Source organism: Bifidobacterium pullorum subsp. saeculare (assembly GCF_016899725.1).
In the GTDB taxonomy this organism is placed as follows: domain Bacteria; phylum Actinomycetota; class Actinomycetes; order Actinomycetales; family Bifidobacteriaceae; genus Bifidobacterium; species Bifidobacterium pullorum_C.
In genome coordinates this window covers 1-57,671 of sequence record NZ_JACLYU010000004.1, presented here as the reverse complement: position 1 = coordinate 57,671, position 57,671 = coordinate 1, and the positions used below count along the sequence as shown (strand labels likewise).

Sequence of the window (57,671 nt, the reverse complement as noted above, 5' to 3'; positions counted from 1 at the left end):
CCCACGCCATCGTCGTCCACGACGTGCCCCTGCTGGCGGAGGTGCTCGCCGACCTGCCCTTCCGCTTCGACCACATCGTCTCCGTCGAGGCGCCCGAGGCCACGCGCATCCGCCGCATGGTGGCCACGCGCGGCATGAGCGAGCGGCAGGCGCGCGACCGCATCCGCCACCAGGGCACCCGGGCCGAGCGCGAGGCCATCGCCGACGTCATCATCGACTCCACCCAGCCGATGGCGCGGATGTGCGAGCAGGTCGATACACTGGTGGTGCGGTGGCAGGCCGAGGCGGAGGCATAGGGGCGCGGCCGGCGGGCCGCAGGAAGGCACGAGGCATGGGAACGAACATCGAACGCAGCAGCAGGCCCTTCGTGGTCAAATCGCCGTACCGGCCCTCCGGAGACCAGCCGCAGGCCATCGAGGAGCTGGCGCGGCGCATCGAGGACGGCGAGAACGACGTCGTGCTCATGGGCGCCACCGGCACCGGCAAAACCGCCACCACCGCCTGGCTCATCGAACGGCTCCAGCGGCCCACGCTCATCATCGAGCCGAACAAGACGCTCGCCGCGCAGCTGTGCGCCGAGTTCCGCGAGCTCATGCCCGACAACGCCGTCAGCTACTTCGTCTCCTACTACGACTACTACCAGCCCGAGGCGTACATCCCGCAGACGGATACGTACATCGAGAAGGACTCGAACATCAACGACGACGTCGAGCGCCTGCGCCACCAGGCGACGGCGAACCTGCTCACCCGGCGCGACTGCGTGGTCGTCGCCACCGTCAGCTGCATCTACGGCCTGGGCACGCCCGAGGAGTACGCCGGACGCATGCTGCTGCTCAAGGAGGGCCAGCAGATCGACCGCGACCAGCTGCTGCGCAAGTTCGTGGACATGCAGTACAAGCGCAACGACATCGCCTTCACCCGCGGCACCTTCCGTGTGCGCGGCGACACCGTGGAGATCATCCCCGTGTACGAGGAGCTGGCCGTGCGCATCGAGTTCTTCGGCGACGAGATCGACCGCATCACCACGCTCCACCCGCTGACCGGCGACGAGATCGAGCACGTCGGGCAGATCCACCTGTTCCCCGCCTCCCACTACGTGGCCGGGCCCGAGCGCATGGAGCGGGCGCTGAAGACCATCCGCGAGGAGCTCGACGAGCGCGTCGCCGAGCTCAGGAAGCAGGGCAAGGAGCTCGAGGCGCAGCGGCTGACGATGCGCACCACCTACGACCTGGAGATGCTCACGCAGGTGGGCGTGTGCTCCGGCGTGGAGAACTATTCGCGACATTTCGACGGGCGCGCCCCCGGCACCCCGCCGCACACGCTGCTCGACTTCTTCCCCGACGACTTCCTGCTCGTCATCGACGAAAGCCATGTGACGGTGCCGCAGATCGGCGCCATGTACGAGGGCGACGCCTCCCGCAAACGCACGCTGGTGGAGCACGGCTTCCGCCTGCCCAGCGCGATGGACAACCGGCCGCTCAAATGGCCGGAGTTCCTCGAACGCGTCGGCCAGACCGTCTACCTGTCCGCCACGCCCGGCGACTACGAGCTGGGGCTGTCCGACGGGGTGGTCGAGCAGATCATCCGGCCCACCGGCCTGCTCGACCCGAAGGTGGAGGTGCGCCCCGTCGACGGGCAGGTCGACGACCTGCTGGCGGAGATCAAGGCGCGCGTGGTGCGCCACGAGCGCACGCTGGTGACCACGCTGACCAAGAAGATGGCCGAGGACCTGACTGACTACCTGCTCGAGCAGGGGATTAAGGTGGAGTACCTCCACTCCGACGTGGACACGCTGCGCCGCGTCGAGCTGCTGCGCGAGCTGCGCGAAGGTAAGATCGACGTCATCGTCGGCATCAACCTGCTCAGGGAGGGCCTCGACCTGCCCGAGGTGAGCCTGGTGGCGATCCTCGACGCGGACAAGGAGGGCTTCCTGCGCTCCTACCGCTCGCTCATCCAGACCATCGGCCGCGCCGCGCGCAACGTGGACGGCACCGTGCTCATGTACGCGGACAAGGTCACCGAGGCGATGCGCCAGGCCATCGACGAGACCGACCGCCGCCGCGCCAAGCAGATCGCGTACAACAAGGAGCACCACATCGACCCCAAGCCGCTCATCAAGAAGATCAGCGACGTCAACGACATGCTCGCCAAGGAGGACGTCGACACGGAGACCCTGCTCGCTGGCGGCTACCGCAACGCGGGCAAGGCCGGCAACACGCATCTGGGCGTGCCCGCCGCCAACGAGGACGAACGCCGCCGGCGCCACGAGGAGATCCTCAGGGCCGGGCTGCCCGCCCAGGACCTGGCCGACCTCATCCGCCAGCTGTCCGAGCAGATGCACACCGCAGCCGAACAGCTCCAGTTCGAGCTGGCCGCCCGCCTGCGCGACGAGATCCGCGACCTCAAGAAGGAGCTGCGGGCGATGACCACGGCCCGGCGATAGGGGGCGTCCCGGCGGCGGGCGGCTGGGTCAGTGCCTTTCCATAGACTGTGGAGACATGGCAGAAACCCCCCTTGCATTTGACATCGCCACCTTCGTGGCGATCGCCGCGTTCTTCGTCGTCGACCTCGTCATCATCGGGCGGCGTCCGCATGTGCCCAGCACGAAGGAATGCGTGCGGCACATCGTGTTCTTCGTCGTCATGGCGCTGGTCTTCGGCGGATGCATCTGGTTCTTCGCCGGATCCAAGCCCGCCATCGAGTTCTACTCCGGCTGGCTCACCGAATACAGCCTGTCCATCGACAACCTCTTCGTGTTCGTCATCATCATGGCGAACTTCGCGGTGCCCAAGCAGCTGCAGAAATTCGTGCTGTCCATCGGCATCACCGTCGCGCTCGTGCTGCGCGGCGTGTTCATCCTCATCGGCGCCGCCATCATCGAGCGCTTCACCTGGGTGTTCTTCCTGTTCGGCGCCTTCCTCATCGTCACCGCCCTCAAGCTGGTGCTCGGCGGCGACGAGGACGAGGAATACCACGAGAACGGCCTCATCCGCACGCTGCGCAAGGTCGTGCGCATCACCGACGACTACGACGGCGAGAAGCTGAGGACCACCAAGGGCGGCGTGCGCTACTGGACCCCGATGCTCATTGTGTTCCTCGCCATCGGCACCACCGACGTGATGTTCGCCTTCGACTCCATCCCCGCGATCTTCGGCCTGACGAAGGACCCGTTCCTCGTGTTCACCTCCAACGTGTTCGCGCTGCTGGGCCTGCAGCAGCTCTACTTCCTGCTCGGCGCCCTGCTCGACAAGCTGGTCTACCTGCCGGTGGGCCTGTCCATCGTGCTCGGCTTCATCGGCGTCAAGCTCATCATGGAGGCCCTGCACGGCAACTCGCTGCCCTTCATCAACGGCGGCCAGCCTCTCTCCTGGGTGCCGGAGGTGCCCACCTGGCTGTCCCTGGCCGTGATCGTCGTGGCCATCGGCGGCGCCGCCATCGCCAGCATCATCCGCATGCGCAAGGGCTCCGGCTCCGAGCCGGCCGCCGCCTGACGCTTGCCGTCACAGCGTTGTTAGCGCTCACAACACACCGGCTCCAAAAGTGGAGAACCGCGTGCAAGGCTAGTAGACTGAATCAAGGAATCCGCCCGGCCATCCGGCCGGCGGCAATAGGAAACACAAGATAAGGCAGGCATTCCATGCGCAAAGCCAAGATCGTCGACACCCTCGGTCCCGCGACCAACACCCTCGAGGAGATCACCAAGCTGGTCGAGGCCGGGATGAACGTGGCCCGCATCAACCGCTCCCACGGCACCGCCGAGGAGCATCTGGCGGTGTACAACAACATCCGCGAGGCCGGCAAGAAGACCGGCAAGAACGTGGCCGTGCTCGTGGACCTCCAGGGCCCGAAGATCCGCTGCGGCTGGTTCAAGAAGAACGAGCAGGGCGAGGACAAGGTCTTCCTCAAGGCCGGCCAGGAGTTCGTCATCACCACCGACGACGTCGAGGGCGACGAGCACATCACCGGCTGCACCTTCAAGGGCCTGCCGGGCGATTGCCATCCGGGCGACCCGATCCTCATCGACGACGGCAAGGTCCGCCTCGAGGTGACCAAGGTCGAGGGCAACAACGTCCACACCAAGGTCGTCGTCGCCGGCCCCGTCTCCTCCCACAAGGGCATCAACCTGCCGGGCGTGGCCGTGTCCCTGCCGGCCCTGACCGAGAAGGACGAGGAGGACCTGCGCTGGGCCATCCGCACCGGCGCCGACATCATCGCCATGTCCTTCGTGCGCTTCGCGACCGACATCGACCGCGCCCATGAGATCATGGACGAGGAGGGCCGCCGCATCCCGATCGTCGCCAAGATCGAGAAGCCGCAGGCGCTGGAGAACCTCGAGGAGATCGTCAAGACCTTCGACGGCATCATGGCCGCCCGCGGCGACATGGCCGTCGAGTGCCCGCTCGAGGAGGTGCCGCTGGCCACCAAGCGCATCATCGAGCTGTCCCGCCAGTACGCCAAGCCGGTGATCGTGGCCACCGAGGTCCTGGGCTCCATGACCAACTCCCCGGTCCCGACCCGCGCCGAGGCCTCCGACTGCGCCAACGCCGTCCTCGACGGCGCCGACGCCACGATGACCTCCAACGAGACCGCCGTCGGCAAGTACCCGGACACCACCGTCGCCACCATGGCCCGCATCTCCGCGTACGCCACCGAGCACGGCTTCGACCGCATCCCGACGCTGAAGAACCTCGACATGTCCTCCACCGGCGCCGTCTCCTCCGCCGCCGTGGACCTGGCCGACAAGCTCAACGCCAAGGCCATCGTCGCCTACACCCAGACCGGCAGCACCGTGCACCGCGTGTCCCGCGAGCGTCCGGCCGCCCCGATCTACGGCCTGACCACCAACGAGCACACCTACCACTGGCTCAACCTTTCCTGGGGCACCGAGGCCTTCCTGCTCGACCAGGACTACCACGACATGTCCCGCAAGGACCTCATGACCTTCACCGACAAGGTCCTGCGCGAGGCCGGCAAGGTGTCCGACGGCGACAAGATCGTGGTCCTGAGCTCCGCCCAGGGCGACCACAAGCCGGGCAGCACCGACTCCATCTACGTGCACACCGTCGGCGCCTGCGACTGACCGTGGCACGCGCGGATGACCCGGCTTCGGCCGGCTGACCGCGACTGACGGCGAAGGCCCCGTTCCCAGCAGGGAACGGGGCCTTCGCGTATGCGCCGGGCAGCGGGTCCGCCGGCTCCGGCGCGGGGCCGTGCGCGTCTCTCAGTCGTCGATGTGGTCGAGGCTGCCGGAGTGCAGGCGCAGGATCGCGATGACGGACTTCGCGTCCACGACCGTGCCGTTGATGACCATCTGGTAGGCGTCCTCCACGTCCACCAGACGCACGTTCGAGCGCGGCGACTCCGGGCCGATGTCCGTGCGTTCCGCAGGGGTCAGGCCCTTGGCGAGGAACAGCGAGGTGTGCTGCGTGGAATAGCCCGGCGTGTTGAGGAAGCGCGTGAACTGCACGAGGCGCCGGGCCTCGAAGCCGGCCTCCTCCGCCAGCTTGCGCGCCGCCACCTGCATCGGACGCTCGGCGGGCGAGTCGGCATGGCCGGCGGGAATCTCCAGCGTCCAGCGGTGGTTCGCCAGGCGGTACTGCTCCACCAGCGGCACCCTGCCATCGTCGGTCAGCGCGATCACGCCGACGGTCTCGCCGTTGTTCTCATGGATGAAATAGCGTTCGAACGAGCCGATCTGGTTCGACTCGTACGTCACATGGTCGACGTTGAAGTAGTGGCTCTCCACGATCTGCTTGCGGCAGATCTCCTTGACAGGCGACGGACGCCATGGGTCGAACGGCCGGTAGGTTTCATTGCTCATTGCTGTCCCTTCTCGGAAAAACTCAGCCTGCCCTCATTCTAGGCCGGCCGGGGCCGTCCGGACGGCAGGACAGGCCGGATTCCTCCCCGGTGCCCACCACGGCGGCGTGTGTCGCCGGATGGCGGAGCACATGTGGTATGCTTTCTCAGGCTATGCCGCTGTGGCGAAATGGTAGACGCAGAGCACTCAAAATGCTCCGAGCCCGCGCTCGTGCCGGTTCGAGTCCGGCCAGCGGCACGACAACAAGACCCGGGAGCGACCGACGCCGGACCGACGGCGCCGGCCGCGTCCGACAAGAAAAAGGGGAAGGCATGGCCGCACGGAACACCCAGGACGAGCCGATGGAGACGGTGCTCACCGAGGAGGAACTCGAAGCCGTCGCGAAGGGGGAGGACGCCGCCTCGGCCGAGCCCGAAGCCAAGAAGAAGGACGATCCCGACCGCAAGCGCACCGTCGTCGTGGCCGAGGACGAGTCCGTCAACCGCATGGACCTGGTCGGCATGCTCGAGGACAACGGCTACGAGGTCGTCGGCGAGGCCGCCAACGGCGAGGAGGCCGTGGAGCTGGCCCGCCGCGAACGCCCGGACGTGGTGTGCATGGACGTCAAGATGCCGCGCATGGACGGCATCACCGCCGCCGGCATCATCTGTGACGAGAACATCGCGCCCGTCGTCATGCTCACCGCCTTCTCCCAGCCCGACCTGGTCAAGAAGTCCACCGGTGCCGGCGCGATGGCCTACGTGACCAAGCCGTACGAGGAGTCCAAGCTGTTGCCTGCCCTCGAGGTGGCCATGGGCCGCTTCGCCGAAATCAACGACCTGCTCGACTCCGTGGAGGCCACCGAGACCAAGCTCAAGGAGACCGAGGCGGACCTGGCCAAGGCGCAGGCCGACCTGGTCAAGGCGCAGGACGCGCTCGAGGAGCGCAAGCTCGTCGACCGCGCCAAGGGCCTGCTCATGGACAAGGCCGACTTCTCCGAGCAGGGCGCCTTCCGCTGGATCCAGAAGACCTCGATGGACCAGCGCATCCCCAAGAAGCGCCTCGCGATGGCCATCATCGCCAAGTACGGCGACCCGAAGCCGGAGCGCGAGGAGCACTGACACCCTCCGTCCCCGCCACCCCGGCCCGACCGGGCGGTGCTACGCTAGGCCACATGGCGGAGAACACCACAGAGAACAACCTGAACACCACGCGCGGAACGCTGCTGGCCGTGGACGGCCATTCGCTGGCGTTCCGCGCGTTTTTCGCGCTGCCGGTCGACAACTTCAGCACCGAGTCCGGCCAGGCCACGAACGCCGTCTGGGGATTCGCGACGATGCTCTCCCAGGTCATCGACGCCGAGCGGCCCGACCGACTCGCCGTCGCCTTCGACGTCAAGGGCGGCACCTTCCGCAACCGGATGCTGCCCCAGTACAAGGGCACGCGCGAGGCCGCGCCCGAGGAACTGCTCACCCAGCTGCCGCTCATCCAGGAGATGCTCGCCGCGATGGGCGTCACCTACATCGAGAAGCCCGGCTACGAGGGCGACGACGTGATCGGCACCCTCGCCACGATGGGCGAGGCCGCCGGCTACCACACGCTCGTCCTCTCGGGCGACCGCGACGCGTTCCAGCTCGTGGACGACAACGTGACCGTGCTCTACCCCGGCCACCACTTCAAGGACCTCAAGCGCATGACCCCGGCCGCCGTATTCGACAAGTACAAGGTCACCCCGGCCCAGTACCCCGACCTCGCCGCGCTGCGCGGCGAGACCGCCGACAACATCCCCGGCGTGCCCGGCGTCGGCGACGGCTTCGCCGCCAAATGGATCAACCAGTACGGCGGCCTCGACGGCATCATCGCCCACGCCGACGAGATCGGCGGCAAAAAGGGCGAGGCGCTGCGCGCCAACCTGGAGCAGATCCGGCTCAACCGCCGGGTCAACGCGCTTGTGCGCGACGTCGACCTCGGCGTCACCGTCGACGACCTCGCCTTCGGCCACGTCGACGCCGCCCGGGTGGACGACCTGTTCGCCCGGCTCGAATTCGGCAGCCGCACCCGCGCCCGCATCCTCAGGTCCTTCAACGGCGGCGAACTGCCCAAGGCCGCCGGCAAGACGGAACCGGCCGCCGGCCAGGAGAACGGGCTGGCGGCCGCCACCCCCCAGCGCATCGACGACGCCGCGGCGCTCGAGGCCTGGGCCGGCCGCTGGATGCCCGAGGCCGACGCGACGCCATCGGGCACGCGCAACGACCCCGACGCCACGGCCGCCACGGCCGCCACGGCCCCGGACGCGCCGGGCCTGGCCATCGACGCCGACCTGGCCTGCGCCGACGCGCTCGCCCGCCGCTGGACGCTCGACGCCACCGGCTCGGCCAAACCCGGCCAGGCCCGCCTCGAGACGCTCGTCCTCGCCGCAAACGGCCACGCCGCCGTGCTCCGCGCGCCCCTCGACCCCGCCCTGGCCAAGGCCACGCAGCGGCTCATCGACACGCACGCCGGCACCATGACGGTCCACGGCGCCAAGGAGCACATGCATCTGCTCGCCGCAGCCGGCCTGACGATGCCGCTGCCGATGCTCGACACCAAGCTCGCCGGCTACCTCGTCCAACCCGACTTCCACGCCGACGACCTGACGCACGCGGCCGCCCACTTCCTCGACATCCACCTGGATGAGGAGCCGGAGGCGACCCAAGGCCAACTCGACCTGGGCGACGGCGCCGCCGGCGACGAGGCCGCCGACGAGCCCGACGGCAGGCGCGAGGCCACCCGCGCCGCCATCGTCGACGCACTGGCCGCCGCATTCGGCCCCACGCTCGACGAACGCCGCCAGTACGGTCTGCTCAAGGACCTCGAACTTCCCGTCTCCCGCGTGCTCGGCGACATGGAACGCCAGGGCGCCCAGGTGGACGCCACGCGCCTCGCCGCCATGCGCGACGGCTTCGCGGCCGACGCCGAACAGGCCCAGCGCATCGCCTGGGACGCCGCCGGCGACCGCATCAACCTGCAGAGCCCCCGGCAGCTGGCCAAGGTGCTGTTCGAAGACATGGGCCTCAAACCCACCAAACGCACCAAATCCGGCTCGTACACGACGAACGCCGCCGCCCTCCAGGAGCTCTACCTGCGCGCCTCGGGCGATGAGCGGGCCGGCGACTTCCTCGGCGCCGTGCTGCGCCACCGCGAGACGAACAAGCTCAAGCAGATCGTGCAGACGCTCATCGACGCGACCAACCCCGCCGACCAGCGCATCCACACGACCTTCGAGCAGACCGTCGCCGCCACCGGGCGCCTGAGCTCCGTGGACCCCAACCTGCAGAACATCCCCAACCGCAACGCCGCCGGCCGTGAGATCCGCGCCGCCTTCGTGCCCGGCGAAGGCTACACGGCGCTGATGAGCTGCGACTACTCGCAGGTGGAGCTGCGCATCATGGCGCACCTGTCCGGCGACGAGGCGCTCATCGAGGCGTTCCGCTCCGGCGCCGACTTCCACCGCTACGTCGCCAGCCTCGTCTACGGCATCCCCGTCGACCAGATCAGCGCCGACCAGCGTTCGCACGTCAAGGCGATGAGCTACGGCCTGGCCTACGGGCTGTCCACCTACGGGCTGGCCCAGCAGCTGCGGATCGCGCCCCGCGAGGCCGAGGTGCTCAAGGCCCAGTACTTCGCCACCTTCGGCAAGGTGCACGACTTCCTCGAATCCTGCGTGGCCGACGCGCGCCGCAAGGGCTACACCGAAACGATGTTCGGCCGCCGCCGCTACTTCCCTGGCCTCAAATCCCCGAACCGCGCCACGCGGGAGGCGGCCGAGCGCGGCGCGCTCAACGCGCCCATCCAGGGCACCGCCGCCGACATCATGAAGATCGCGATGGTGCGCGCCGAGGCGGCGCTGCGCCGCGAGGGGCTCGCCAGCCGCATCATCCTGCAGATCCACGACGAACTCGTCGTCGAGGTCGCGCCGGGGGAGGAGCACGCCGTCACCGCCGCCATCACCGACGCGATGGAGCACGCCGTCACGCTCGCCGTGCCGCTGGACGTCTCCAGCGGCATCGGCGCCGACTGGCAGCTCGCCGCCCACTGACCCGACCGCGCCACCCATTCGCCCAAGGAGGCATCCATGACCACGCTCGCCACCGCCGTGCAGGCGCTGGAAGGACTCTACCCGCTGCGCTACGCCGAGGACTGGGACCATCCCGGGCTCATCGTCGGCGACCTCATGGCCCCCGTGGAACGCGTCGCCTTCGCCGCCGACCCGACCGCGGCGATCGTCGAACGCGCCATCGACTGGGGCGCCGACCTTATCGTCAGCCACCATCCGCTGCTCTTCCGCGCCGTCCACCAAGTCTCCGGACTCGGCCCCCGCGGCGACATCGTGCGCCGGCTCAACGAATCGCACTGCGCGCTATGGGTCGGCCACACGAACGCCGACGCCTCCTGGCGCGGCGTCGGCATGGCCGCCGCCGACGCGTTCGGCCTGACGGACCAGACGCCGCTGACCCCCATCGACGACCCGACTGCCGCCCACCCGGTGGGCCTCGGCCGCGTCGGCCGCCTGCCCGAGCCGATGACACTGCGCGACTTCGCTCGCCGCGTCTACGATGCGCTGCCGATGCACCCCGCCGGCGGCATCCAGGTCGCCGGCGACCCGTCGATGACGGTGCGCACGGTCGCCCTGCTGCCCGGCTCCGGCGACTCCCTGTTCGACGAGGCGCGCGCCAGCGGCGCCGACGTGTACGTCACCAGCGACCTGAGGCACCACCCCGCCCTCGACGCGCTCGAGCAGGCCCGCTATGAGGCGCGGATGCGCGCCTGCGGCGTCGCCCTCGGCCAGGGCGACGCGAACCTCAGGCCCGCGCTGATCAACACCCCCCACTCCGCCATCGAATCGATCTGGTTCTCCTACGCCCTCGAGGACGTGCCCGCCGCCATCGAGGCGCTCGGCGGCGCGCGCCCCGAATGCGTGTGGTTCCGTGACGTCACCGATCCTTGGTCCCTGGCCATCACCCCTGCCGGCGAGGCGGAGCCCGTCGACGGAACGGACCTGGCGCGATGAGCGGACTCGACCACGGCGCCGCGGCGGCGCGCGGCGCGGCGCAGGCCGCGGACCGGATCCTGGGCGCCAGTTCGGACGGCATCGACATGGAGGGCCATGTCGAGGTGGTGTCGCGCCGGATTGTGTACCGGGGCGCCGTCTTCGCCGTCGAGGACATGCGTTTGCGCCTGCCGCTGACCGAGGAGGCCCGTCGGGCCGGCCTCGCCGCCGGCGGTGACGGCGAGGGACCGGTGATCCGCCGGCAGGTGCTGCGGCACGCGCCCTGCGTCGTCATGCTCGTGCACGACACCGTCCGCGACCGCTACCTGGTCGAACGCGAGTACCGCGTCGGCTGCGACCGCTTCGCCCACGGCCTGCCCGCCGGCCTCATGGACGAGGGGGAAGGTGTCCAGGAGGCCGCCCTGCGCGAGCTGGCGGAGGAGACCGGCGTCGTCCCCCGGGCCGGCGCCTGGCGCATCGACCGCGTCGTCGACTGCTGGTCGAGCGAGGGCATGGCCGACGAACTCGCCCACATCATGGTCATCCACATGGACGCCTGGGACACGGTGCCCACGCGCCCCGATCCGGACGAGCACGTTGAATCCGCCTGGGTGGATTGGCCCACGCTCAGGGCTTTGCCGGTCACCGCCTCCAACTCGATCATCGCGATCCAGCACGAGGAACTGCGCCGCGTGCGCGCCTCGGCCGCGTAGGACACGGCCCGCGGGGCGGCCTGCTGCCACGGGCCGGCCGGACGTGCCATACTGGAAGACATGCAGATCAGACCAGGAAACATGTATCCGCTTGGCGCGACCTACGATGGCGAGGGCGTCAACTTCGCACTGTTCTCCCAAGTCGCGCAGAAGGTGGAGCTGTGCCTGTTCGACGAGCAGGACAACGAGACCCGCGTCGAGATGACCGAGCAGAACTCCTACGTGTGGCACAACTACCTGCCTGGCATCCAGCCGGGCCAGCGCTACGGATACCGCGTGTACGGCCCGTACGACCCGGCCCACGGCCTGAGGTGCAACCCGCACAAGCTGCTGCTCGACCCGTACGCCAAGGCCATCGAAGGCAACATCGACGGCGATGAGAGCCTGTACTCGTACTGGTTCGAAAGCCCCGACGACATCACTCGCATGAACGACCTCGACTCGGCCCCGCACACGATGAAGTCCGTGGTCATCAACCCCTTCTTCGAATGGGGCAACGACCAGCATCCGATGATTCCCTACCACGACTCCGTCATCTACGAGGCCCATGTGCGCGGCATGACCAACCTCGACCGCAACGTGCCCCCGGAGATCCGCGGCACCTACGCGGGACTGACCTACCCGACGGTGATCGAGCACCTCAAGCGGCTGGGCGTCACCGCCATCGAGCTCATGCCCTCCCACCAGTTCGTCAACGACGCGTTCCTGCAGGAGAAGGGCCTGTCCAACTACTGGGGCTACAACACCATCGGCTTCTTCGCGCCACACAACGCCTACTCCAGCTCCGGGCAGCGCGGCGAGCAGGTCAACGAGTTCAAGTCCATGGTGCGCGCCTACCACCGCGCCGGCCTCGAGGTCATCATGGACGTGGTGTACAACCACACCGCCGAAGGCAACCACATGGGCCCCACGCTGAGCTTTCGCGGCATCGACAACCGCGAATACTACCGTCTGGTGGACGGCGACCAGCGGCACTACTTCGACACCACCGGCACCGGCAACTCGCTGCTCATGCGCTCGCCGCACGCCCTGCAGCTCATCACCGACTCGATGCGCTACTGGGTCACCGAGATGCATGTGGACGGCTTCCGCTTCGATCTGGCCGCCACGCTCGCCCGCCAATTCCAGGAGGTGGACAAGCTCTCCGCCTTCTTCGACATCGTCGAGCAGGACCCGGTCCTGTGCCGTGCCAAGCTCATCGCCGAGCCATGGGACCTGGGCTCCGGCGGCTACCAGGTGGGCGGCTTCCCGTCCAGCTGGTCCGAATGGAACGGCCGTTTCCGCGACACCGTGCGCGACTTCTGGCGCTCGCAGCCGTCCACGCTGCCCGAGTTCGCCTCCCGCCTCATGGGCAGCTCCGACCTGTACCAGATGAACGGGAGGCGCCCGGTCGCCTCCATCAACTTCATCACCGCGCACGACGGTTTCACCATGGCCGACCTCGTCAGCTACAACGAGAAGCACAACGAGGCCAACGGCGAGGGCAACCGCGACGGCGAGAGCAACAACCGGTCATGGAACTGCGGCGTGGAGGGCCCCACCACGATCCGGGACGTCAACGAGCTGCGCGCCCGCCAGATGCGCAACATGTTCGCCACGCTGCTGGTCAGCCAGGGCATCCCGATGATTTGCGGCGGCGACGAGGTGTGCCGCACCCAGCAGGGCAACAACAACGCCTACTGCCAGGACAACGAGATCTCCTGGACCAATTGGAACCTGACCCCCGAGCAGCAGGAGATGTTCGACTTCGTCTCCAAGCTCGTGCACCTGCGGCTCGACCACCCGGTGCTCCACCGCCGCCGCTTCTTCGACGGCCGCGAGCCCGGCGACGACGCGGAGAAAATCCCGCAGGTCGAATGGTTCGACCACACCGGCTCCATCATGGATATGAAGGACTGGCAGAACACGCATGCCTTCTCGATGATGGTGTTCCTCAACGGCTCGGATATCCCCGAGGTGGACTGGTACGGCAACCGGATGGTCGACAACGACTTCATCCTCATCTTCAACGCCCACTACGAGCCGATCCAGTTCACGCTGCCGGACGAGCGCTACGGCCGCAAATGGCGGCTCATCGTGGACACCTACAACCCCAAGGGCCCTGAGCTCAACTACGAGGCCGGCTTCTCGATCGCCGCCCAGGCGCGCAGCTTCATGCTGCTCATCAGCGCCGATAAGCTCGACGACCGGCCGATGTACAAGTAGGGGGCAAGGCCCGGGCGACATGCTCATGCAGTCCGTGTGCCTTCGGGTGTTCGCCTTCGACGGCGCGAGGCCAGTTCACACGTTGGGAGCCGCCCATCGTGTGAACTGGCGGCCGTGTGCGGTTCCTTCCGGCATCCTTGGAATCATGAGGTTTCCGTCGGCTGCCGGTGTGCGGTCTTGTTCGTTTCCGGTTCACCACATGCGTGTCCGTCATGTTGTGAACCGAGTCGGCGATCGCGGAGACATCGGGAAGATCATTCTTCCCCAGGTCGAAGTTCCTGGAGCCCATCGACCTTGAATCGGTCGGGCTGGCGGGATTTGAACCCGCGGCATCCTGCTCCCAAAGCAGGCGCGCTACCAAACTGCGCCACAGCCCGTCGTGCCGGGACTCGCGCTCCCAGACACGAAGCGCCAGTATAGCAGCCCCCGGTCCCATGGCGCGCGTTCGATACAATGGGCGTGGGACGCCAACGGGCGGTCCGCGGACGAGAGGAGAGACCGATATGCCGGGCAGGTCGGGGCGCGTGGAGAAGCGGCGGGAACCCCGGCGTATGGGCCGCCATCAGCGCGCCGAGACCGCGGGCATCGTGTCTTTCGTGCTGTGCGCCGCCGTGGGCGCCGTCGGCATGAACCTGTACATGGACGTCGCCCCCGCCATCTGGCAGGTCACGCAGCGGCGTTTCATGGTGTGCTCGGGCATCGTGGCCGCCTGCGGCGTGGTCTCCTTCATCGTCGGCTACGCCAGCCAGTCGCGTTCCCTCAACCTCGAGCACGGCTGGTTCGCGCCAGTGCGCCGCGTGTTCGAGATCACGGCCCTGTCCGCCGTCTACGCCTCCACGATCTTCCTGTCCACGTTCGCGCTGCTGGGCGTGATGAACGACATGATGGGCAACGCGATGTTCTCCGGGTACCTGTCCAGCGTATGCGCCGGCGTCGCCGGCGTGATGGGCTACATGACCATGGTGCAGGCGGAGATGATGAGCGCCAAGACCATCGCCGCGCTGCTGCCGTTCTTCGTCATCGCCGGCGTCGCCACTGCCGGCCTGACCACCGACGACCCGTACTGGTACCACAACAACTTCTCCCAGCTGGGCGACCGCACCACCTTCGCCGCCCGCATGTTCAACTCCACCCTCATGATGGCCGGCGTGTGTGTCATCATCGTCAGCTACTTCGCCATCTCCGAGCTGCTGACCACCGAGCGTCTGCTGCGCGCCTGGCATGACCACACCCGCGAGGACCCCAACCGCGGCTACGACATCCCGCACTTCATGCTTCGCATCGGCGTGCTCGCCTTCCTCCTGACGCTCTCCGGCCTCGCGTTCATCGGCATCGGCGCCTTCCGCTACACGCCCCACAACCTCATGCACAATGTGTGCGCCAAAGGACTGCCCTTCGTGATGCTCGTGCTGTTCCTCCTGCTGCCCTGGCTGGCGCCGCGCCTGTCCAAGGCCACGATGGTCATCTCCGACCTGGCGGCCCTCGTATGCGCCGCGTTCTGGGCGAACATGATGCTCGGCAACAACACGCTGACCAACGTGGAGGCGCTGGCCGGCCTGAGCTTCCTCGGCTGGTTCATCATGTTCTCCCGGCAGATCGCCGCCATCGAGGCCGACCGCGTCTCGATGCAGCTGGCCCGCCTCCAGGCGCATCTGGACACTCCGTCCGGCGGCGGGACCGGGACGGCATCCGACGCCGGAGGCGGGCTGGAGTCCCGTCTCGCGTCCGACCGCTGACGACCGCGGCGCCGGGCGCGGGCAGACGAACGGTGGGATCGGGATGAGGGCCGCCCGGCGGCCCGAGCGAAGGAAACGAGGCGAAGCATGGCAGATGTGACCCAGGAGATCGAGCGGCTCAGGCCGGTCTATGAGACCGGCGTGCTGCGGCTGCTCAGACGCGAGCGGTCGATGGCCTATGTGGCGCTGCTGCGGGCCTGCTTCGACCCGCTCACCGCCGAACTGCCGCGCGAGACGCTCGAGGACCGCCTCGCCCAGGGCATCGCCCGGCTCGTCGACTCCGGCGACTGGCCGGCGCCGGCCGAAGGCCGCACCACGGCCGACGAGGCCCACCGCACGCTCGTCGAGCTCACCCGCGAAGGCGAGGGCGACTACGCGTGGCTCGCCAATACGCTCGACGCCGCCTCCCACCGCTACCTGTACCGGCTCACCGCCCGCGCCCACCGCGCCATCGAGGCGCTCGCCCGCCTCCAGGAGGACACGGCCGTGCTTTCCGGAGCCCAGGCCAACTCGATCATCATGGAGATCGAGCATGCGCGCATGCAGCTGACCGCCGACCCCCGCGAACGTATCCGCCTGCTCAACCGCGAGATCAAGGAGCGCCGGCGCGAGATCAAACGCCTGCTCGGCCAGGACGCGGCCGCCGCCCTGGACCAGGAGCAGGTGGGCGACATCATCGCCGTCGTGCACAACACGCTGCGCGGCGTGCCCATCGATCTGCGTGAGCTCGCCCTCGCCGAGCGCGACAACGGCGACGTCCTGCGCCGCCGCATGCAGGCCGGCGCGATGGACGCGGACGCGATCCTTGCCTCCTACCATGACGGCTACCGCCGTTCCTTCCGCGACTCCGACGCCGGCCGCCGCTTCGAGGACGCGTTCCAGGTCATCGTCACCGACGAGGGCCGCCAGCGGATTGACGAGGACGTCCAGGCCATCGCCCACAGCCCCTATGTGGAGGGCAACGCCGGAGCCCTGCTCGACCAGGTGCGTGGCGAGCTCGACCGCATCTACGAGGGCATCGAGGACGTGCGCCGCCAGCGGCGAGCCTCCGACGAGGCCGTCAGCCGGCTCGTGCGCCAGCAGACCGACACCCGCTACCGCACGATGATGGCCCGGCTCAATCGCCTGTACACGGCCATCTGCGACGGCATCAAGGCCGGCGGCACCGGGCCGGAGCATGCCGCCGCCTATATGACCGACGTGTCCGCCGCGCTGTTCCCCGCCCTGCCGACCCGCCCCTCCAAGCCCATCCGGCGTGCCGACCCGCCGGCACTGCGCGCCGCGCAGGCCGGGACGGGGGCCAAGGCCAGCGGCGACGACCTGCGGTGCATGATCGAATCGGGCGGACCCCGCCTGCGCCGCATGGCCGGTCTCATCCGCCGCGCCCCCGTCATGCGCGACGGCATGGTCGACATGGCGGCCAGCTTCAACCGCCTACCCGCGGACGAACGGCGCGAAAGCGAACTCATCGGCTTCCTCGGCGGCCTCGACACCGCCCCGGACGCCTCCGGCGGCACTGCGACCTGGGACTGCGTGGGCCTGGATGGGCGGACCAGACGCTGGCGCACCCGGATCCTGCTGGCCGACTCGGCCGAACTGGACGCCATCATCGAGGAGGAGTGACATGGACAGCACCAACCCGTTCGCGATGTTCGAAGGCGATATCGGCGACATGCCCGCCGACGCCCGCATGGCCGCCATCGCGCTCAAACGCGGCCGCTACATCACCGGCGCGATGTACGACATCGCCGCCGACAACCGCGAGGCCGTGGAACGCTCTCTCAACAACGACCTGCTGCGCCTGACGGACAACCCCAGATACCGCGTCATGGTCGCCACGCCGGTGGGGGAGGACGAGGTGCCGATCCGCTCCCTGAAGACGCGCGTGGGCCTGAGACCCCAGGACGCCGCCCTGCTCGCCCTGCTGCGCATCCGCGTGCTCGAATACGAGAACACGCGCGTGGCGCCCGGGGACTGGGTGATCGGCGTGGACGAGGTCCGCGCCCAGCTCACCGGCGGCGCCGGCTTCCTCGCCGCCAGCAACGACGAGGAGGGCGTGCAGCGCCAGATCGACGCGATGCTGCGCTCCGCGACGACCAACGGCTACCTGGAGGAGGACGAGGAGGACGGCGAGGGCATGTACCGCATCACCCCGCTCGTGCCCGCCGTGCTCGACCAGACACTCGCCGGCCAGTGGCTCGACGAAGCCGGCCTGCTGCTCGCCCAGGACACCGACCAAGACGCCGCCGACCAGGACGCCACCGCAGGGGAGGAGGAATCCGACCGATGAACGACCAGATGGAGATCATTGCCGACCGATGGCTCATGGAAAGCCGCCAGCTCGTCAACTGGGGCTCCTACGACGGATGGCACGAATTCCGCCCCGCCGCGGACGGCCCCATGCCCGTCACCCTGCTCACCGGCGCCAGCGAATCCGGCAAATCCACGCTCGTGGACGCCCAGATCTCGCTGCTATACCCCACGGGCACGCCGTTCAACAAGGCCTCCAACGCCGGCCGTTCCGAGCGCAACGACTACACCTACCTGCGCGGCATGCTCGGCGTCGGCGGCGAGAACGACGAACCCATCTACCTGCGGGGCCGGGATGGTGACGGCACACCCGTCGCCATCTGGGGCGCCATCGTGGACACCTACCGCAACCGCAACGGCGGAGGCGTGCTCTCCTGCGCCAAGTTCCTCTACCTGCCCGCCGGGGAACGCCGCGAGCAGATGCGCCGCCTCTACCTGACCTGGGACAAGCCCATCGACCCCCGCCTCATGGACGCCCACCGCGGCACCGCGTTCACGGCGGCCATGCTGCGCGACACCTACCCCGGGGCCGATACCTACAGCAACGCCGAATCCTTCCACGCCCGCGTCTGGGGGACGATGGGACTGAACGCCGAGGCCTGCCGGCTTCTGCACCGCGTGCAGTCGGCCGACGCGCCCTCCCGCCTCGACGACATCTTCAAACAGGGCGTGCTCGGCGTGCCCGCCGCCCTCGACCACGCCCGCGCCGCCGCCGAGGACTGGGAACGCTACGCCGGCAACTTCCATGACATCGAACGGATGGAACACCGCGGCGAGCTGCTGCGCGCCATCCGCGATCGCCACGACGCCTACCGGCGGGCGCTCGCCGACCTGGACGCCATGGCGGCGGCCGACCCGGACACCGACGCCGGCATGGCCGCCATCCGCCGCCACGCCGACCGGTGGATGGCCGACGAGGTGCGCGCCAGCCTGCCGCATGACCAAGCCCGCATCGCCGACCTGGACGCACGCCTGGGCACGCTCGACGCACGCGTCGAGGAGCTCGAACGGGACGCCGCCGACCTGGACACGCGCATCCGTGACAACGGCGGCGGCAACCTCGACCGCTGGCGCGAACGCCTCGACCAGACGGAGCGTGGCATCCACGACGCCGAGCAGCGGCGCGCCAGCATGGCGCAGCTGTTCGCCAAGGCGGACCAGACGATGCCCGCCGACGCCGAAGCCTGGCAGGCCGTGCGCGAGGAATGCGCGGGATTCGCCGACGAACATGGACGCCGCGCCGCCGAGCTCGCCGAACGCCGCGGCACAATCCTGGCCGAGCGCAAGGAACGGCGCGAGGCGCTGGCCGCCGCCCAGGATGACCTCAAGCGCGCCGAGCGCCGCCGCACCCGCATCTCCTCCGAGATGGAGCAGGCCCGCGCGCTCATCGCCCGGGCCACCGGCCTGGCCCCCGAGGACCTGCCCTACGCGGCCGAGCTCATGGACGTGCGCGAGGACGCCGAGGAATGGCGTGTCGCGATGAACGTCGTCTACGGCTCGCTCGCCCGGACCATTCTGGTGGACGAACGGCATGAGCAAGGCTTCGCCCGGGCCGTCAGCCGCATCGACCGCGAGGCGATGCGCCGCCACACCTGGCGCTTCGTGGACACGGCGCGCGAGCATCCCACGCATCCGGCCGAGGGATTCCTTTCCTCCAAGCTCGCCTACCGCGACGATTCCCCCTTCGCCGGCTGGCTGCGCGCCCAGACCGCCGCCGAAGGGCTCGACGCCCGCTGCGTGGAGGCCATCGACGACCAGGACCGCGGGGAACGCCAGATCCAACGCGACGGCCAGCTCAAATCGGCCGACCGTGGCTGGCACGGCACCCAGGGCATGCGGCAGGTCATCGGATTCGCCGACGAACGGTACCTGGACCAGCTGCGCCATGCCGTCGCCGACGCCACGGACGCCGTGTCCCGTTGCGACGCGGCGCTCGCCGCGGTGTCGGCCGAGGACGAGATGCTGCGGGCCAAGCGTACGCTGGCGGACCAGCTTGCCTATACCCCGTGGGAGCACGTGGACGTGGACGGCCTGCGCCGGCAGGCCGCGGACCTTACCGAACGCATCGCCATGATGGAAGCCGACCCGCGGCTCGCCGAGCTCGTCGGAGAGCGGGAGCGTCTGCGTGAACGGACCGAGACGGCCCGCCGCGAACTCGTCCGAGCCGAGGCCGACCATGAGCAGGCGCAGCAGGCCGTCGCCGCCGCCCACGCATGGCTGGACGCCGCCCAAGCTAGGCTTGGCGCCGACACAGAGTCTGGCGCCGACGAAGCCATGGAGTTGGCCGGACCGGTGGAGACCGCGTTGCGCGACGCCTATGGCACCGCCTTCGGCGTGATGGCGGACGCGGAGGAACGCGCCCACGCCATCACCGGCACCCAGGACGCGCCACAGGACGGCTTCGCCGGGCAGGTGCGCGAGGCGATGGCCTCGCGGATGCGCGGGCAGGTGGCGGAGGCTCGCACCCGCGTCCAGGCCAGGCGGCAGGACGCGGAAAGCCTGATGGAGACCTACCGCACCCAGTACGCCGGGGGCGACGCGGTCACCGCCCAGGCGGACGACTACGCCTTCTACGAGGACGAGCTCAACGAGGTCTCGCGCCTTGCCCTCACCACTTCCGCCGGCGAGGAGTACGCGAACTGCCTGGATAAGCTGCTCGACGACTATGTGATGCTCAAAGGCGACGTGAGCAACGACAAACGCACCATCGGCGAACAGCTCGACCGCATCAACGCGGTGCTGCGCGGCAAGGAGTTCGGCCCGCGTGGCGGCGAACTGTCCATCCACGCCACCGTGGCCGACCCCGGCAAGGCGTTCATGCGCGTCCTGCAGGACGCCATCGCCCGGCTCAACGACTGGCAGCAGGGGCCGCGCGACGACCGCGCCGCCGCGCGCAAGGCCTTCGACGCCTGCAAACCGCTCACCGACGCGCTGCGCCGCGAGCTCGCCGACGTGCAGCCGAACGCCAACGGCGTGCGCGACTACGGCGCCCGCAACCTCGACCCTCGGTGCCGCTCCCGTTTCTACGCCACAGTGCGCCACGCCGACGGCAGGGACGAGCGCATCGACACCACCGGCGGCAAATCCGGCGGCGCGCTGCAGGAGCTCACCTCCTTCGTGTACGGCGCCGCGCTCATCTACGTGCTCGGCGGCGGCCTGGCCAGCGAACCCCGCTACGCCACGTTGTTCCTTGACGAGGCGCTGATCAAGGCCGACGGCCGCTACACGCGCCGCGCCCTCACCGTGCTGCCGAACCTCGGCTTCCAGGTCATCGTCTCCGCCCCGGAGAGCAAAACCGCGGAGATCATGGAGATCGCCGAGAAGGCCTATGTCGCCCGCCGTGACCCGGGCGACGACCATACGCACCTGGAGTCAATGGAACGCGCCGACCTCGAGCATGTCCTTGCCGTCGCCGGCGACGCCGCCCCCGGCGCCGACGGCGGGAAACGGGTTGCGCCGGGGCGGATCATGGTGTGAGATGGGACGGACATCACAGGGCCGGCACGGGCCCAGGAAGGAGCGCAGACGCATGACAGGAGAGACCACGACCCGCGCCGTGGCGGCCGCCGACGACACCGCTGACGGCCTCTGGCCGGCCCCGCAGGCCACGGAGCCCTTGGACGCGACCGTGGAGGTGCCCGGCAGCAAATCACTGTCGAACCGGTACCTCGTCCTCGCCGCGCTCGGCGCCCGGCCGGTCACGTTGGTCGGTCTGCTGCGCTCGCGTGACACCGACCTGATGATGGACGCGCTGCGTGCCCTCGGCGTCGACGTGGCCGTGGACCCCGCCACGCCGACCACGGTCACCATCACCCCGCCCGCCTCCGGGCGCTTCCACGGCGACGTCGACGTGTTCTGCGGCCTGGCCGGCACGGTGATGCGCTTCGTGCCCGGCCTCGCCCTGTTCGCCGACGGCCCGGTCCGCTTCGACGGCGACCGGCAGGCCTACGCCCGTCCGATGGGGCCGGTGCTCGACGGGCTCGCCCAGCTCGGCGCCCGCATCGACTACCACGGCGAGGAGGGGCGGCTGCCGTTCACCATCGTTCCGCCCGCCGCCGCGGGACGGGATGGCGCGGCCGGGGACCCGTCCGTCGTCGCCATCGACTCCTCCGGCTCCTCCCAGTTCATCTCGGGGCTGCTGCTCATCGGCGCGCGCATGCCCGGCGGCCTGCGGCTCACGCACACGGGGGAGCGGACCCCCAGCCTGCCGCATATCCGCATGACCGTCGCCGACCTCAGGGCCGCGGGCGTGGACGCGACGGCCGACGAGCCGCGCCATGTCTGGCATGTGGCGGCCGGCCCAGTGCAGTTGCCGGAACGAGTCACCGTCGAACCCGATCTGTCGAACGCGGCCCCGTTCCTCGGCGCCGCTCTCATCGCGGGTGGCACCGTGCGCGTGCCCCACTGGCCCGCATCCACCACCCAGCCCGGCGGATTGCTGCCCGGGTATCTGGAGCGCATGGGCGCCACCGTCACCTTCCCCGTCGACGGGGAAGGCATCCGGTACTGCCAGGTCACTAGCGGCGGCGCCATCCACGGGCTGGGGGAGTTCGACCTGACCGTGGCCGGTGAGATCGCCCCGTCGCTGACCGCCGTCCTCGTCTTCGCGGACGTGCCCACGTCTCTGACGGGCATCGGGCATCTGCGCGGCCATGAGACCGACCGGCTCAAGGCTCTGGCCACCGAGATCCGGCGCGTCGGCGGACACGCGCAGGAACTGCCCGACGGCTTGGTCATCGAGCCGGTGCCGGCCGCCGCGATGCACGGAGCGACGATGGAGACCTACTCCGACCATCGCATGGCCACCTTCGCGGCGATGCTTGGCTTGCGGATCGCCGGCGTGCAGGTCAAGGACGTGGCGACCACGCGTAAGACGCTGCCCGACTTCGTGGGCATGTGGCGGGCGATGCTCGGCCGGTGAGCCCGTGCGCCGGCGCCGACGAACGACGAGGGGACGGCCCCTTGCGGGACCGTCCCCTCGTCATGGTGTCAGTCGGACGGCGCGTGGCCGTCCGACTGTGGATCAGTCGTTCACCGTGTTGCCGTAGGAATCCTTGCCGGCCTCGGCGATGGCCGCGGACTTGCGGGCGATGGCCAGCTCCTCGTTGGTCGGGATCACGCAGATGGTGATGGAGGAGTCGGGGGCGGAGATGACGCGCGGCTCCTTGGAACGGGTCTCGTTCTTCTCCTCGTCCAGCTTGACGCCGAACGGGGCGAGCTTGTCGCACACCATCTTGCGCACGATGTTGTCGTTCTCGCCGACGCCGGCGGTGAAGGTGATGACGTCGCAGCCGCCCATCTGGGCCACATAGTTGCCGATGTAGCCGACGATGCGGTGCACGTACACGTCGAGGGCCAGCTTGGCGTCCTCGTCGCCCTCGGCCACCAGGCGGTGGATCTCGCGCATGTCGCCGTAGCCGGTCATGCCGGTCAGACCGGACTTCTTGTTGAACAGGGTGTCCAGCTCGTCCACGTTCATGTGGGCGTTGCGGATCAGGTGGAACACGACGGCCGGGTCGATGTCGCCGGTGCGGCCGCCCATGACCAGGCCCTCGAGCGGAGTCAGGCCCATGGAGGTCTCGACCGGCACGCCGGAGATCTGGGCGGAGGCGGAGGCGCCGTTGCCCACGTGCAGCACGATCTGCTTAAGTCCCTCGGCCGGCTTGCCGACGACGGACGGCACGACGCCGCCGATGAACTCATGGGAGGTGCCGTGGGCGCCGTAGCGCTTGATCGCGTACTTCTTGGCGACCTCTTTGTTCAGCGCGTAGGTGGAGGACACCGCCGGCAGCTGGGTGAAGAAAGAGGAGTCGAACACGGCGATCTGCGGGACGTCGGGCATGAGCTGCTTCATGACCTCGATGCCCTTGGCCTCCGGGCCGTTGTGCAGCGGGGCGAGCACGGCGAGGGACTTGATGTTCTCGACGACCTCCTCGGTGCACAGCGCCGGCTTCGGGAAGATGGAGCCGCCCTGCACGACGCGGTGGCCGACGGCCACGATGCCGGCCTCGTCCAGGTTCGGGCCGAACTCCTTGAAGAAGCCGAGCACCTTCTTCAGGCCGATGGTGTGGTTCGCGATCGGCTCCTCGCACTCATGCTTCTCGCCGTTGACCTCATGCTTGTAGTGGCCGTCGGTCGGCTCGCCGATCTTCTCGACCAGGCCGGACGCGAGTCCTTCGCCGGACTCGAGGTCCACCAGCTGGTACTTGATTGAGCTGGAGCCGGAATTGATGACAAGGACGGTTTTCGCCATTGTGGGCATCCTCCATTGTGATTCTTGCATTTCCGCAGGGTTCGGACCCTACGGAGGTCCGTGGTTCAGATTACTCGCCGCATGCTACAAACACGTGCGTCGGCAAGGGGACATGCCGTGGCCGCGCGGCCCGCCCCGCGGGGGCGGACGGCCACGCGGCCACGGCGGGGCGTCACTGCGCCTCGATGGCAGTCAGCGCGATGGTGTTGATGATGTCCTGCACCAGGGCGCCGCGCGACAGGTCGTTCACCGGCTTGTTGAGGCCCTGGAGCACCGGGCCGATGGCGAGGGCGCCGGAGGAGCGCTGCACGGCCTTGTAGCCGATGTTGCCGGCGCACAGGTCCGGGAACACGAACACGTTGACATGGCCGGCCACGTCGTTGCCCTTGGCCTTGGTGGCGGCCACCGTGGGGGACCAGGCGGCGTCGAACTGGATCGAACCGACCACCGGCAGCTCCGGGGCCTTCTCCTTGACCAAGGCGGTGGCGGCCTCCACCAGGTCGACGTCCGGGCCCTTGCCGGAGCCGAGCGTGGAGTAGGAGAGCATGCCGACCTTCGGGTCGATGCCGAAGGCGCGGGCCGTCTCGGCGGACTGGATGGCGATCTCCGCCAGCTGCTCGGCGTCCGGGTTGAGGTTGATCGCGCAGTCGGCGAATACGGCCACGTGATCCTTGAAGCACATGAGGAACGCGCCGGAGACGAGCTTCTGGCCGGGCTTGGTCTTGATGACCTGCAGGGCCGGGCGCACGGTGTTGGCGGTGGAGTTGATGGAGCCGGAGACCAGGCCGTCGGCTTTGCCGAGCACCACGAGCATCGTGCCGAAGTAGCTGGGGTCGGTGAGCGTCTTGCGGGCCTGCTCCTCGGTCATGCCCTTCTTGGCGCGCAGCTCGCACAGCTTGGCGACCATCGGGGCGAGGACGGTCTCGTCATCCATCGCCTGGAAGGAGGCCTTGCCCAGGGACTTGAGGCCCAGTTCCTCGCCACGGGCCAGGATCGCGTCCTTGCTGCCCACGATGATCAGGTCGACGATGTCGCGTTCCAGCAGGTAGTCGGCCGCCTTGATGATGCGGTCCTCCTCGCCCTCCGGCAGCACGATGGTCTTCTTATCGGCCTTGGCCTTGCCCAGCAGGGAGTACTGGAAGGCGTTCGGGGTGGCGGGGGCATCGAACGGGGCGTCGAGCGCGGCGAGCAGCTCGGCGGCGGGCACATGCGCGTCGAAGGCCTGGGCGGCGGCGTCGGCGCCGGATGCGTCGGCGAAGTCCACGGCCGGAACGGTCCACACCGGGGTGTCGCCGGCGAGGGCGGCCTTGACGTCGGCGGCCTTGACGTCCTCACAAGCGGTGACGAATACGCCGAGCACCTTCGTGCCGGCGTCGGCGATGGCGGCCGCGCAGGCGTCGACGGTGGCCTTGACATCCGCGGGCGTGCGGTCGATCGCGCACACGGCCAGCAGGACGGGGGCGGCCAGGTCGGCGGCCACGTCGGCGTTGAACGCGAACGCCGCGGGGTCGTTCACCGCGCTGTGGTCGGTGCCGACGATGACCATCGCCTCGGGGGAGGAGGCCGCGACGGCCTCCTCGAACGCGGCGACGATGTCGGCGCGGGCGCCGGCCTTGTCCTCGCGGGCGCGGCGCGGACACACGCCGACGGCCTGCTCGCGGGCGATGCCGGCGTTGGCGGCGCCCAGCAGCACGTCGGTGAAGGTCTCCTTGCGGCAGGCCGCCGGGCGGAACACGCCCGTCTTCTTGGATGCGGCGAGGGCGCGGACGACTCCGTAGGCGACCACGTTGCGGCCGTTGGCGGCCTCGGGGCTTGCGATATAGACGCGGGATGCGGTCACGATGTCATGTCTCCTTTGATCGGACAGTGCTTGGACAACCCCCAATTGTACGCAGCCGGCGCGTGGTGGCCGGTGTGTTGCCACCTGTTGTGGCCGATGCCGGGGAGTGGAGGCGTGCGCATGCGCGGGCAGCATGAGAAAGGGGCGCATGGGAAACCCCATGCGCCCCTTGGCGGTCTAGCCGATCAGACGATCAGCGGGAACGTCACTCGTTGTCGCCGGCGGTGGCGGCGGTGGCGGTGACGGCGCCCTGCTTGTCGGTCTTCACGTCGGAATACACCCAGTCGGTGTAATCCGGGTGATCGTAGCCGTTGTCGACCGCGAACTGGAAGGCCTCCAGGCGGAAGTCCTCGAACTTCTTGATCTCATCGGCGTACTTGTCGGCGTCGATCATGCGCAGGGCCTCGGCCGTCAGCTCGTAACGATCCATGTCGTTGACGCGGACCATGTCGAACGGGGTGGTCGTGGAGCCCTGCTCCTTGTAGCCGTGCACGTTGAAGTTGTCGTGGTTCGGGCGATCGTAGATCAGCGCGTGCACGTCGTGCGCGTAGGAGTGGTACGCGAACAGCACCGGCTTGTCCTCGGTGAAGAGGTCGGCGAACTCGGCGTCGGTCAGGGCCTCGTCGTTCTCCTTGGCGGACTGCATCTTGATGATGTCCACCACGTTGACGACCTTGAACTTGATGCCCATGGCGCTGAGCTTGTCGGCGGCGGCCATAATCTCCTGGGTCGGCACGTCGCCCACGGCGGCGAGCACGACCTGGGCCTCGTCGTTGGACTTGGCGGTGGAAGCCCACTTCCACTCGGCGGCGCCCTTGGCGAGCTCCTCACGGGCCTCGTCCAGGGTCTGCCAGGTGGCGGCCGGCTGCTTGCCGGCGAAGATCAGGTTGATCTTGTTGGTGGACTTGTAGCACTTCTCGGCCACGGCCAGCAGCATGTTGGAGTCGGCCGGGAAGTAGATGTCAACCACGTGGTCGTTGTTGAACGTCTTGTTCAGCATGACCGAGGAGACACCCGGATCCTGGTGCGAGAAGCCGTTGTGGTCCTGGCGCCACACGTGCGAGGACACGAGCAGGTTCATGGACGCGATCGGCTTGCGCCACGGGATCTCGCGGACGGTCGCCTCGAGCCACTTGGCGTGCTGGTTGAGCATGGAGTCGATCACGTGCACGAAGGACTCGTAGGAGCTCCAGATGCCGTGGCGGCCGGTGAGGATGTAGCCTTCGAGGAAGCCTTCCATCTGGTGCTCGGAGAGCTGCTCGACGACGGCACCGGAGTGGGCCATGTGCTCGTCGGTCAGCGGGGAGAGGTAGCCGGCGTCCCACTGCTTGTCGGTCACCTCATAGGCGGCCTGCAGACGGTTGGACGCGGTCTCGTCCGGGCCGAAGATGCGGAAGTCGCCCATGTTGTTCTTGATGACGTCGCGGGTGTAGACGCCCAGGCGGCGGGTGGCCTCGAGCTGGCCCCAGCCGTGGCCGTACTCCTTGACCTCCTTGACCTCGTAGTCGTCGAGGTTCGGCAGGTCGAGGTCCTTGCGCAGCAGACCGCCGTTGGCGTTCGGGTTGGCGCCGATGCGCAGCTCGCCCTTCGGCATGAAGGCAGTGACCTCGGGCTTGATGGCGCCGTTGGCGTCGAAGAGCTCCTCGGGCTTGTAGGAGGACATCCAGTTCTTGAGGACCTCGAAGTGGGCCTCGGTGTCGCGGGCGGAGGCCAGCGGCACCTGGTGGGCGCGCCAGGAGCCCTCGGTCTTCTTGCCGTCGATGAACTTCGGGCAGGTCCAGCCCTTCGGCGTGCGGAAGATGATCATCGGGTAGAACGGACGATGCATGTCGTCGGTCTGCGCGGTGGCCTTGATGTCGCAGATCTCGTCGAACACGGACTCGAGCAGGTCCGCGAAGCGGCGGTGGATGGACATGTGGTCCTCGTCGTCGAAGCCGGCGACGAACTCGTACGGCTCATAGCCCATGCCGTGGAAGAACTCGTGGAGCTCCTCGTCGGAGATGCGGGACAGGATCGTCGGGTTGGCGATCTTGTAGCCGTTGAGGTGCAGGATCGGCAGGACGATGCCGTCGGTGCGCGGGTTGACGAGCTTGTTGGACTGCCAGCCGGTGGCCAGCGGGCCGGTCTCGGCCTCGCCGTCGCCGACGATGGCCGGCACGAACAGGCTCGGGTTGTCCATCACGGCGCCATAGGCGTGGGACAGGGCATAGCCCAGCTCGCCACCCTCATGGATGGAGCCCGGGGTCTCCGGGGCGAAGTGGGACGGGATGCCGCCCGGGTAGGAGAACTGACGGAAGAACTTCTGCAGGCCGGCCTCGTCCTTCGTGATCTTCGGGAAGGTCTCGGTGTAGGTGCCGTCCAGGTAGGACTGGGAGGTGCCGGCGGGGCCGCCGTGGCCGGGGCCCATGATGATCACGGTGTTCTGGCCGTGGTCAGCGATGAGGCGGTTGATGTGGCCGATCAGGAAGTTCAGGCCCGGGGTGGTGCCCCAGTGGCCGACGAGACGGTGCTTGACGTCGTCGCGGGTGAAGGGCTCCTTCATCAGCGGGTTGCTGCGAAGGTAGATCTGGCCGATGGACAGGTAGTTGGCGGCGCGCCAGTACTTGTCAACGCCTTCGAGGGCTTCCTCGGAAACCGGAGCGTCCAGCTTCTTCCAAGGGGTGCCAATAACAGGATTCGTCATGTGTACTCCTGTGTTCCTGCACACGCGGTGCAATCGGTTATTGTGGTTCGGTCGCGGTGTGCCCTCGCGCCTTGCGGCGCTTAGGAAACCCCGTTCCCAATCGCTTAACATAGTAGGCTCCGAGCGCGACGTTTGGCGGTTTTTTTGCATCTGTGTTCGATAAAGTTGCTGAAATGTTATGAAATGTTATGAAATGGGGGGCAAAATGTGAATATGCACGTTGTGGAGTTTGGGGCGCAAATCGTTGCAACAAAGCCGTTCCAGCGGGTTTGCCGGGCTTAAGACGCGTTCGCTTTTCCTTGCGGGAAGCCGGCGTGTTGAACGCAGGATGCGAACAAATGTGCGCTTGCGGTGAAGACGAGGGAATGGGGGAGCGGGCGCCGCCGGCGGCGTGGCGATGTCGCCGAACGCGGCCATAATCGATGGACATATCGGGGTCTTCCACGGGCCCTGTCCCATCCGCATCCGTATGCCGACTCACAAGGGAGATTCCATGGCAACAGGTCCGGTGCTCGTCGTCGATTTCGGCGCGCAGTACGCCCAGCTCATCGCCCGCCGCGTGCGCGAGGCCCATGTCTACTCGGAGCTGGTTCCCCATTCCATGCCGGTCGATGAGATCCTGGCCAAGGATCCCAAGGCCATCATCCTCTCGGGCGGCCCGGCCTCCGTGTACGAGCCCGGCGCCCCCCGCGTCGATCCCAAGCTGTTCGAGGCCGGCGTGCCGGTGCTCGGCATCTGCTATGGCTTCCAGGCCATGGCCTATGCGCTCGGCGCCGACGTGGACAAGGCCGCGCTCGGCGAGTACGGCAAGACCGAGACCGTGATCGACCACGCCGAGGGCCTGCTCGCCGGATCTCCGGCCGAGCAGACCACCTGGATGAGCCACGGCGTGGCCGTCAAGACCGCGCCGGCGGGTTTCGAGGTCCTCGCCCACACCGAGGGCGCGCCCGTCGCCGCCATGCAGGACACCACCCGCAAGCTCTACGGCGTGCAGTGGCACCCCGAGGTGCGCCACACCCCGCTGGGCCAGAAGCTCATCGAGACCTTCCTGCACGAGTGCGCGGGCCTGGGATCGGACTGGGACGCCTCCTCGATCATCGAGGACCAGGTCAGGAAGATCCGCGAGCAGGTCGGCGACGCCCAGGTGATCTGCGGCCTGTCCGGCGGCGTGGACTCCTCCGTGGCGGCCGCCCTGGTGCACAAGGCCGTCGGCGAGCAGCTCACCTGCGTGTTCGTGGACCACGGCCTGCTGCGCAAGGGCGAGGCCGAGCAGGTCAAGCACGACTTCGTCGAGGCCACCGGCATCAAGCTCATCGCCGTGGATGCCTCCGAGGACTTCCTCGACGCGCTCAAGGGCGTCTCCGAGCCGGAGCGCAAGCGCAAGATCATCGGCGAGAAGTTCATCCGTACCTTCGAGAAGGCCCAGCGCCAGGTCATCGAGGAGGCCGGCGCCTCCGGCAAGGAGGTCAAATTCCTCGTGCAGGGCACGCTGTACCCGGACGTCGTGGAGTCCGGCGGCGGCGACGGCGCGGCCAACATCAAGAGCCACCACAACGTGGGCGGCCTGCCCGAGGACCTCAAGTTCGAGCTCGTGGAGCCGCTGCGCACCCTGTTCAAGGACGAGGTGCGCGCCATCGGCACCGAGCTGGGCCTGCCCGACGCGATCGTCTGGCGCCAGCCCTTCCCCGGGCCGGGCCTGGGCATCCGCATCGTCGGCGAGATCACGCGCGAGCGCCTCGAGGTGCTGCGCGAGGCCGACGCGATCGCCCGCGAGGAGCTCACCAAGGCCGGTCTGGACCGCGACATCTGGCAGTGCCCGGTCGTGCTCCTGGCCGACGTGCACTCCGTGGGCGTGCAGGGCGACGAGCGCACCTACGGCTCGCCGATCGTGCTGCGCCCGGTCTCCTCGGAGGACGCGATGACCGCCGACTGGTCCCGCGTGCCCTACGACGTGCTCGCCACGATCTCCACGCGCATCACCAACGAGTGCCGCCAGATCAACCGCGTCGTCCTCGACGTGACCTCCAAGCCGCCGGCGACCATCGAATGGGAGTAGGAAATTCGGCAGTTATGGGGGTATAAATCGTCAGTTTTGCTAAAAATACCCCGATAAACGAGATATTTGCTACACTGGCCCTAGTCGAGAGATTGGGGCCAGTGTGCGTCTGTTCGAGCGCGAGGACTACCTCGAGAAGATCCGCGGGTTCTACCACGACGATGGCGTGATCAAGGTCCTCACCGGGGTACGCCGGTGCGGCAAGTCGTGCCTCATGCAGACCATCGCCGAGGAGCTCAGGGCCACGGGGGTGGAGGAGGACCACATCATCCACCTCGACCTCGACCGGTACGGCTTCCGCTCGGTGAAGACGCCGGACCAGCTCGAGGCGCTGATAGAGCCCGCGCTCAAGATCAGCGGCATGAAGTACCTCTTCATCGATGAGGTGCAGAACGTTGAGGGGTTCGAGGAGGTGGTGAACGAGTTCCGCGCCGAGGGCGGGTTCTCCATCTTCATCACCGGGTCGAACTCCTACCTGCTTTCCGGCGAGCTCGCCACCAAGTTGACGGGGCGCTACGTCGAGTTCGAGGTGCAGACGCTCAGCTTCAAGGAGTACCGTGAGATGAAGCGCTTCCTCGGGCAGGCGGTCGACCCCAACCCTGTGGCCGAGCTTGACCGTTACATCCTCGAGGGTGGCTTCCCCAAGGCGCTCGACTACCCCAGGATGGCGGACAAGCGCGCCTATGTGAGCTCCGTCATCAGGGAGATTTTCGAGAAGGACATCCGCCGGCGCGTGAAGGTGAAGAACGTCTCGGTCTTCAACCGGGTGCGTGACTACGTGATCAACAACTTCGGCGCGACGACCTCGCTCTCGAACATCCTCTCCGACCTCGGGCGGCAGGGCGTCCGCATCAAGCGAGAGACGCTCAACCGCTACCTCCAGATTCTCGAGGACGCCAAGATCATCAGCAAGTGCGCACGCTTCGATATGAAGTCGCGCAAGTCGCTCCAGGGGGAGCAGAAGTACTATCTCGCCGACCTGAGCTTCTACTTCGCCCTCAACACCGACAACCGCATCAACTACGGGCCGGTGCTTGAGAACATCGTGTACAGCTACGCCCGGAGCCTGGGCTACGAGGTGAGTGTGGGCCGCATCGGTAAGCTCGAGTGCGACTTCGTCATGCGCTCTCCGGAGATGGAGTACGCCTACGTGCAGGTGGCGATGACCATCATGAACGACCGCGCAACTGAGGAGCGCGAATACCGCCCGCTCGAGCAGATACGGGACAACTGGCCCAAGTTCGTCATCACGCGCGGAGACCCGATACAGCACCGCGGCGGCATCGTGCACGAGAACGTGACGGATCTGATCGGGGAAGGGCGGACGTTCGGGGTGGCGCAGCGGGACGCTTCGGCGGGAGCAGACTGCTAGGAAACTGCTCTTACCTACTCGGCCCTTTTCTTACCCGCGCCAATTGCTTAGCAGGCGGCACGTCATGGAGCCGAACTGCGGGCTTTTATTCTAATGATGGTCGGGCTGTGCGCTGGCTACCCTTATCCACTCTAACCTGCTCGGACTTACTCTCATCTACTCGGAATGAAGGGCAGGGCAGGTGAGAGGCTTAAGTGCGCTAGAGCTTTTGAACAACGATGACATTCATGCTCCGATATTGCTCGGCAGCGAGTTGCCAGCCGCTTTTCGTACAGTTTCGCTTATGGAATTGCCGACAAACCCCTTGCGTTTCTTAGAGCGCATCAGTGCTTATTGTCGGAACGACGTTGTTGGCAGCTGGCGCTTGTCCCTCAATGTCACTCATGATTCCGTCTTACCAACAGCTGGCAGGGCGCTCATCTTCTTGGTCGCTGTCTTCAGAGCCTTGGCGAGCTCGTCACTGCTGCGTCTCATGTACTTTCTGCTTCGGTTCATGATCTTGATCATCCTCTTTGGGCTGATATCTTCCTTGTCGTCGGTCTTATCGTCATCGTCCTCGGGAACCTCATTGTCAGGCACCCTGCGTTTTACTGCTTCAATCTCAACTTCAAGCTCGACTATCCGCTGGTTCAGCACGGTATGGATTTCAGCGACGGAGTTAAGGTCGCCGTACCGCCCGATAAGCACTTCCTCGCAGAAGGCTACGAGCTTGGCGCACTCGTCCAGCACGTAGCCCCCGTTCGTCACAAGCGCCATCGACGTTGCGGCAGAGACGCCGGATCCACCGACGGCTCCGAGCAGCGCGCCGCCGCCAGCTATGAGCATAGTCCCGCCTGCCATGCCGGCGCCACCGGCGGCGATGGCGCCGCCGCCAAGAAATGCAAGGCTGGCACTCGTGAGAGCAGCTCCGTGCAGCGCGGCCGCCTCAAGCCCCAGAGCCGCAGCCAATGTCGGTGCTATGGCGGGTGCGAAGTAGAACGCGAGACCACCAGTCGCTGCCACGACAACCACGGTTCCCGCAGCTCCAACGACACGTTTGGTCACGGCACCGTCAAGCTTACCGCGTGCGTTGTTAACCGCTTTGTCTAGCTTCGTGAGGTCCTTCTTTCCCACGACGCTCTGGCGCTCGCAGAACACCTCGCCGAGGTAGTCGCTGCCGAGCTTGAGCCCCTTGTAGAGCTTGTCGTTGTCGCCATGTAGCGGAACGTAGGGCTTGAACCGCTTTGCTTCCATCGCGACGAGCCACAGCCAGGAGCTGTTCGCGCAGTTATCGAGCCGTGTCGCGACGGAGTCGTATATGGCATCACTGCCCAGGAAGTACCCGGCGTTTGCTGCCCAAGCGAGGTCGACCGTTTCGACGACCATCTCGCTCCATTCCTTGAGCCACGCGCGCTTCCTCTCGGCGTGCTTTGGGTGCTTCTCTTCTGTGATGTCGTGGGCGACGATGGCGTATTCGATTGAGTGCAGCATTCGCGCCTGCATAAAGTCGAGCTTGAGACAGCCAAGGTCGGAAAGCCCGTGCTCGTATGCCTCCTCCGGGCTCTCGCCCTCTTCCAACTCCCTGTCTTTGAGCGTGGCGTTTACGTCTACGACGCAGGCGATCACGAAAGTCGCCACGCCCACGTAGTTCACGCGTAGGAAAAACGTGACGGGGTCCTTGCCCATGATGGCCCTCACGGCGGCGTCGGCGATGTCCACGCCGGTGAAGACGCCGCTCGACACGGTGACCATGCGGCGCATGGCGGGGGTGCCCCAGGGAAGAATGTCCTCGGGGGCGATTCGCTCGAGGTCGCCAATGCAGCGTATCCCAAGGTCCCGGACCTCGCGGGCAAGCCTCCTGCAGAAGTAGAACCCGCGCACGACGCACTGGTTTATGAGCACCGGGATGGTCTGCCTTCCGACCTCGCCGAGTATGCCGACCTCGGTGCGCAGGTCGAACTTCTTGACGCTGTCCTTGATTATCCTGCCGTTCTCGTTGTGATCGGCAAGCAAGGTTCCGTTGAAGAGCTTGGTTACCCACAGACGGAAGCCCATGTCTCCGTCGCCGGACTCTTTGAAGAACGGGAGCGCCGAGAGCTCCTTCATGAACGATACGAGTGGGCCGGGAATGCCGGTGCCGCCCATGAGCGCACCGCTGGAGCCTGCCATGTCGCTTACCATGTGGAAGAACCAGCCGATGGTTCCAAAGGCGATCTTCTCCTGGAAGTTCTTTCCGATGCAGGCCCTGTGCGACTTGGGGACGGGAACGACGTGCGGCATGCCCGCCTTGTCGGTTCCCACGACAAGCCCGGTGAACTGGGTGAATATCGAGAAGAACAGGCCGCCGATGCTGAAATGGTGCGAGAAGTCGCGAAGGTGGTGCTGCAGTCCTCCGCCGAAGTCGTTGGTGTTGCCATCAGCCGCAAGCGGGTGGTTCTTCTCGAGCGTCTTTATCGCGTCGCTTAGGTCATCCCCGGAGTAACCTTCCACGTGGGCGACCTTCATCACCACCTTCTCGATCTTGTCCCTACCCCACTCGTTTGCGCGGTCGAGGGAGAGCTCGCCCACGTAGAAGACATCAATAAGGCCGGAAAGGACGCCGCTGCTCACCGCGACGATGTAGTCGAGCTTGTCCGCCTCGTCTACGCGTGGTTCCCACTTGATGCTGTCCTCAAGCGTCTCGGTCACGCCAGCATAAACCTCTCTGGCACCCGATGAGCTTCCGAAAGAACTGGGTTCAGCCATGAGGAGCTTCGGCTTCTCTTGGAATGCGAGCTCGTATTGGATGAGCGGCCTGTCGTCATCCATGAAGAAAGCAGTTGCGACCGTATTGTTCATTCCAGCTATGTCTCGCTAAAACTCGATATCGTCGAACGTGAATGCCTTCAATGATAACGCCCGGTTTGTTGCGCACTTTGGTTGAGGCCTGAATGAAGAGGCATGGCCCGTCGTCTGGGTGCGATTTCAGTCGCCAAACAAAACCGCTATGGAAAGAGGCGACGGAACCATGCAGGATCAGATTCTACAGGTCGATGAGAACATGCTCGAGACGAAGCTGGGCCGATTGGTGTCCCGGAAGGTCGAGGAGCTGTTGAACGCGATGCTGGACGCGGAGGCGGACGAGATCACCGGCGCGGCCAGGTACGAGCGCACCGGGGAGAGGAGGGCGTACCGGGCGGGTCATTACGAGCGTGACCTGACCGTGAAGGCCGGGACCGTGACCCTCAGGGTCCCCAAGCTCAAGGGCGCGCTGTTCGAGTCGGCGGTGATCGACCGCTACAGGCGTCGTGAGCAGAGCGTCGAGGAGGCGCTGATCGACATGTACCTGGCCGGCGTCTCGACCCGTCAGGTCGACGACATCAGCCGCCTGCTGTGGGGCGAGCGGATGCCCTCGCAGACGCTCTCGGACAAGCTCAAGGGGGTGTACGCGCAGATCGACGAATGGCGCAACAGGCCGTTGGAGCGTTCGTACCCGTACCTGTTCGTGGACGGCGTGCGGCGACAGGCGCACGTGGGGCGGGTCGGTCGAGAACGTGAGCGTGCTGGTCGCGATCGGCGTGGACGACACGGGCCATCGGGAGGTCGTCGGGGTCGCGGAGGGCATGAAGGAGGACAGGGCCAGCTGGGAGCGGTTCGTCAGGAGCCTGATCGAACGCGGTCTGAAGGGCGTGCGCCTGGTGGCGGGCGACCGGTGCGCCGGGCTGGTGGCCACGGTGAACGCGATGCTGCCCGGCGCGCGGTACCAGCGGTGCACGGTCCACTTCATGCGCAACGTGCTCTCCAGGGTCAGCCGCAAACACATGGCATGGGCGGCCGGCGCGCTCAAGGCCGTGTTCGCCATGGAATCCCGCGACGCCGCGTTGAGGAAGGCGGAGGATGTGGCCGCGCAGATGGAATCCCGCGGATTGAAGGCCGCCGCATCCTGCCTCAGGGAGGGCATAGGCGAGTCGACCACCTACCTGCTCGACGACTACCCCGTCGAGCACCGTCGGCGGATCCGCACGAACAACATGATCGAACGATTGAACCGGGAGATCCGCCGCCGCACCCGCGTCGTCGGCAGCTTCCCGGATGGCAGGAGCGCGCTCATGCTCATCTGCGCCAGGATCCGCTACGTCACCGCCAACGATTGGTCGAGCCGCCGCTACCTGGACATGTCCCGGCTCGACGGCATCATGCAATCAACCGACTGAAGTCATTCCCCCGACGACGGACCAGGCCACATTTGCGCAAAACATCGGGCACAACCAGGTGGCCTGTCTGACTTATCTGAAATTTCGGCGATTCATATTATTAAATCAATGAACTATGTGATATATTCAAATCACGGGAATCGGTGAAAGAGCCGAACCCGCTATGGGGAAGTGAACTCCGATCAACGAAGAAAGGATCCCTAAGCCATGAAGAAGTGGACCAAGATCGCCGCGGCCGCGGCCGCGGCTGCGATGCTCATCCCGGTCTCCGCGTGCGGAAGTACGCGAGGCGGTGGCGACTCTGCGGGGCCGAAGGATGCCAAGGATGTCAAGGTTGGCATCTCGATGCCGGAGCAGATGCTTGAGCGTTGGAAGATTGACGGCAACAACCTCAAGCAGCAGCTGGAGAAGTACGGCTACGAGGTCACTCTGCAGTATGCCGATGGCAAGACCGATCTGCAGACTTCGCAGATTCAGAATATGGCGAACAACGACATGGATTACGTGGTCATCGCCTCCATCGATGGCACGTCCACTGGCGCAGCTGCAGAGCAGGTCAAGGCCAACGGCGGTACGGTGATTGCCTATGACCGACTGATTATGAACACTGACGCGGTCGACTATTACACCACATTCTCGCTGCAGGAGGTCGGTAAGCTCCAAGGTCAGTACATCGAGGAAAAGCTCGGGCTCAAGGATGGCAAGACCGGTCCGTTCAACGTGGAACTCATGGCGGGTTCCCCGACCGACAACAATGCGAGCGAGTACTTCAAGGGCGCTTGGGATGTGCTCGGCAAGTACTACGAGTCCGGTGTGCTGCAGGCCAAGTCGGGTAAGGTGCCGGCCAGCGCCGCGGAATGGCAATCCATCGGCATCGACAACTGGGACCGTCAGAAGGCCCAGTCCGAGATGGAGAACCGTATCAACTCCTTCTACAATGATGGCACTCATCTTGATGCGGTGCTCGCACAGAACGACGCCGAGGCGACCGGCACGTACAATGCCGTCGACGCCGCTGGATGGGACTACTATCCGATCATTACTGGCCAGGACGCTGAGAAGGCCAATGTGCAGGCCATCGTGCAGGGCAAGCAGTCCATGACGGTGTACAAGGACACCCGTGAGCTGGCCAAGGCCACTGCGGAGCTGATTCATGACCTCGTCTCTGGCAAGAAGCCCGATTTCTCCGACTCCTACAACAACGGCACGAAGGATGTGCCCTCGAAGCTGCTGACACCGGTCACCGTGGACAAGGACAACATCAAGGAGGTGTTGGTCGACTCCGGCTATATCTCCGCCAAAGATGCCGGCCTGTGACAGTGACGCCAGGGCGATGAACGGCCATACCGGGGCCGGCTGAGGTAGGCCGGCCCCGGAAGGGCCGACAGCAGGGGCGCCGTGCCCCAAGCCGAGCGAAACAACGCAAGGACGCGTGGCGCGGCGCTCCCGGCATGTCCGCAGGGCACAAAGAAGGAACCAACCAGGAGGCAACAGTGGCCAACAATGACGACGTCATCCTCGAGATGCGTCATATCATCAAGCGCTTCGGTCCGGTCACCGCATTGAATGACGTGAACATCACCGTCAAACGCGGCCAGATCTTCTCGATTTGTGGCGAGAACGGCGCCGGCAAATCCACTCTGATGAATGTGCTGTCGGGGGTGTATCCCTACGGTACCTATGAGGGTGACATCATCTACAACGGCGAGACCTGTAAGTTCGGGGCGATTCGCGATTCCGAGGCGAAAGGCATCGTGATTATCCACCAGGAGCTCGCGTTGGTGCCGTATATGACTATCGAGGAGAATATCTTCCTCGGCAACCAGCGCACCAAGGGAATCGCCATCGATGCGGACGAACAGCGCAGAATCGCGCTGGACGTCATGGGTACGGTCGGTCTCGACGAGAATCCTGACACCAAGATTTCCAACATCGGCGTCGGCAAACAACAGTTGGTCGAAATCGCCAAGGCGCTGACCAAGGACGTCAAGCTGCTCATCCTTGACGAGCCCACTGCGGCGTTGAATGACGAGGATTCGGCCAAGCTGCTCAAACTTGTCGACAACCTGCGCCGCGAGCAGGGCATCACCGCCATCATCATCTCGCACAAGCTTAATGAGATTGCGGCATCCGCCGATGCCGTGCAGGTGATTCGTGACGGCCAGACCATCTCCCATTTCGAGATCGATGCCTCTCACCCGCTCGACCAGGATGCCTTGATTCGTGACATGGTGGGGCGTCCGCTGACCAACAGGTATCCGGAGCATACGCCGAAGATCGGCAAGGAGATGTTCCGTGTCGAGGACTGGAAGATGTACCATCCCCTTGACGAGCATCGTCTGGTCGCCAAGGGTGTGAACTTCAACGTGCGTGAGGGTGAGATCGTGGGATTGGCCGGTCTCATCGGTGCAGGTCGCACCGAGACTGCGATGAGCGTATTCGGTCGCCAGTATGGCACTCATGCCAGTGGCAAGGTCTTCCTTGAAGGCAAGGAAGTCTCCTTCCCGACCGTGCGTTCCGCCATCGACCATGGTGTCGCCTACGCCACCGAGGACCGCAAGGTATATGGCCTGAATCTCATGAAGACCATTCGAGAGAATACTTCGATGGCCAGCCTCAAGGCCCTGAGCAAACACGGTGTGATTGACGAGACCCGTGAGAAGCAGGTCGCCGAACAGTACCGCAGGGAATTCCGCACCAAAGCGCCGACGATTGAAATGCCTGCCGGCAATCTTTCCGGTGGTAACCAGCAGAAGGTCGTACTTGCCAAATGGATGGCCACCAATCCGAAGGTGCTCATCCTTGACGAACCGACACGTGGCATCGATGTCGGCGCCAAGTACGACATCTACGAAATCATCGATCAGCTTGCTGACGCCGGCTCCGCCGTCGTCGTGATCAGCTCCGAGCTGCCCGAGTTGCTTGGCATCTGCGACCGCATCTACACGATGAGCGCCGGATCGATCACCGGTGTCTTCGACGCGAAGCAGACCAACCAGGAGGAGCTCATGCGGTACATGACCTCCAACACGGCCCTGCCTAAGAGCGAGTCCTTCGCCTGAGCGGCCGCCCGATGTCCGCATTGTCATCATCTCGTCAGTTTTCCGTGATGTGAAAGGAACCATACCCATGTCCACTGCAACCGCAACACCCGCATCGGCGCGGGCTCCGAAGAAGGAAGTCAAGGAACAGAGCCTCAAGGACCTGCTGCTTGGCAACATGCGCTCCTACGGCATTTATCTGGCGCTTGTCTTGGTGATTATTGTCTTCCAGATTCTCACCGGCGGCCGCCTGCTCAATCCGAACAACGTTGTGGCGCTGTTCCAGCAGAATGCGTACGTGCTCATCTCCGCCATCGGCATGTTGATGGTGATCATTGCTACCCATATCGACTTGTCCGTGGGCTCGGTGGTCGCTTTTGTCGGTGGCATCGGCGCGCTCGCGATGAAAAGCGGAATGCCTTGGTACGTCGCGATCATCATCATGATTGCCCTCGGTCTGGTCATCGGCGCTTGGCACGGTTTCTGGGTCGCCTATGTGGGCGTGCCTGGATTCGTGACCACGCTGGGCGGCATGCTTATTTTCCGTGGCTTGGCCACTGTGGTTGCCGGCGAGTCCATCCCGGTCTCTGATTCCACTTTCCGAGCCATCTCCATCAGCTATGTGCCTACGATTTTCGTCGGTGACCTGGCCTTGACGGCATTGATCGCCGGACTCATCGCCATCGTGCTCGTAATCTGGCTCCAGCTGCGCAAGCGTGCCAAGGCAGTCAAGAACGGTCTGTCGGTCCAGCCGATGAGCTTCGTTGTCCTGAAGTGTGTCGTCGCGACCCTGTTCATCGCGTACTTCACTTACCTGCTGGCATCCTCCGGCAACGCCACCCAGGGCGGCATCCCGATTGTGCTGGTAATCATCGGTGTGCTCGTCGGAGTGTACTACTTCGTGCTCAACCGCATGGTGTTCGGCCGCAACGTGTATGCCGTGGGCGGTAACCGCAAGGCTGCGATCCTATCCGGCATCGACACCCGCAAGGTCGATTTCCAGATTTTCCTCAACATGGGCTTCCTGGTCGCCATCGCCTCCATCATCACGCTGTCTCGTCTGGCCTCCGCCACCGCGCAGACCGGCATGGAGTTCGAGATGGACGCCATCGCTGCCTGCTTCATCGGCGGCACTGCAGTCACCGGCGGCGTGGGCACCATTCCTGGCGCGATGGTCGGCGCCTTGATCATGGGCGTGCTCAACCAGGGCCTGTCCATCATGGGTGTCGACGCCGCTTGGGTGAAGACCATCAAGGGTCTCGTGGTCATCGCCGCAGTGGCTTACGATCTACTCTCTAAGCGCAAGAAGGGCTGACCTGAAACCGGCTTCTCGCCGGTTCTCCCTCTTAGAACATGCAAGGGGGCGGGCGACATTCCAGTCGCCCGCCCCCTCGTTTTTTTGCGCTGTGCTGCGTAGTGTGAAAAGCGGAACGGAATCAGGCTGCGGAGCCGTCTTCGGAGGTTTTGTCCGCCGGGGCTCCGGAGACATCGTTAGCGTCCGTGCCATCGTGACGGGAACGGCGGTTACGTTGCCAGAGGATAAAGGCGTTGATCGCGCAATACACGGTCGCCACGCCCACGCAAACGAGGAAGATGATGCTGGGTGCGCTGGTCAGTGTGCCATCTGCGATGTAGTCGCGAACGGATTGCGCCTCCCATGCTGCGCAGGCCGCCGCAGTCAGCGCGTAGAGAATCATTCTTGCCTTGTCGCTCATAAGTACTCCCTGTACTGCAATGATGATGGATAACGGTGCGCGGGCCAGATTCTCTGACCCGCGCACCGATGGCATACCGTTTTCGTTTGTTAAGGATGGTGGCCGTGCATCCGGAACGGCGGATTCAGCCGCGCGCCTTGGCGTAGGCGCGGTAGACCTCCGGCGTCGGCTCGCCGGTCTCCACGCCCTCGATCGTGAGCTGCCAGGCGGGCGGCTCGGCCGCGCCGGAAAGCACCCAGGCCGCCTGCCGTGCCGCGCCGATCGCCACGTACTCGTCGGTGGCGGGGCGGGTCACGTCCATGCCCAGGATGGCGGGGGCCAGGCGGCGCACCGCCTCCGACTTGGCGCCGCCGCCGATGAGCAGCACACGGTCCACGCGGGCGCCGAGCGCGCGGATGAGCTCCAGACAGTCGCGCTGCGAGCACAGCAGGCCCTCCACGAAGGCGCGGGCCAGGTTCTCGCGCGTGGTGTTCGCCAGCGTCAGGCCGGTGAGCGAGGCGGTGGCGTCGGGGCGGTTCGGCGTGCGCTCGCCGTCGAAATACGGCACGAGCGTGATGCCGCCGGCGCCGGGTTCGGCCGCGAAGGCCAGCTCCGCCAGCTCGTCGTAATCCACGCCGAGGGCGTGGCGGCCGGCGTCGAGGATGCGCGAGCCGTTGATCGTGCAGGCCAGCGGCAGGTAATGGCCGGTACAGTCGGCGAAGCCGGAGATCGCGCCCGTCAGGTCGTACACCGGGTTCTCGGCGATGGCGGCGGCCACGCCCGAGGTGCCTAGGGAGACCGACACGTCGCCCACCTGCATGCCCAGGCCCAGCGACGCCATCGCGTTGTCACCACCGCCGGGACCGAGCAGACAGCCGCCGTCCACCTCGCCGCCGGCGATGGCCGGGTCGGCCGTGTCCGCGGCGGCCTGGCTCGGGCCGAGCACCGTCGGCAGGACCAGACGCTCGGCCAGCGCGGTGGCCTGCGGCGCGGCGGAGGTGTCGATGGGCTGGGTCGGGTCGGCCATGGCGGCGATCTCGACGCGCTCGCCGAAGGCCGGGGCCAGCGCCAGCGCCAGCAAGTCGCGGCGGTAGCGGCCGGAGGCGGCGTCGTAGTAGCTGGTGCCGGAGGCGTCGGAACGGTCGGTGAACAGGGCGTCGAGCCGGGCGTCGCCGCCTTCGGAGGCCGGGCCGTGGCCGGCGATGCGCCAGCTGAGCCAGTCGTGGGGCAGGCAGATCGCAGCGATGGCGCGCGCATGCTCCGGTTCGTGCTCGGCCACCCACGCGACCTTGGTGAGCGTGTAGGAGGCGACGGGGGAGGAGCCCACGGCCCTGACCCAGCGCTGCTTGCCTCGGGCGACGACGTCCTGCGGCTCGTCCCCGACGGCCGGGGCGGCGCCGAGCGCCTCGATGAGCGCGGCCGCCTGCGGGGCGGAGCTGGTGTCGTTCCACAGCATCGCGTCGCGGATCACGGCGCCGGTGGCATCGAGCAGCACCATGCCGTGCTGCTGGCCGCCGACGGCCAGCGCGGCCACGTCGGCGAGCCCGCCGGCCTGTTCGGCGGCCTCCCGGAACGCCTGCCACCAGGCCGCGGGGGCGACGGTGGTGCCGTCCGGATGCTTGGCCTGGCCGAAGCGCACCGTTGTGCCGGTCGCGGCGTCGGTGACGCGCACCTTCGTGGATTGGGTGGACGTGTCGACGCCGGCTACGAGATTCCGTGCCATAGTGCCTCCTTGCATAATGCATGTCGGATTAGTTAGATGACTAAACTATACCGTGACGTGATGACGTTGGTACCATCACTTAGGGTTGAACCAGGCCGTCGTCGGCGGATGTGGCCTGTGGCCGTCGGCGATCGGCCCGGCACCCGACTCCGACGATCGGTCATTCCGGCGCATGCCGCCGGCCCTGACGAAAGGAACCGGCCATGGCGTCTTTGCGACGCATCAACCAGGACGACCTGCGCAACCACAATCTGTCGGTCGTCATCGACACGCTGCTGCGCAACATCGAACCCATGAGCCGCGCCGAACTCGCCAAGGCGACCGGCCTGACCAAAGCCACGATGTCGCTGCTCGTCCCCATCCTCATCGACGCCGGCGTGGTGCGCGAAGGCGACCCCGTCGCGGCGGCCGCGTTCGGCCGCCCCAGCACCCCGCTGGCCATCGCCGGCGGAGTGCTGTGCGGCGTCGGCATGCAGGTGAACACCGACGGCTACGGCACCACCGTCGTGGACCTCGACGGCTCCACCATCGCGGGGGAGTGGGTCGAACGGCCGATGGGCGGCAGCGATCCGGCCGAAGTGTTCGCCGCGCTCGACGAGCTCGTCGCACGCCACGAGCGGGAGGTGACCGCCCGCGGATGGCGCGTCGCCGGCGCTGGCCTGGCCCTGCCCGGCCTGGTCACCGACGATATGCGCCTGCTCACCGCGCGCAACCTCGGCTGGGCCGACCTCGACCTCCGGCGGTTCGACGTGGTGGCCCGGCTCGACGCCCGCGGCGGCAACGAGGCCAACATGGCCGCGCTCGCGCAGATCCCCGGCTACGCCACCCAACGGCGGCGCAAGGGCATCGTCGGCCCCGGGGATTCCTTCCTCTACGTCTCCGCCGACATCGGCATCGGCGGCGCCTATGTGCGCGACGGCCGTCTGGTCACCGGTGACCGCGGCTTCGCCGGCGAGATCGGCCATGTCTCGCTGTCCCTCGACGGTCCGCGATGCTCCTGCGGCCGTCTCGGATGCCTCGAGGCCTACGTGGGCCGCCGCGCGCTGGTGGAGCGCGCGGGCCTGGCCCACGGCGAGGAGGCGGTGCGCATCGAATCCTTCGAAGCGCTGGCGCAGCTGCTGCGCGCGGGGGAGTCGCGCGCGGTCGCCTGCGCGGACGAGGCGGTGCGCGTGCTGTCGTCGATCGTGGCGAGCGCGGTGAACATGCTCGACGTGGGCACCGTCCTCCTCGGCGGTTTGTGGGAGCGCTTCGGCAGCGGGTTCACCGAGCGCATCGAGCGGGAGGCCAACGCGCAGCTGCTCGGCCGTCCCGCGGTGCAGGTGCGCGTGCGCATGCCCGAGGTCGGCGGGCATCCCGCACTGCGGGGCGCCGCCAAGCTCGGCCTACGCCGCTTCATCGACGATCCGCTCGGATTCGTCGGCGGCGCAGAGGGCTGAGCGCCTTACGCGGAGACGGCGGCGCCCAGCCCGGGGCTTCGGTCAGTACTGGTTGGCGCCGGTGCCCTCCCACTTGACCACGAAGCCACGCTCGTAGTGCAGGAACATGTCGGCGCCATAGCGGTCCACCGGACGGTGGGTGAACAGCATGCGGATCGCGAAGGCGGTCTGCGCGTCCTCCGGCAGGGCCTTGAACGCGGCATGGGCGTCCCAGTACGGGGTGTGGCAGATCGCGGCGTCGGGCACATAGGCGTAGCCGTAGCCGTCCTCGTTCACATAGCCCATGAACGGCAGGTCCCAGGCATGATGCTTGGTGAGCTGCTCCTTGAAGTCCTCCACCTGAGCGAGGGTCTCGTCGCTGATGCCGAAGGACTTCGCCACCTTGTTGGCGGCGGCGGTTTTCGCGGCGGCGTCCTTGCCGAACATGTCGAGATTCACGGTGATGACCTTCGGCTGGCGTGCTTCCTCAACGGCCATGATGCTTCCTTTCTCTGGAACCGACGCCTGACAAACGAACATCGATGATGTGAGATTAGAATGGTAGGTGATGTTCAGTTGTGACGTGGTGCTTATGGCGATGATGCCGATGCCTCGCTGGCATCTGGGGAACAGCATACACCTGGTCGAGGGCGGAAAATGCCGAAATTGCGGGATTATGTCCCGCTGTTCACGCGAAGGACACCTCAATGCGCGGTGCTGTGCGGGCGGGTTGCGTTCTGTGTGCGGAATGTACCATCGCGACATAAAAATGTGAGAAACGTCTGATAAATCGAACATCGATGTTCGGTTCATCGGCGTGTCGCGGATCCGGCTGTAACCGGTCATAGCAGGCGGCTATGGGGCCATGGTGTGGCGCGCTGCCGCCGCTTGGTAGTGTGGCGTGCGGCGCCTCCGCCCGGGCCGCGCAGGTCAGGGGGCGCCCGGTCGGCCTTCTCCGGCGGTTTCCCCGGCGATGGCATCCCGCCCGAGGCGGTGGATGCGTGGGCCGGCCCGTTCTCGCTGTGCGCGGCTTCGACCAGGAACAGGAGCAGCCATGCCGTCCGTCCAATCCCGTAAGGCGCGTCCCTCCGACGGGGCGCGTTCCTCCGCATCATCGCCGTCCTTCCCCAAGCCCCGGGCCCATCGCCTGCGCTGGCGCGTGGCCGACATCGCCGTGGGCGCGGCGCTCAGCGTCGCCTGCGGCGTGGTGTTCTGGGGGTTCAACTTCGCCTATGCGTCCGTCTCGCCGCTCATCGGCGCGGTGCTGCCCGGCCTGGCGAGCATCCTGCACGGCTTCTGGTATTTCTCGGGCACGCTGGCGGTGCTCATCATCCGCAAACCCGGCGCGGCCGTGTACGTGAACGTGGTGGGGTCCCTGGTCGAGGGGCTGCTCGGCAGCCAGTACGCCATGACCTTCGTGCTGCTGTCGGCCGCGTTGCAGGGCCTGTTCGCCGAGCTTCCGTTCATGGTGACGCGGTACCGGCGCTTCACGCTGGCGCTGTCGGTGTGCTCCGGCGCGCTCACCGCGCTGGAATACGGCGTCTATCTGCTGCTGTTCCGTTTCCAAGGCGTCGCGTTCCTCAGCCCGCGCGGCATCATCCATATGATCAGCGAACTGGTCGGCGGCGTGCTCGTCGCCGGTGTGATGAGCTGGTTCCTCTACGTGGCCATCGCCCGCGCCGGCGTCCTCGACCGCTTCGAATCGGGGCGCGCCATCCGCGGGGCCATCGACGCCTGAGCCGGGGCGGCCGGCAATGGACCGGCAATGGCCCGGCGGCGGGCCGGCCGCGCCTTGGCGGTGTTCGGGGCGTTCTGCTAGGCTATGCCCGTCGGCATGGCGCCGCCGCCTAAAGGCGGAGCGCCGGCGCGATGTGGGGCTGTAGCTCAGTCGGTTAGAGCAGCGTGCTCATAACTCGCCGGTCCAGGGTTCAAGCCCCTGCGGCCCCACTCTTCCCCTCCATCCTTCCCGGCGGCCGGCCGTCAGGTGCCGTGGCGTCGTCGCGCCCGGCGCGTATGCTTCCCTAGGTTCCGGTTCACGCCACGCCATCGGGGCGGGGCGACCCGGGTCACCTGAATTCCCTAGGAGACACCATGAAGCAGGGTATCCATCCCGATTACCATCCGGTCGAAGTCAAGTGCTCGTGCGGCAACACCTTCGTCACCCGTTCCACCGCGAACACCGATCACATGACCATCGACGTGTGCTCGAGCTGCCACCCGTTCTACACCGGCAAGCAGAAGATCCTCGACACCGGTGGCCGCGTCGCCCGTTTCGAGCGCCGCTACGGCAAGAAGGCCAAGTAGCTTTCTTAACGCCAGCCTGCGCGCCCGGCCGGAATCCGGCCGGAGCAGGGCTGGCGTTTTTGTATGCCCGCACCCGCACCCCGCACACCCGTCCCCATCACAGCTAAGGACCCACCATGGCAGACGAACAGTTCCCCGCCGCACGGACCGCGCTCGAGGAATACCGCTCCCTGGAGGAGCAGATGGCCAGCCCCGAGGTGGTGACCGACCCCGACAAGATGCGCAAGCTGGGCCGCCGCCACGCCGAGCTCGGCTCCATCGTCGCCGCCTACACCGCGTGGAGGCAGATCAGCGACGATCTGGACGCCGCCCGCGAGATGGCCGCCGAGGACCCCGACTTCGCCGACGAGGCCAAACGCCTCGAGGCTGAGCTGCCGGCCGCCGAGGAGAAGCTGCGCACCGCGCTCATCCCGCGCGACCCGGACGACGCCCGCGACACGATCATGGAAATCAAGGCCGGCACCGGCGGCGAGGAGGCCGCCCTGTTCGCCGGCGACCTGCTGCGCATGTACACCCGCTACGCGGAGAAGCGCGGCTGGAGTGTCACAGTCCAGTCCGAGAACACCACCGAGCTCGGCGGCGTCAAGGACGTGCAGGTGGCCATCCGCGCCAAGGGCACCCCCGCCCCCGAGGACGGCGTGTGGGCCTCGCTCAAATACGAGGGCGGCGTGCACCGCGTGCAGCGCATCCCCGTCACCGAATCGCAGGGGCGTATCCAGACCTCCGCGGCCGGCGTCATCGTGTTCCCCGAGGCCGACGAGGACGACGACGAGATCGAGATCGATCCCAAGGACCTGAAGGTGGACATCTTCATGAGCTCCGGCCCCGGCGGCCAGTCCGTGAACACCACGTATTCCGCCGTGCGCATGACCCACCTGCCCACCGGCATCACCGTGAACATGCAGGACGAGAAGTCGCAGATCCAGAACCGCGCCGCCGCCCTGCGCGTGCTCAAAAGCCGCCTGCTGGCCATGAAGCACGAACAGGAGGCCGCCGAGGCCGCGGACATGCGCCACTCCCAGGTGCGTTCCCTCGACCGCTCCGAGCGCATCCGCACGTACAACTTCCCGGAGAACCGCATCGTCGACCACCGCACCGGCTACAAGGCCTACAACCTCGACCAGGTGCTCGACGGCGACCTGCAGGCCGTGATCGACTCCGACATCCAGGCCGACGAGGCCGAGCGCCTGGCCCGCCAGGCCGGCGAATGAGCGGGGCCGGGATGGCTGCGCCGAAGCCCGCCCCCTCCCTCGCCGACGTGATCAACGGGGCCGCCGCCACGTTGCGCGCCGCCGGAGTCGACACCCCCGCCCATGACGCCAAGCTGCTCATGGCCGAGGCCGCCGGCTGCGACCTGCACGAGGTGGACCTGGCCCTGCTCATGGGCGAGTCCGCCGGATTCGTCGACGGGGATGACAATGCCAGCGCCGCCTCCGACCCCGACGCCGGCCGCCGCTGCCGCTGGGCCGCCGCCCTGCCCACCCTGCGCATGATGGTCGCGCGCCGCGCCGCCCGCGAACCGCTGCAGCTCATCGTCGGGCACGCCCCGTTCCGCTGGCTCGACCTCAAGGTCGGGCCGGGCGTGTTCATCCCACGGGCGGAGACCGAGACCGTGGTGCAGGCCGCGCTCGACTGGCTCGCCGCGCAGGGCCTCGGCCAGCCGCGCGTCGCGGACCTGTGCGCCGGCAGCGGCGCCGTCGGCCTGTCCGTCGTCACCGAGGTCCCTGGCAGCGAGGTGTGGGCCGTCGAACTCTCCGACCGCGCGCTCACCTGGACCGAGCGCAACCGCCGCGAGGTGCTGGGGGAGGGGACCGCGGCCGCCGGACGCTACCATCTGGTCTCCGGCGACGCCACCGATCCGGCCGTGTTGCGTCAGCTCGACGGCAGCCTCGACGCCGTCGTGTCCAACCCGCCCTATGTGCCGCGCGCGGCCATCCCCGGCCAGCCCGAGGTGCGCGACTACGATCCCGAGCTTGCCCTGTACGGCGGCTCCGACGACGGCCTGGCCCTGCCCGAGCGCATCATCGGCCGGGCCGCGGCGCTGCTGCGCCCCGGCGGCCTGCTGGTGATGGAGCATGACGTGAGCCAGGACGCCGCGCTGTGCGACTACGCCCTCGACCACGGCTTCGCCACGGCCTCGACCGGTCTCGACCTGGCCGGCCGCCCCCGGTTCCTGACCGCGACGAAGGCCTGAGCGGCCGGTTCCGTCAGCGGGCGTAATCCTGGTACACGCTGGCGTCGGCGTCCGTGATCGTCCTGATCACGCGCGCCGGATTGCCCACCGCCACCGAGTTCGGCGGGATGTCCCTGGTGACCACGGCGCCCGCGCCGATCACGCAGCCCTCGCCGATCGTCACGCCGCCGAGTACGGTCACATTGCCGCCGAACCAGCAGTTGGAGCCGATCACGATCGGCTTGCCGTACTCATAGTCATAGGTCGAGCCGTCCTCGCGCTCGCGCACGTTGCGGTCCTGCCAGCGCAGCGGGTGCATCGGCGGCAGCAGCGAGACGTTCGGGCCAAAGAGCACGTCGTCGCCGATCGTCACCGGCGCGCAGTCAAGCACCGTGAAGTTGAAGTTCGCGAACACGCGGTCGCCGATTGTGGTGTGGCAGCCGTAATCGAAGAACACCGGGCCCAACACGTCCAGGGCCTTGCCGTGGCTGGGCAGCAGCTCGTCGAGCACCGCGGCGCGCTCGGCCGTGGCGCCGCGCGGCAGCGCGTTGAAGCGCGAGCACAGGTCCGCGGCCTTGTCCCGCAGCGCCGCCAGCTGCGGATCGGAGGCGTCGTACAGCTTGCCGTCCAGCATCTCCTCGCGCTCGGATCGGCGCGGCTGGCGCGGCTCGACCGGCGGCACGGCGGCAGCGGCGGTCATCTCATCGGTCATCGGAAACCCTCCTTGGGCGACGGTTCATGGCAGGGACCACGCTACCATCGACGTTCCCCGGAATCGGACCGCCCCGCTCGTCGCGGCGCGATGGTGCAATGATGGACCTAAGGTTCTTTACGGATGCACGGGAAGGCGGCGGACATGAGCGCGGTGATGAAGGCGGCGGACGGGGCGGCACTCGAGGAGGCGGCCCGCGTCGTGCGCGACGGCGGACTGGTGGTCGTGCCCACGGACACGGTGTACGGCGTGGCCTGCGACCCGCGCAACGAGGCGGCCATCGCCCGCATCTACGAGCTCAAGGGTCGTCCCCGGTACAAGCCGCTGCAGGTGCTGCTCGCCAACGAGGGCCAGATGGCGGAGCTGCGCCTCGAACTGCCCGCTCCGCTCAACCGGCTCGCCGCGGCGTTCCTGCCCGGCGCGTTCTCCCCGATCGCCGTCGCCGGGGCCGGCTGCACGCTCGCCACCCTGGCCGACACGGCGGACGGCCGGCCCGGCACGCAGGGCATCCGCGTGCCCAACTCGGCCCTCTCGTTGCGCATCCTGGAGGCCACCGGCCCGCTCGCGGCCTCCAGTGCCAACCGTTCCGGCGACGAATCGGCGCAGACCGTCGAGGAGGCGCAGGCCGCCTTCGGCGACGCAATCGACCTGTATCTGGACGGCGGCCCCACCCAGGGGCATGTGTCCAGCACCGTGGTCGCCGCCGACCCCTACGGGTGCGACGGCATCGCCATCCTCAGGGAAGGCGTGATCCCGGCCGGCGCCATCCACGCCGCGCTGCACGTCAACGGCGGCTCGCTGGGCGAGGGGGCCGCCGCGTGAGGATCTATCTGCTCATCGCCGCCATCGCCGGCGGCGCCACCTATCTGGTCACCCCGATCATCCGCCATCTCGCCATCGAGATCGGCGCGGTCGGCGAGGTGCGCAAACGCGACGTGCACACCGTGCCCACCCCGCGCATGGGCGGCCTGGGCATGCTCGTTGGATTCACCGTGGCGATCCTGTTCGCTAGCCACATCCCCTTCGTGCAGGGCCTGTTCCAAGGCAGCCAGCAGGTGTGGGTCATCCTGGCCGGCGCCGTGATGATCTGCCTGCTGGGCATGGCCGACGACCTGTGGGACCTCGACTGGATGCTCAAGCTCGCTGGGCAGCTGCTCATCTCCGTGTTCGTGGCGTGGGGCGGCCTGCAGATCATCTCGCTGCCGCTGGGCAGCCTGGTCACCGCCTCGCCGAGCCTGTCGATGGCGATCACCGCCATCCTCATCGTCGCCTCGATCAACGCGGTGAACTTCGTGGACGGCCTGGACGGCTTGGCCTCCGGCATCGTGGCGATTGGCGGCATCGCCTTCGCGATCTACTCGTACATCCTCGCGCGCTCCTCGCCCTCCTACGCCTCGATGGCCACGCTCATCGACGTGGCGCTCGTGGGCATCTGCGTGGGTTTCCTCATGCACAACTGGCATCCGGCCAAGCTGTTCATGGGCGACTCCGGATCCATGCTGCTGGGCTACCTCATCACCTGCGCGTCCATTGTGATGACCGGGCACATCGACCCCGCCTCCGTGCACACCAGCCTGTACCTGCCCGCGTTCATGCCGATCCTGCTGCCGCTCCTTGTGCTGTTCCTGCCGGTGCTCGACATGTGCATGGCCATCGTGCGCCGCCTGGCGCACGGCCAGTCGCCGATGCACCCCGACCGCATGCACCTGCACCACCGCATGCTCAAGATCGGCCACACCGTGCGCGGCGCCGTGTCGATCCTGTGGGCGTGGGCGGCGCTCATCGCCTTCGGCTCGCTGTTCATCCTCTTCTTCAAGGCATGGCATGTGGCCCTGGGCATGACGGCCGCCGCGGCCGTGCTCACCGTCGCCACCCTGTACCCGTATCTGCGGCACCGGCTGCCCGACATCGCCGAGGAGAACGCCGCGCTCGCGATGGCGCGCCAGCAGGCGCACCACGCGGCGTCGGTCCGCCGGGGGGCGGGCCGGAAGGCGGTCGGAACCGGCGTCGCCGACGAGCCATCCGACGAGACAGATTCCGGCGACGGCCCCGGTGCCCCCGCCCCGGCGCAGGCCGGCTGACCTTGCGCCTGTGCAAACGGCGCAATCCCGCCGCTGCCGGGGCCGGGCGGGCCGGTGTGTCACGTCCGCGCGCGTTCATATAGTGGGTCTATGGCTAATCTTCCCGATATGAACGCGGAATCCGCGTATGCCCCCCTGCCCCCGATTTTCGCCAAGCTCGGCCTCGCCTATGACGATGTGCTGCTGCTGCCGAACGAGACGGACGTCATCCCCTCCGAGGTGGACACCACCACGCATCTGACGCGCGAGATCACCATGAAGGTGCCGGCGATCTCCGCCGCCATGGACACCGTCACCGAATCCGAGATGGCCATCGCCATGGCCCGCAACGGCGGCATCGGCGTGATCCACCGCAACCTGTCCATCGACGACCAGGCCGCCCAGGTCGACGTGGTCAAGCGCTCCGAGTCGGGCATGATCACCAACCCGCTCACCGTCAACCCCGAGGTCTCCCTGGCCGACCTCGACAAGCTGTGCGGCCGCTTCCACATCTCCGGCCTGCCGGTGGTGGACAAGGAGAACCGCCTCGTCGGCATCATCACCAACCGCGACATGCGCTTCATCGCGTCCGAGGACTACGACCACCTCAAGGTCAAGGACGTGATGACCAAGGAGAACCTCATCACCGGCCCGGCCGACATCTCCAAGGAGGACGCGCACCACATCCTGGCCCAGCACAAGGTCGAGAAGCTGCCGCTGCTGGACAAGGGCGGCAAGCTCGCCGGCCTGATCACCGTCAAGGACTTCGTCAAGACCGAGCAGTACCCGGACGCCACCAAGGACGAGCAGGGCCGCCTGCGCGTGGCCGCCGGCGTCGGCTTCCTCGGCGACGCCTGGCAGCGCGCCTCCGCCCTCATGGAGGCCGGCGTGGACGTGCTCGTGGTCGACACCGCCAACGGCGAGGCCAAGCTCGCGCTCGACATGATCTCCCGCCTCAAGCATGACTCCGCCTTCGACGGCGTGCAGATCATCGGCGGCAACGTGGCGACCCGCTCCGGCGCCCAGGCGATGATCGACGCCGGCGCCGACGCCGTCAAGGTGGGCATCGGCCCCGGCTCCATCTGCACCACCCGCGTGGTCGCCGGCGTCGGCGTGCCGCAGCTCACCGCCGTGTACGAGGCAGCGCAGGCCTGCCGCGAGGCCGGCGTGCCGTGCATCGCCGACGGCGGCATCCACTACTCCGGCGACATCGCCAAGGCCCTGGTCGCCGGCGCCTCCTGCGTGATGCTCGGCGGCACCCTCGCCGGCTGCGAGGAGGCCCCGGGCGAGAAGGTGCTGCTGCACGGCAAGCAGTACAAGCTGTACCGCGGCATGGGCTCCCTGGGCGCCATGGCCCCGCGCGGCAAGAAGTCCTACTCCAAGGACCGTTACTTCCAGGCCGACGTCACCTCCAACGACAAGGTCGTGCCGGAGGGCGTCGAGGGCGAGGTGCCGTACCGCGGCCCGCTCAACGCCGTGCTCTACCAGCTCATCGGCGGCCTGCACCAGTCGATGTTCTACATCGGCGCGCACACCATCCCGGAGATGCCGGAGAAGGGCCGCTTCATCCGCATCACCGACGCCGGCCTGCGCGAGTCGCATCCGCACGACATCGTGATGACCGCCGAGGCGCCGAACTACACCGGCTTCCACAACTGACGGAAGACGGACAGCGATCGAACGACCGCTTCCCCGACCCGGGGAAGCGGTCGTTCGTCTATGGTGGTAGGCTGAAGCGTTCCGTTGGCGACGACGGATGCCCGGCATGGGCCGGCATCGGAAGGAGACGAGGCAGATGGTGGATGCGCACGACGGCGAGGTGTACAGCGCGAAGGAATCGCGCCTGATTTGGATCGACTGCGAGATGACCGGGCTTGACATCTTCGGTGGTGACGAGCTCGTGGAGGTGAGCGTGGTGCCCACCGACTTCGACCTCACCGTGCTGGACGAGGGCGTGGACTACGTGATCAAGCCCAGCCAGGCGGCCGTGGACCATATGAACGACTTCGTGCGCCAGATGCACACCCGCTCCGGGCTCATCGACGAATGGGAGCATGGCCTGCCGCTGGCCGAGGCCGAGGCGAAGGTCACCGAGTATGTCAAGCGTTTCACACCGGAGGGGGTGCGTCCGCTGCTCGCCGGCAACACCATCGGCTCCGACAAGAAGTTCCTCGACCATTACATGCCCGGCCTGATGAGTCACCTGCATTACCGCACGATCGACGTCTCCACGTTCAAGGAGCTGGCCCGCCGCTGGTACCCGGACGTATACCTCAACCGTCCGCCCAAGAACGGCGGGCACCGCGCCCTGGCGGACATCATCGAATCGCTGGACGAGCTGCGCTACTACCGCAAGGCCTTCATGGCGCCGGTCCCCGGGCCGGACACGGCCGAGGCGAAGGCCATCGCCGGCGAGATCGAGGCCACCAGCCTGCTTCGCGCGGCTGAGTGAGCGGGCAGCATGCGCCAGTCCGAAGCCCTCGCCATCCTCAACGCCGGCGCGAACGTGTTCCTGACCGGCGCGCCCGGCGCCGGCAAGACCTACGTGCTCAACGAGTTCATCCGCCAGGCGCGCGCCGATGGCGCGAACGTGGCCGTCACCGCCTCCACCGGCATCGCCGCCACGCATATCAACGGCCAGACCATCCACTCGTGGAGCGGCGTGGGCGTGGCCACGGCGCTGACCGACGGACTGCTCAAGCGCATCAAGACGCGGCGTCGCCGCAAGATCCAAGCCACTGACATCCTCGTCATCGACGAGGTGTCGATGATGCACGCCTGGCTGTTCGACATGGTCGACCGCGTCTGCAGGGAGCTGCGGCGCGACCCGCGCCCCTTCGGCGGCCTGCAGGTGGTGCTGTCCGGCGATTTCTTCCAGCTGCCGCCGGTGAGCGTCTCCGGGCGCAACCGCGACCTCATCGTCCCCTCCGCGGAGTTCCTGGAATCCCGCGAACGGTACGCGAAGGCCGGACTTAACCCCGAGGGATTCGTCACCGAGTCGCTGGTCTGGCAGGAGCTGGCCCCCATCGTCTGCTATCTGACGGAGCAGCACCGCCAGGACGACGGCCGCCTCCTGGCCGTCCTCACCGACATCCGCGAGGGGCAGGTCACCCAGGAGGACCACGACGTGCTCCTCACCCGCCTGGGCGCGGTGCCCGGGCCGGGCCAAGTGGCCACGCATCTGTTCCCGGTCAACCGGCAGGCCGACTCCCTCAACGACCTTCGTCTCGCCCAGCTGCCGGCTGAGGAGCACGAGTTCCACGCCGAGCAGGCGGGGCAGGTGGACCTGGTGGACCGGCTCAAGCGCACCATGCTCGCCCCGCAGCGCCTGGTGCTCAAGGAGGGCGCGGCCGTGATGGCGCTGCGCAACGACCAGGACCACCAGTACGTCAACGGCTCGCTGGGCACGGTGCGCGGTTTCGCGTCCGAGGCCAAGGGCGGCTGGCCCATCGTCGAGTTCGAGAACGGCAGCATCGTGACGATGCGGCAGGCTACGTGGGAGATGATGGACGGCGACACCGTGCTCGCCTCCGTCAGCCAGGTGCCGTTGCGCTGCGCGTGGGGCATCACCATCCACAAATCGCAGGGCATGACACTCGACCGCGCCGTCATGGACCTGAGGCGCACCTTCGCGCCCGGCATGGGCTACGTGGCCCTGTCTCGCGTGGAGGGACTCGACGGGCTGTACCTGGCCGGCGTCAACGAGCGCATGTTCCTCGTCTCGCCCGACGCGGTGCTGCTCGACGGCGACCTGCGCGCCGCGTCGGCCGCCGCCTCCGCCCGCCTCGCCGCCGACGGCGTGGGCGCGTTCACCCCGTCCTCCCAAGCGGCCTTGGCCGGCGACGACGGCTTCGCACAGGCCGAGCTGTTCTGAACGCCGGTCGGGTGGCGGACCGGCCGGCGTTCGATGGGGCGTCTCGCGGGCGCTGCGGCCGTTCCCTCAGCCTTGGCGGCGCGGACGGTGACCGAGCTCGGCGCTGATGCGGTCCGCGGCGGCGCGCACCATCGGTCCCAGCTGCCGCATGCGCCGCGGTGGCATCACCTGCACCATGCCGGAGACGGAGATGGCGCCGGCCACACGCCCGGTGGCGTCGTGGATCGGCGCGGCCACGCAGCGGATGCCCTGCTCGTTCTCCTCCAGGTCGCAGGCGAAGCCCTGTTCGGCGTACACGGCCATCGCCTTGAGGAAGGCCTGCGTGCTGGCGAAGTCGTGCTGGGGCTGGCGCTCCATGCGCGCCCGGTCGGCGAGGAACTGCGCCTCCCACCGGTCGGGGGACTCCAGCAGCAACGCCTTGCCGATACCGGTGTAGGTCAGCGGCATGCGCACGCCCGGCCACGAGCGGATCTCCACGTTGCGGCTGCCCCGCACCTTGTCCAAGTACAGGCATTCGCCCTCGGCCTCGATGGCCAGGTGGACCGTGTCCTTGGTCTCCTCGGCGAGGTCGAGCAGGATCGGGCGCGCCACGCCCTGCAGCGAGACCTGGTCGCGGGCGAGGAACCCGAGCTCGATGAGCATCGGGCCGAGTGCCAGCGAGCCGTCGGCGGCGTCGCGCAGATAGCGTGCGTTGCGCAGCGCCTGGATGAGCCGATGCGCGGTGGACCGGGACAGACCGGTGGCCTGCGTCACCTGGGCGAGCGTGGAGGAGCCTTCGGCGACGGCCTCCAGCACCTTCAAGCCGTTCGCCAAGGTCTGTGTGCCGGGCACGACGGGGGAATCGTCATCGTCAATCATGGGGCATCATCCTAGATGCAGAACCGCCGGGCAGCCCGCCCCGCGCGAGGCGAGGAACGGGCCGCCCGGCGGCGGAAGCGTTGTGGCGGCGCCACGTGCGGCGCGGCCACAACGCCGATCGGAACTCAGCGGTAGTGCTCGAGCTCCGCGGCGAGGCCACGCACGAAGATGTCGGTGTCGCCGGCCACGGCCACGAAGGAGGCGCCCCAATCGAAGTAGCGCTTCGCGGTCTCGGGGTCGAAGGCCAGCGAGCCGATGGCCTTGCCATGTGCCTTGATGCGTTCGAAGGCGTAGGCGACCTGGTCTTGGATCGCGCCGGCGTCATCCAGGTGCCCGAGCGAGGCGGAGAGGTCGGCTGGGCCGATGAAGATCGCGTCGTAGCCGTCCACGGCGGCGATCTCGTCGATGTTGTCCAGACCTTCCTGGGACTCGACCTGCAGGATGAGGCAGAGTTCCTTCTTCGCGTCGCGCATGTAGTCGGGGATAAGGCCCCAGCGGCCGGAGCGGGCGATCACGCCGCCCACGCCGCGGATGCCTTCGGGCGCGTAGTTGATGGCCTTGACCATCAGCTCCGCCTCCTCGGCGTTGTTGATCATCGGCAGCAGCAGCGTCTGCGCGCCCAGGTCGAGCACCTGCTTGATCAGCACCGGGTCGGCGTCGGCGGGGCGCACCACCGGGGTGGTGGGGTAGCCGTGCACGGCGCGCAGCTGGTCGAGGATCGTGGTCAGGTCGTTCGGCCGAGGATCGTGGTCAGGTCGTTCGGACCGTGCTCGCCGTCGATGAGCAGCCAGTCATAGCCGACCTCGGCCGCGATTTCGGCCGAGGTGGCCGAGCCCATCGCCAGCCACAGGCCCTTGAGCTGGCGGCCTTCCTTGATCGCTGCCTTGAACTCGTTGCGGGGGAGTGCAACGGAAGCCATGGTGTTCCTTTCCGTCCGTCGGTTTGTCCGTCAGTCACGCCGATCAATGCGTGAACGGGCGCTCCAGCGGGCACTCGCGGTTGAGCTCCACGCCGAAGCCGGGCTTGTCCAGCTGCTCGGCGGTGATGATGCCGCCCTCGGGCACCGGCTCGCCGACCAGGATCGGGTCGAACTGCGGGCGCAGGGAGTCGGCATGGGGCGAGGTCATGAGGAACTCGCTGAACGGGGTGTTGGTGAACGTGATCACCGCGTGGTGCGAGTAGACGGACGAGCCATGGGGCACGACCAGCTGGCCGCGCGACTTGGCGATCGCCGCGATCTCGCACAGGGAGGTCACGCCGCCGCACCAGCCGACATCGGGCTGGAGGATGTCCACGCCGGCGTCGGAGAGCTCCTTGAAACCCTCCAGGGTGCCGGTGTGCTCGCCGGTGGTCATGAGCATGCCGGCGGGCATGTTCTTCTTGAGCTCACGGTAGGAGTCGATCTGGTTCGGCGGGAAGCACTCCTCGATCCACTTGAGGTGGTAAGGGGCGGCCGCGTGCGCGAGCTTGGTCGCGTAGTTCACGGTCTGGCTCATCCAGCAGTCGAACATCAGCCAGAAGTGAACTGCGTCCCGGAAGTTGGACTTGTTAAGTCATAGCGGTCAGGCTGCCTTTTGCAGGGCTCGGTCCCGGTATTCCACCGGGGTCATGCCGTCGAGCTTGACCTGTCTTCTCACGTGGTTCCATC

General features: G+C 67.3%; 42 protein-coding genes, 3 tRNA genes and 2 pseudogenes (1 of these 47 running past the window's edge). 32 read left to right on the top strand and 15 right to left on the bottom strand.

Annotated features, from left to right (window positions below; genetic code table 11):
• From coaE to pyk, 4 genes are all read left to right on the top strand, one after another.
• Positions 1-296, top strand: partial view of a dephospho-CoA kinase gene (gene coaE, locus H7U32_RS03865; RefSeq protein ID WP_204468248.1) — the end only. Its footprint begins 331 nt before the window's first position; 296 of the gene's 627 nt are visible here — the last part of the coding sequence; its start codon lies off the left edge, out of view; the stop codon is at positions 294-296.
• A 35-nt stretch (positions 297-331) separates the two neighbouring features.
• Positions 332-2,443: an excinuclease ABC subunit UvrB gene (uvrB, locus tag H7U32_RS03860; protein ID WP_204468246.1), complete on the top strand. Its 2,112-nt coding sequence runs from the start codon at positions 332-334 to the stop codon at positions 2,441-2,443.
• A gap of 55 nt (positions 2,444-2,498) precedes the next feature.
• The gene (locus H7U32_RS03855; RefSeq protein WP_204468244.1) at positions 2,499-3,491 is read left to right on the top strand and encodes a TerC family protein; all 993 of its coding nucleotides are present in this window, start codon (positions 2,499-2,501) and stop codon (positions 3,489-3,491) included.
• A 146-nt stretch (positions 3,492-3,637) separates the two neighbouring features.
• Entirely contained in the window at positions 3,638-5,080 is a 1,443-nt protein-coding gene (gene pyk / locus H7U32_RS03850) for a pyruvate kinase (RefSeq protein ID WP_204468242.1), read from the top strand.
• Positions 5,081-5,221: 141 nt separating this feature from the next.
• Here pyk and H7U32_RS03845 read toward each other — a convergent pair whose 3' ends face one another.
• Positions 5,222-5,821 (bottom strand): NUDIX domain-containing protein, encoded by a 600-nt coding sequence (locus H7U32_RS03845; protein WP_204468241.1) that lies wholly within the window; start codon positions 5,819-5,821, stop codon positions 5,222-5,224.
• 154 nt (positions 5,822-5,975) lie between these two features.
• Between H7U32_RS03845 and H7U32_RS03840 the strand changes: the two genes are divergently transcribed.
• The 6 genes from H7U32_RS03840 to glgX all read left to right on the top strand — a co-directional run bounded on the left by H7U32_RS03840 (position 5,976) and on the right by glgX (position 13,747).
• Positions 5,976-6,058: transfer RNA gene (locus tag H7U32_RS03840), tRNA-Leu, on the top strand.
• Between the two features lie 74 nt (positions 6,059-6,132).
• The gene (locus H7U32_RS03835; protein WP_204468239.1) at positions 6,133-6,921 is read left to right on the top strand and encodes an ANTAR domain-containing response regulator; all 789 of its coding nucleotides are present in this window, start codon (positions 6,133-6,135) and stop codon (positions 6,919-6,921) included.
• Between the two features lie 53 nt (positions 6,922-6,974).
• Complete coding sequence (polA, locus tag H7U32_RS03830; protein WP_204468237.1) at positions 6,975-9,878, top strand: DNA polymerase I; 2,904 nt, start codon at positions 6,975-6,977, stop codon at positions 9,876-9,878.
• A 36-nt stretch (positions 9,879-9,914) separates the two neighbouring features.
• Entirely contained in the window at positions 9,915-10,850 is a 936-nt protein-coding gene (locus H7U32_RS03825) for a Nif3-like dinuclear metal center hexameric protein (RefSeq protein WP_204468235.1), read from the top strand.
• Positions 10,847-11,542: an NUDIX hydrolase gene (locus H7U32_RS03820; RefSeq protein ID WP_204468234.1), complete on the top strand. Its 696-nt coding sequence runs from the start codon at positions 10,847-10,849 to the stop codon at positions 11,540-11,542. Before H7U32_RS03825 ends, H7U32_RS03820 begins: the two co-directional genes overlap by 4 nt.
• A gap of 81 nt (positions 11,543-11,623) precedes the next feature.
• The gene (gene glgX / locus H7U32_RS03815; protein ID WP_204468232.1) at positions 11,624-13,747 is read left to right on the top strand and encodes a glycogen debranching protein GlgX; all 2,124 of its coding nucleotides are present in this window, start codon (positions 11,624-11,626) and stop codon (positions 13,745-13,747) included.
• Between the two features lie 303 nt (positions 13,748-14,050).
• On the opposite strand, the gene H7U32_RS03810 is transcribed toward glgX, so the two are convergent.
• Positions 14,051-14,124, bottom strand: a tRNA-Pro gene (locus tag H7U32_RS03810).
• A gap of 174 nt (positions 14,125-14,298) precedes the next feature.
• On the opposite strand from H7U32_RS03810, the gene H7U32_RS03805 reads away from it, so the two are divergent.
• From H7U32_RS03805 to aroA, 5 genes are all read left to right on the top strand, one after another.
• The gene (locus tag H7U32_RS03805; RefSeq protein ID WP_204468335.1) at positions 14,299-15,483 is read left to right on the top strand and encodes an ABC transporter permease; all 1,185 of its coding nucleotides are present in this window, start codon (positions 14,299-14,301) and stop codon (positions 15,481-15,483) included.
• 87 nt (positions 15,484-15,570) lie between these two features.
• Positions 15,571-17,106, top strand: a complete 1,536-nt coding sequence (locus tag H7U32_RS03800) for a DUF3375 family protein (protein WP_204468230.1) — start codon at positions 15,571-15,573, stop codon at positions 17,104-17,106.
• A 1-nt stretch (position 17,107) separates the two neighbouring features.
• Positions 17,108-17,773 (top strand): DUF4194 domain-containing protein, encoded by a 666-nt coding sequence (locus H7U32_RS03795; protein ID WP_204468229.1) that lies wholly within the window; start codon positions 17,108-17,110, stop codon positions 17,771-17,773.
• The gene (locus H7U32_RS03790) at positions 17,770-21,270 is read left to right on the top strand and encodes an ATP-binding protein (RefSeq protein ID WP_204468227.1); all 3,501 of its coding nucleotides are present in this window, start codon (positions 17,770-17,772) and stop codon (positions 21,268-21,270) included. Before H7U32_RS03795 ends, H7U32_RS03790 begins: the two co-directional genes overlap by 4 nt.
• A 52-nt stretch (positions 21,271-21,322) precedes the next feature.
• Positions 21,323-22,714, top strand: a complete 1,392-nt coding sequence (gene aroA / locus H7U32_RS03785; RefSeq protein WP_204468225.1) for a 3-phosphoshikimate 1-carboxyvinyltransferase — start codon at positions 21,323-21,325, stop codon at positions 22,712-22,714.
• 102 nt (positions 22,715-22,816) lie between these two features.
• Here aroA and H7U32_RS03780 read toward each other — a convergent pair whose 3' ends face one another.
• From H7U32_RS03780 to H7U32_RS03770, 3 genes are all read right to left on the bottom strand, one after another.
• Entirely contained in the window at positions 22,817-24,046 is a 1,230-nt protein-coding gene (locus tag H7U32_RS03780; RefSeq protein ID WP_204468223.1) for an acetate/propionate family kinase, read from the bottom strand.
• A gap of 172 nt (positions 24,047-24,218) precedes the next feature.
• Complete coding sequence (gene pta / locus H7U32_RS03775; protein ID WP_323804569.1) at positions 24,219-25,886, bottom strand: phosphate acetyltransferase; 1,668 nt, start codon at positions 25,884-25,886, stop codon at positions 24,219-24,221.
• Positions 25,887-26,091: 205 nt separating this feature from the next.
• The gene (locus H7U32_RS03770) at positions 26,092-28,569 is read right to left on the bottom strand and encodes a phosphoketolase (RefSeq protein WP_204468222.1); all 2,478 of its coding nucleotides are present in this window, start codon (positions 28,567-28,569) and stop codon (positions 26,092-26,094) included.
• 493 nt (positions 28,570-29,062) lie between these two features.
• On the opposite strand from H7U32_RS03770, the gene guaA reads away from it, so the two are divergent.
• Together guaA and H7U32_RS03760 are read left to right on the top strand one after the other, a co-directional pair.
• The gene (guaA, locus tag H7U32_RS03765) at positions 29,063-30,625 is read left to right on the top strand and encodes a glutamine-hydrolyzing GMP synthase (protein ID WP_204468220.1); all 1,563 of its coding nucleotides are present in this window, start codon (positions 29,063-29,065) and stop codon (positions 30,623-30,625) included.
• A gap of 103 nt (positions 30,626-30,728) precedes the next feature.
• A complete protein-coding gene (locus H7U32_RS03760; RefSeq protein ID WP_204468219.1) occupies positions 30,729-31,997 on the top strand; it encodes an ATP-binding protein in 1,269 nt (422 codons plus the stop codon).
• Between the two features lie 381 nt (positions 31,998-32,378).
• On the opposite strand, the gene H7U32_RS03755 is transcribed toward H7U32_RS03760, so the two are convergent.
• Positions 32,379-34,784, bottom strand: a complete 2,406-nt coding sequence (locus H7U32_RS03755) for a hypothetical protein (protein ID WP_204468217.1) — start codon at positions 34,782-34,784, stop codon at positions 32,379-32,381.
• Positions 34,785-34,983: 199 nt separating this feature from the next.
• On the opposite strand from H7U32_RS03755, the pseudogene H7U32_RS03750 reads away from it, so the two are divergent.
• The 4 genes and pseudogenes from H7U32_RS03750 to mmsB all read left to right on the top strand — a co-directional run bounded on the left by H7U32_RS03750 (position 34,984) and on the right by mmsB (position 40,525).
• Positions 34,984-36,169, top strand: a pseudogene (locus H7U32_RS03750) (IS256 family transposase).
• A 207-nt stretch (positions 36,170-36,376) separates the two neighbouring features.
• Positions 36,377-37,486, top strand: coding sequence for a substrate-binding domain-containing protein (locus H7U32_RS03745; protein WP_204468215.1), 1,110 nt, complete (start codon positions 36,377-36,379; stop codon positions 37,484-37,486).
• Between the two features lie 206 nt (positions 37,487-37,692).
• Positions 37,693-39,231, top strand: coding sequence for an ATP-binding cassette domain-containing protein (locus H7U32_RS03740; protein WP_440201431.1), 1,539 nt, complete (start codon positions 37,693-37,695; stop codon positions 39,229-39,231).
• Between the two features lie 67 nt (positions 39,232-39,298).
• Positions 39,299-40,525, top strand: coding sequence for a multiple monosaccharide ABC transporter permease (mmsB, locus tag H7U32_RS03735; protein WP_204468212.1), 1,227 nt, complete (start codon positions 39,299-39,301; stop codon positions 40,523-40,525).
• A gap of 121 nt (positions 40,526-40,646) precedes the next feature.
• On the opposite strand, the gene H7U32_RS03730 is transcribed toward mmsB, so the two are convergent.
• Entirely contained in the window at positions 40,647-40,925 is a 279-nt protein-coding gene (locus tag H7U32_RS03730; protein ID WP_204468210.1) for a hypothetical protein, read from the bottom strand.
• Positions 40,926-41,049: 124 nt separating this feature from the next.
• On the bottom strand, positions 41,050-42,627 hold the full coding sequence (locus H7U32_RS03725; protein WP_204468209.1) for a xylulokinase: 1,578 nt from the start codon (positions 42,625-42,627) through the stop codon (positions 41,050-41,052).
• Positions 42,628-42,830: 203 nt separating this feature from the next.
• Here H7U32_RS03725 and H7U32_RS03720 point away from each other — a divergent pair, with 203 nt between their 5' ends.
• Positions 42,831-44,063 carry an ROK family transcriptional regulator gene (locus tag H7U32_RS03720; RefSeq protein ID WP_204468207.1) on the top strand — a complete coding sequence of 411 codons (1,233 nt, stop codon included), beginning with the start codon at positions 42,831-42,833 and terminating at the stop codon, positions 44,061-44,063.
• Positions 44,064-44,105: 42 nt separating this feature from the next.
• On the opposite strand, the gene H7U32_RS03715 is transcribed toward H7U32_RS03720, so the two are convergent.
• Entirely contained in the window at positions 44,106-44,540 is a 435-nt protein-coding gene (locus H7U32_RS03715) for a glycerophosphodiester phosphodiesterase (RefSeq protein ID WP_239457477.1), read from the bottom strand.
• 661 nt (positions 44,541-45,201) lie between these two features.
• Here H7U32_RS03715 and H7U32_RS03710 point away from each other — a divergent pair.
• The 5 genes from H7U32_RS03710 to prmC all read left to right on the top strand — a co-directional run bounded on the left by H7U32_RS03710 (position 45,202) and on the right by prmC (position 48,540).
• Positions 45,202-45,780 carry an ECF transporter S component gene (locus tag H7U32_RS03710; protein ID WP_323804567.1) on the top strand — a complete coding sequence of 193 codons (579 nt, stop codon included), beginning with the start codon at positions 45,202-45,204 and terminating at the stop codon, positions 45,778-45,780.
• A gap of 135 nt (positions 45,781-45,915) precedes the next feature.
• Positions 45,916-45,989, top strand: a tRNA-Ile gene (locus tag H7U32_RS03705).
• Between the two features lie 144 nt (positions 45,990-46,133).
• Positions 46,134-46,346: a 50S ribosomal protein L31 gene (gene rpmE / locus H7U32_RS03700; RefSeq protein ID WP_204468203.1), complete on the top strand. Its 213-nt coding sequence runs from the start codon at positions 46,134-46,136 to the stop codon at positions 46,344-46,346.
• A 116-nt stretch (positions 46,347-46,462) separates the two neighbouring features.
• A complete protein-coding gene (prfA, locus tag H7U32_RS03695) occupies positions 46,463-47,557 on the top strand; it encodes a peptide chain release factor 1 (protein ID WP_204468202.1) in 1,095 nt (364 codons plus the stop codon).
• 11 nt (positions 47,558-47,568) lie between these two features.
• Positions 47,569-48,540, top strand: a complete 972-nt coding sequence (prmC, locus tag H7U32_RS03690) for a peptide chain release factor N(5)-glutamine methyltransferase (protein ID WP_204468200.1) — start codon at positions 47,569-47,571, stop codon at positions 48,538-48,540.
• Between the two features lie 13 nt (positions 48,541-48,553).
• On the opposite strand, the gene H7U32_RS03685 is transcribed toward prmC, so the two are convergent.
• Positions 48,554-49,231, bottom strand: coding sequence for a sugar O-acetyltransferase (locus H7U32_RS03685; RefSeq protein WP_204468198.1), 678 nt, complete (start codon positions 49,229-49,231; stop codon positions 48,554-48,556).
• Positions 49,232-49,375: 144 nt separating this feature from the next.
• Here H7U32_RS03685 and H7U32_RS03680 point away from each other — a divergent pair, with 144 nt between their 5' ends.
• From H7U32_RS03680 to H7U32_RS03660, 5 genes are all read left to right on the top strand, one after another.
• Positions 49,376-50,053 (top strand): L-threonylcarbamoyladenylate synthase, encoded by a 678-nt coding sequence (locus H7U32_RS03680; RefSeq protein WP_204468197.1) that lies wholly within the window; start codon positions 49,376-49,378, stop codon positions 50,051-50,053.
• Positions 50,050-51,312, top strand: a complete 1,263-nt coding sequence (locus H7U32_RS03675; protein ID WP_204468195.1) for an MraY family glycosyltransferase — start codon at positions 50,050-50,052, stop codon at positions 51,310-51,312. The genes H7U32_RS03680 and H7U32_RS03675 overlap by 4 nt, the downstream gene beginning before the upstream one ends.
• A 90-nt stretch (positions 51,313-51,402) precedes the next feature.
• The gene (guaB, locus tag H7U32_RS03670) at positions 51,403-52,950 is read left to right on the top strand and encodes an IMP dehydrogenase (protein ID WP_204468193.1); all 1,548 of its coding nucleotides are present in this window, start codon (positions 51,403-51,405) and stop codon (positions 52,948-52,950) included.
• 136 nt (positions 52,951-53,086) lie between these two features.
• Complete coding sequence (gene orn / locus H7U32_RS03665; protein WP_204468192.1) at positions 53,087-53,743, top strand: oligoribonuclease; 657 nt, start codon at positions 53,087-53,089, stop codon at positions 53,741-53,743.
• Positions 53,744-53,752: 9 nt separating this feature from the next.
• Positions 53,753-55,165, top strand: a complete 1,413-nt coding sequence (locus H7U32_RS03660; RefSeq protein ID WP_204468190.1) for a DEAD/DEAH box helicase — start codon at positions 53,753-53,755, stop codon at positions 55,163-55,165.
• Positions 55,166-55,231: 66 nt separating this feature from the next.
• On the opposite strand, the gene H7U32_RS03655 is transcribed toward H7U32_RS03660, so the two are convergent.
• The 5 genes and pseudogenes from H7U32_RS03655 to H7U32_RS11780 all read right to left on the bottom strand — a co-directional run.
• On the bottom strand, positions 55,232-56,023 hold the full coding sequence (locus tag H7U32_RS03655; protein WP_204468188.1) for an IclR family transcriptional regulator: 792 nt from the start codon (positions 56,021-56,023) through the stop codon (positions 55,232-55,234).
• 125 nt (positions 56,024-56,148) lie between these two features.
• The gene (locus tag H7U32_RS03650; RefSeq protein ID WP_204468186.1) at positions 56,149-56,721 is read right to left on the bottom strand and encodes an aldolase/citrate lyase family protein; all 573 of its coding nucleotides are present in this window, start codon (positions 56,719-56,721) and stop codon (positions 56,149-56,151) included.
• A gap of 26 nt (positions 56,722-56,747) precedes the next feature.
• Positions 56,748-56,942, bottom strand: a complete 195-nt coding sequence (locus H7U32_RS10935) for an aldolase/citrate lyase family protein (RefSeq protein WP_204468184.1) — start codon at positions 56,940-56,942, stop codon at positions 56,748-56,750.
• A gap of 43 nt (positions 56,943-56,985) precedes the next feature.
• Positions 56,986-57,546: pseudogene (locus H7U32_RS03640) on the bottom strand (enolase C-terminal domain-like protein); the annotation flags it as partial.
• Between the two features lie 39 nt (positions 57,547-57,585).
• A partial coding sequence (locus tag H7U32_RS11780; protein WP_369122467.1) for an IS3 family transposase occupies positions 57,586-57,671 on the bottom strand: 86 nt, incomplete at its 5' end.

Excerpts from the sequence above, each read along its gene's own strand:
- uvrB (WP_204468246.1), top strand. The coding sequence starts at position 332 with ATGGGAACGAACATCGAACGCAGCAGCAGGCCCTTCGTGGTCAAATCG.
- H7U32_RS03855 (WP_204468244.1), top strand. The coding sequence starts at position 2,499 with ATGGCAGAAACCCCCCTTGCATTTGACATCGCCACCTTCGTGGCGATC.
- pyk (WP_204468242.1), top strand. The coding sequence starts at position 3,638 with ATGCGCAAAGCCAAGATCGTCGACACCCTCGGTCCCGCGACCAACACC.
- H7U32_RS03845 (WP_204468241.1), bottom strand. The coding sequence starts at position 5,821 with ATGAGCAATGAAACCTACCGGCCGTTCGACCCATGGCGTCCGTCGCCT.
- H7U32_RS03835 (WP_204468239.1), top strand. The coding sequence starts at position 6,133 with ATGGCCGCACGGAACACCCAGGACGAGCCGATGGAGACGGTGCTCACC.
- polA (WP_204468237.1), top strand. The coding sequence starts at position 6,975 with ATGGCGGAGAACACCACAGAGAACAACCTGAACACCACGCGCGGAACG.
- H7U32_RS03825 (WP_204468235.1), top strand. The coding sequence starts at position 9,915 with ATGACCACGCTCGCCACCGCCGTGCAGGCGCTGGAAGGACTCTACCCG.
- H7U32_RS03820 (WP_204468234.1), top strand. The coding sequence starts at position 10,847 with ATGAGCGGACTCGACCACGGCGCCGCGGCGGCGCGCGGCGCGGCGCAG.
- glgX (WP_204468232.1), top strand. The coding sequence starts at position 11,624 with ATGTATCCGCTTGGCGCGACCTACGATGGCGAGGGCGTCAACTTCGCA.
- H7U32_RS03805 (WP_204468335.1), top strand. The coding sequence starts at position 14,299 with ATGGGCCGCCATCAGCGCGCCGAGACCGCGGGCATCGTGTCTTTCGTG.
- H7U32_RS03800 (WP_204468230.1), top strand. The coding sequence starts at position 15,571 with ATGGCAGATGTGACCCAGGAGATCGAGCGGCTCAGGCCGGTCTATGAG.
- H7U32_RS03795 (WP_204468229.1), top strand. The coding sequence starts at position 17,108 with ATGGACAGCACCAACCCGTTCGCGATGTTCGAAGGCGATATCGGCGAC.
- H7U32_RS03790 (WP_204468227.1), top strand. The coding sequence starts at position 17,770 with ATGAACGACCAGATGGAGATCATTGCCGACCGATGGCTCATGGAAAGC.
- aroA (WP_204468225.1), top strand. The coding sequence starts at position 21,323 with ATGACAGGAGAGACCACGACCCGCGCCGTGGCGGCCGCCGACGACACC.
- H7U32_RS03780 (WP_204468223.1), bottom strand. The coding sequence starts at position 24,046 with ATGGCGAAAACCGTCCTTGTCATCAATTCCGGCTCCAGCTCAATCAAG.
- H7U32_RS03770 (WP_204468222.1), bottom strand. The coding sequence starts at position 28,569 with ATGACGAATCCTGTTATTGGCACCCCTTGGAAGAAGCTGGACGCTCCG.
- guaA (WP_204468220.1), top strand. The coding sequence starts at position 29,063 with ATGGCAACAGGTCCGGTGCTCGTCGTCGATTTCGGCGCGCAGTACGCC.
- H7U32_RS03755 (WP_204468217.1), bottom strand. The coding sequence starts at position 34,784 with ATGGATGACGACAGGCCGCTCATCCAATACGAGCTCGCATTCCAAGAG.
- H7U32_RS03745 (WP_204468215.1), top strand. The coding sequence starts at position 36,377 with ATGAAGAAGTGGACCAAGATCGCCGCGGCCGCGGCCGCGGCTGCGATG.
- H7U32_RS03740 (WP_440201431.1), top strand. The coding sequence starts at position 37,693 with ATGCGTCATATCATCAAGCGCTTCGGTCCGGTCACCGCATTGAATGAC.
- mmsB (WP_204468212.1), top strand. The coding sequence starts at position 39,299 with ATGTCCACTGCAACCGCAACACCCGCATCGGCGCGGGCTCCGAAGAAG.
- H7U32_RS03730 (WP_204468210.1), bottom strand. The coding sequence starts at position 40,925 with ATGAGCGACAAGGCAAGAATGATTCTCTACGCGCTGACTGCGGCGGCC.
- H7U32_RS03725 (WP_204468209.1), bottom strand. The coding sequence starts at position 42,627 with ATGGCACGGAATCTCGTAGCCGGCGTCGACACGTCCACCCAATCCACG.
- H7U32_RS03720 (WP_204468207.1), top strand. The coding sequence starts at position 42,831 with ATGGCGTCTTTGCGACGCATCAACCAGGACGACCTGCGCAACCACAAT.
- H7U32_RS03715 (WP_239457477.1), bottom strand. The coding sequence starts at position 44,540 with ATGGCCGTTGAGGAAGCACGCCAGCCGAAGGTCATCACCGTGAATCTC.
- rpmE (WP_204468203.1), top strand. The coding sequence starts at position 46,134 with ATGAAGCAGGGTATCCATCCCGATTACCATCCGGTCGAAGTCAAGTGC.
- prfA (WP_204468202.1), top strand. The coding sequence starts at position 46,463 with ATGGCAGACGAACAGTTCCCCGCCGCACGGACCGCGCTCGAGGAATAC.
- prmC (WP_204468200.1), top strand. The coding sequence starts at position 47,569 with ATGGCTGCGCCGAAGCCCGCCCCCTCCCTCGCCGACGTGATCAACGGG.
- H7U32_RS03685 (WP_204468198.1), bottom strand. The coding sequence starts at position 49,231 with ATGACCGATGAGATGACCGCCGCTGCCGCCGTGCCGCCGGTCGAGCCG.
- H7U32_RS03680 (WP_204468197.1), top strand. The coding sequence starts at position 49,376 with ATGAGCGCGGTGATGAAGGCGGCGGACGGGGCGGCACTCGAGGAGGCG.
- guaB (WP_204468193.1), top strand. The coding sequence starts at position 51,403 with ATGGCTAATCTTCCCGATATGAACGCGGAATCCGCGTATGCCCCCCTG.
- orn (WP_204468192.1), top strand. The coding sequence starts at position 53,087 with ATGGTGGATGCGCACGACGGCGAGGTGTACAGCGCGAAGGAATCGCGC.
- H7U32_RS03660 (WP_204468190.1), top strand. The coding sequence starts at position 53,753 with ATGCGCCAGTCCGAAGCCCTCGCCATCCTCAACGCCGGCGCGAACGTG.
- H7U32_RS03655 (WP_204468188.1), bottom strand. The coding sequence starts at position 56,023 with ATGATTGACGATGACGATTCCCCCGTCGTGCCCGGCACACAGACCTTG.
- H7U32_RS10935 (WP_204468184.1), bottom strand. The coding sequence starts at position 56,942 with ATGGCTTCCGTTGCACTCCCCCGCAACGAGTTCAAGGCAGCGATCAAG.